Here is a 57,671-nt window from a genome sequence, read left to right as displayed (position 1 = left end):
GATCGCAGCAATGAGTAGTCGAGCCATACACCCAGGATAGTCCACCAACCTGAGCGCTGACTCAGGTGACCGGTGACGAAATCCTCAAGTGGACAGACTAAAATAGGTGCAATGCGCAACTTCTGGATCTACACACTGGCTCGGCTCGGCATCATCGTCGCGGTCGGACTGATTCTGCAGCCGTTCCTCGGGTTCACTCTGGTCATGGCCGTGGTGGCGATTCTCGTCGGTGCGCTCTTAAGCTACCTGTTCCTCGGCAATCTGAGGGCCAAGGTCGCGGACGACATCGAGGGCCGGGTGGCCAAGCGCCAGAAGACCCCGAAGCGCAAGGGCATGGACGAATCGGTCGAGGACCAGATCGTCGACGACCAGGAGAGCTGACCTCCTGGGCGCTACAGTGCCAGCCCGAGTCCCATCAGGGCGGCGAAGCAGAGGCCGGTCAGCCCTGTCGATTTGATCGGCGGGATGAGGCCGGGCCCCGTCGTTCCGCGCAGCACCGTCTTCAGCGGGTTGAGCGCGAGCACGAGAGCAAGAATGGCCAAAGCGACGGCCGGGTGACCATCGAGGATCGCGAGCGCCAGCAGAGCGAACGGCGCGAGCACCATGGTTGCGTACGCAATGCGTGCTCGATGATCGCCGAGGCGGACGGCCACCGTGATCTTTCCCGCGTCGACATCTGTCGGGATGTCCCGGAGATTGTTGACCATGAGCACCGCCGAGGCGAGTGATCCGATGGCCACGGCACCGGCCCAGCCGCTGAGAGTGAGGGTGCCGACCTGCATCCACATGGTTCCCAAAGTGGCGATGAGGCCGAAGAAGATGAAGACGAACACCTCTCCGAGGCCCATATATCCGTACGGCTTCTTACCTCCGGTGTAGAACCATGCTGCGGCCACAGCTGCGGCTCCGACGACGAGGAACCACCAGGCTTGGGAGATGAGGACGAGGATGACCCCGACGACGGCGGCGATGCCGAAGAAGAGGAACGCCGCACGCTTGACGGTTGCCGGCTCGGCGAGGCCTGTGGCAGTCAGTCGTACTGGTCCGACCCGCTCATCGTCCGTGCCGCGGATGCCGTCAGAGTAGTCATTGGCGAAGTTCGAACCGATCTGCAGGCAGAGCGAGACGATGAGGGCGAGCAGAGCCCGACACAGGATCTGCGGCAGGGAGTGATGCTGTTCGGTGTTCGTGAAGTCGTCGATGATGAATGAGGTGAATCCGCCGACGGAGCCGATAGCGGCGCCGGTGCCGATGAGAACGGGAGCCACAGCCAGTGGCAGCGTTCGTAATCGGGCCCCGGAGATCCACTGCGCGGCATTTGCCATGGTGGTCGGATACCTTCCTCACGAAAATTGGAACCGTCTCATATTACCGATTGTTCACTTGATCGGGTATTCGTCTCACTCATGCTGGTCAGAGGTCAGGTCAGAGCCTTGTTCGGCCGATCACCCAGAGCCCGAACACCCAGAGCCCGATAGCTCAGCGGCCAGCCGTGCGGCGGCCCTGCGGTCGGGCTTCCCGATCGAACGATTCGGTATCTCGTCGACGACGAAGACGAGCTGCGGCAGGAGCTGACCGTGCATGCCGTGATCGAGTCCTGCCAGATAGCTCGCCAGTTCTCGCGGTTCGCTGCTCATCACACTAAGAGTCCCAGCTCCGAACGAACCGTCCTCAGCCGGCTGGGCCCCAAGACCTCCGCCTGCAAGACTTCCGCCCTCAAGACCTCCACCCTCAAGTCTGACGAGGGCGACGATCTTCTTCCCCCATTCGTCGTCGGGCAACCAGGTCACGAGCATCTCGGCGACCCCGTAGTGCTGCCACGTCGGCAGCAGCCCGGTCTCGAGGGCGTGGGGCGAGACATTGGTTCCCCCAGAGACGATGATGTCGTCGCTGCGCCCGAGCACTGTGAGCACACCATCGTCGAGGCGGCCCAGATCGCTCGTGTGCATGGTCCGCGAAACGTGCCCGTCTGAACCCATAGTGCGCTCGAGACCGGGATGGTCGACGGGGGAGATGTCGCCGTTTTCAGCGAACTCAACGTAGGCGTCGGCGACGACCGGTCCGCGCAGGTCGATCGTCGCCGAATCGGTGATCGTGATCTCAACTCCGTCGAACGGGACGCCATCGTAGACACAGCCGCCGGCGGTTTCGCTCATTCCATAGGTGCGCACGAGGTGCAGACCGTTGGCGGCAGCACGTTCGAGGAGGGACGGTGAGATCGCCGACCCGCCCAGCAGGATCGCGTCGAGCACGGCAGCGGCCTTGGTGGCGCTCTCATCGGCGAGGATGCGGTGCAGCTGCGTCGGCACGAGTGAACCGTACGTCGGGCGATCGCCCGCGCGTTCGAGGAGCTCGGCGACCTCCTCGGCGAAGGAATCGGCAGTGAACCTCGCCGAGGCGGTGCGCACGGGTGCGCGACCGGCGAGACGGGCGCGGAGTTCGACCTGGAACCCCGCGATGTGGTTGATCGGCAGGGTCAGGTGCCAGTCGCCGGGCCCGGATAGGAACTGTTCGGTCGCCCGCGCCGAGGTGGTCAGGGCCTCCGCGGACAGGGCGACGGCCTTGGCCTGCCCGGTCGAACCTGAGGTGAAGAGAATCAGGGCCGGGACGCGACCGTCACCTGCCCACCTGCTTGGGGAAACCTCGGCGATGGAGCCTTCGCGGGTCTGCGGCAGGACGAGGATCGACCGGCCGGACAGGGCACGATCGATCGCCGCGGGCAGATCTGCCGCGTGCACCTCACCCGCACCGGTCATCTCCGGGGCCCCGGCCAACTTGGCAGGCCTCAACTCGGCAGGCCTCAACTCAGCAGGTTTCAACTCAGTAGTACCAAGGGAACGGCGACCAGTCGGGGTCGCGCTTCTCGAGGAAGGAGTCGCGGCCTTCGACGGCTTCGTCGGTCATGTAGCCAAGGCGGGTGGCCTCACCGGCGAATACCTGCTGTCCCATCAGTCCGTCATCGAGAAGGTTGAAGGCGAACTTCAGCATCCGCTGTGCGTTGGGCGACTTGCCGAGGATCTCCCTCGCCATCGTCAGTGCTGCGGTTTCGAGCTGTTCGTGGTCGACGACCTCATTGACGGCGCCCATATCTGCCATGTCCTGGGCCGAGTAGGTGCGGCCGAGGAAGAAGATCTCGCGAGCCTTCTTCTGCCCGACCATCTTCGCGAGGTAGGCGGAACCATAGCCGGCATCATAGGAGCCTACGTCGGCATCTGTCTGCTTGAATTTGGCATGCTGGCGGGAGGCGATGGTCATGTCGCAGACGACGTGGAGGCTGTGCCCGCCGCCTGCCGCCCACCCGGGGACGACGGCGATGACGATCTTGGGCATGGTGCGGATGAGGCGCTGGACCTCGAGGATGTGGAGGCGGCCGGCGCGGGCGGGATCCACTGTCTCCTGGGTCTCGCCGGAGGCGTACTGATAGCCCGAACGGCCGCGGATGCGCTGGTCGCCGCCGGAGCAGAAGGCCCAGCCGCCGTCACGGGAGCTGGGACCGTTGCCGGTGAGCAGGACTGCACCCACGTCAGGGGTCTGCCGGGCGTGGTCGAGGGCGCGGTAGAGCTCGTCGACGGTGTGGGGGCGGAAGGCGTTGCGGATGTCTGGGCGGTCGAAGGCGATGCGCACGCAGCCGAGGTCTGTGCCGTCGGGGTTGACCGCGCGATGGTAGGTGATGTCGGTGAAGTCGAATCCGGAGACGTCGCGCCACTGAGAGGGGTCGAAGATTTCTGAAACGGTCATGGCTCCAAGCCTATCCCTTGCGGCGGCGCGGCCGGAGAGGACGGCGCGGCTGAAGAATGCGGCGCAGCTGAAGAGGGCGGCGCTAGGCTGGGCACATGGCCAACACTGAACTGAGCTTGGACGCGGAGAAGTCTGCGAACCCGGAGAACCCTTCGAGCGCCGAACTTCCCGAATCGATGATGGACCTGCTTCAGGAAGTCCACGTTCTTCGCCTGCCGATGGTCACACGGTTCCGCGGAATCACCGAGCGTGAGGTCCTCCTCTTCGAAGGCCCTAACGGGTGGGCTGAGTTCTCCCCGTTCACCGAGTACGGCACTGCCGAGTCGTCGCGCTGGCTGCGCGCCGCGCTCGAGTTCGCGGGGCATCTGCCCCCACACCCGGGCACGGCTGCTGTGCCGGGAGCGGAGGCTTCGGGCCACCTCGGCGAGAGCTTCGTCGCGATCAACGCGACCCTGCCGGCGTGTGCGACCTCCGAGGTCGAAGCAATCCTGTCCCGGTTCGGTCCCGTCGGCACGGTCAAGGCAAAGGTCGCCGAGCACGGCATCGACTCGCTGCCGGCTGACCTGGAACGGCTCCGCGAGTTTCGGCGACTGTTTCCGACAGCCACCCTTCGCCTCGATGCGAATGCCGGATACTCGGTGCCGGAGGCGCTGACCGCGTGTGCGGAGTTCGCGCACTTCGATCTCCAGTACTTCGAACAGCCTGTGGCCGCCGTTGAAGACATGGCTCGGCTGCGGCAGGCACTGTCCGAGCGCGGTCTGCCCGTGGTCCTCGCCGCCGACGAATCGATCCGGAAGGCCGATGATCCGCTGCGCGTGGCAGAGCTGGGAGCCGCCGAGGTGGTCATCGTCAAGGTTCAACCGCTGGGTGGGATCGCTGCCGCACGTTCGGTCATCGAGGCCTGCGGCCTGCCGGCCGTGGTGTCCTCGGCCCTGGAGTCATCCGTCGGTCTGGCCGCCGGTGCACACTTGGCGGCGTCGCTGCCGCGGACTGACCGGAGTCTCGAGATCCTCGGCGAGAATCCGGCCTGCGGTCTGGGGACGGCCCGGCTCTTTGGGGAGGATGTCGTGGCCGAGGAGAAGAGCCTGAGCCCGGTCGATGGGCGGATTCCGGTGACGCGAATCGTCCCGGACCCGAAGCGCCTCGAGGCGCTGGCGGTGGATCCGGGACGATTCGCGTGGTGGTCTGACCGGCTGCAGGCGTGTTGGACGCACCTGCGGCCTCAGGTCTGAAACTTGGGGCGAGGATCAGGTCTGAAACTTGAGGCGAGGATCAGCCGGCGTTCTTGACGGCCTCGACGAATGCCTCGGCGGTCTTGGGCACGACCTCTTTGTCGCTGGTGTCGGCGACGTTGGCAGCGGTGACGATGTTATTGCCGACTCGGCTTGTGACAGTGTCGGTGCTGAGGACTGTCTGACCTCCGGCATCGATCTTGGCGCTGATGCCCACGGTTTCATCGGCGCCGTCAACGGTGGCGTCGAAGGGCTTGTAGGACATCTTCATCTCGATGCCCTGTGACTTCACGGTCACATTGCTGCACTCTTCGGTGATCGTGCTCGAGTTCTTCAGCTGTTTGGTTGCGTCGGCCTCGTTAGCGAGGCTGATGAGAGCGACGGTGAGCGTCTTGTCGGAGGAGACACCGGTGGCGGTGGTGCCGTTGCTCGCCTGGCTTGCGTTGAGGGCGGACATCGACATGTCCTTGCACTTCGCGGGTTCGAATTCGGAACTTTCCAGGGCCTTGAGCGCTTCGCTGCCGGACGCCGCCGCGGTGTCGATGGTCTTGAATTTCTGGCCGTCGGCATCGGTGGATTCGATGATCTTCTTGACCTGATCCTTGTCGAGCTTCTTCGCCTGTGAGGTCTGTTCTGCGGCGGCCTGGGATGCCGAGTCATCGCCTCCCTCCTGGCTCTGATCAGATTTCGAGCCGGACCCCGAACAGGCGGACAGGCTCAGGGCGGCGATGAGAGCGATGGCTGGGAGTGCGCGTTTCATGGTTGACCTCTCGAAGTCAGCGTTCAAACAGACGGTGGTTCACATAGACGGTAGTTCACACAGGCGGTGATCAACACAGGCGGTGGTTCACGGTGAAGGCAGATCCTTCGCTGCAGGACTGGTGCGTTTTCGACTATAACCGTAGGCTTCCGGCGACTCGTTGAGGCTGTGTGCCGATTCCGCAACATCGTCGTCCTCGGCTGCGGCGATGACGACCGTGGTGATCTCCGCTTGTCCGTGGGTTGTGAAGTGCTGTGTGCGTTTGCCGGGAATGATCGGGTCGTGCATTGCGGCGGCGAGGCGGCCAGTGAATGTCAGTCGGCCCTTCTTATCCGCGCGCTGTGGGTACTCGTTGAGACCGGTTGGGCCGGTGACGGTGATGTCGTATTTCCGTCCTGGTTCGAACAGGCCAGGAGTGCGCACGCGGAAGCTGCCGGTGCCCGTCAGCGAGAAGCCGCTGGCACTGACTGCGTCGAACCGCACGATCTGGGCTCGGCGGCGTGAGATCTCCACGCGCCACCCGTGGATGTCGAAGAGCGCGTGACCTGTCAGGTACGAGAACTCGCCGCCGTCGGCGACCTGGCGACCGCCTCGGCGGGGGTGGTCTGGTCTTGCGCCTGGTCGTGCGCCTGGTCTTGCGGCCGGTCCTGTGCCCATGCCCGCGTCAAGGTCACGTGCACGTTCTGCTTCGCGATCACGTTCTGCTTCGCGAACCCGTGCAGCGCCGACTTCATTGGAGCTGCCGTAGTTCCTACGTCGTTCGAGCGTTTTCAGCCAGGCGCCGAGTTCGCGTTCCCAGCTGATCCAGTTGTGCAGGCCGCTGGTGCGGGGGAACCAGGAGTGGCGGATGCCGAGGCCATTCAGGCGGGCGGAGAAGCGCTCGCCCTGTTGGCTGACCATTGTCTCGAGCAGGTCGCGGTCCTTCGACTCCTCGAGGATGCCCGATCCGGCGCTGAACCACAGGTGCAGGTCGCGGAGGTTCTCGGCGAGTTCATAGGGGGAGTTCGCGATCCATTCGCTGCGGTCCGTGACGGGATCGCCGAACAGGGTCATCGACTTTGCGCCCTCGCGCATGGCGATGATGTCGAAGGCCGGCACCGCTGTCAGCGGATCGAGCGGGGAGGAGAATGCCGCCGCGCTGCTGTAGCGATCCGGGTGCCAAGCCGCGTACTTCATCGCTCCGTAGCCACCCATCGACAGGCCTGCGAGGAGCTGATTCTCCGGTGAGAAGTCGATGGAGAAGTTCTTGCGCAGGAACTCCGGGATCTCGACGGTGTGAAAGGTCGGCCAGTCGTGGACTCTGCTTCCCACGGCCACACGCGAATACGTTCCCGCACCGCCGTCTGGCATGACGATGAGGTAGGGGGAATTGAGTGTGAGTTCTTCGGCTGAGCCGAAGTCGGTCCATGACCGGAAGTCGTCACCGCCGCCGTGGTAGAGGTGAATGACGGGGCTGACCTCCTGCGGGATACCAGGCAGCAGCACGCGCACTCCGACGGTGCGGCCGAGCGCGGGGGAGTAGACGAAGAACTCGCGTAACCGGCCGGAGAGTTTGCGTTTGTCTCTGGTGTGCCACTTCCGGGCCTCCTTGCCACGCGGCTCTGGGCCGAGGAACGAACTGTTCTGGTCGAGGGCCGGGAAGCGGCCGCGGTAGGCGCGAGCAGCGGTCAGAGAACGGATGGCGCGCGCCCCAACTGAGAGAAGGATCGATCGGCGCATGGGTCAAGCGTAGGGAGCCAAGGTGAACCGGAGGTGGGTTAGTGGTTGAATATTGAGTGATGTTGAATTCGAGCGCAGTGGCGCAGCAGATTGCCTGTGGGTTGGTCTCGTCCGGAGTTACGGAAGTCGTTATCGCGCCCGGATCCCGGTCGGCGCCGTTGGTCTATGCGCTCGCCCCCCTCGCCGAGGCGGGGGTGATCCGTACGCATGTGCGCATCGATGAGCGTGATGCCGGGTTCCTTGCGTTGGGGTTGGCCAGGGGGCTGCAGGTGCGGGCTGCGTCGGGCTGGGCTGAGTCGGACTGTGCTGAGTCGGGCCGGGCTGCGTCGGACCGGGCTGCGTCGGACCGGGCTGGGTCGGACGGCGCAGGTGCGGTTGCGCTGGTGACGACGTCGGGGTCAGCCGTGGCGAACCTGCATCCGGCGGTGCTCGAGGCCTCTTATGGTCACCTTCCGCTCATCGCGATCACAGCTGACCGGCCCGCTCGTCTGCGGGGGACTGGCGCGAACCAGACGATCGACGATCAGTCCCACGTCCTCAGTGATGTGCGCGCTCGCTTCGATGTACCAGCCGGAAGTGCTGATGCGAACCACCTGATCGCCGAGGCGGTTGCTCGGTCCGTGGGACCTGCCGGTGGGATGATCGGTGCGGGGCCAGGTCCGGTCCAGTTCAATGTGCAGTTCGACGTGCCACTCGTGCCGAGCGTCGACGAGTTGTCGACCTGGAAAGCCGCGGCCGCAGACATCGCCGCGGCCAGCGCCGGCAATCGCGCTGACACGAGCGCCAATCCTGGCGCCGAACCGGGCACAGTCTCGAGCGGCAGAGAATTGAGCCGTCCTGGCATGAGCGGGGTCCCGATCCGGATCACCTCGGCTACGGTGGTCGTCGCTGGTGACGCGGGGGGACGATCGGCTGATTCGCTGCGGGCGCTGGCTGAGGAACACTCGCTGCCCGTCCTGTCTGAGCCCTCGAGCCCCCTGACTCTGAGCGGCCGCGATCTGACGACATTCGTGCCGGCCCACGCGCGGGTACTCGCCGAGCGTGCAGATCTGCGGTCGGCAATTCGCACAGTCCTCGTCCACGGCAAGCCGACCCTGACTCGTCCCGTCGCGGCCCTTCTCGCTGACAAGAACGTCCTCGTCCAACGACTCCCGGACGATGTCGACGCGGCGGACCTCGCAGTCAGCGTCGACGCTGATCGCAACTCTGCTGAGCAGACGGCATGGTGTGAGGAATGGACTGCCGCGGGCCGCGAGATAGTCGCCGTGGGCCGCCTGACCCGTGGCTCGGCCGATTGCGGCACCGAGTCGGTCGCGCGCTCGATCACGATGCACTTGGCCGATTCTCCGATCAACTTGTTCGCTGCCAGCTCCAACACGATTCGCTACCTCAGTGAAGCCACCGATGTCCACGCCTACATCCACGCCTCCCGCGGGCTTGCCGGCATCGATGGCTTGGTCTCCACCGCGACAGGGCTGTCTCTTGCCCTTGATGAGCAAGTCGTGTTGGTCATCGGCGATGTTGCCATGCTCCATGATGCTGGTGGCCTGCTCACTCCGAGCGCCGAGGACGAAGGCGATGTCGTCATCGTCGTCCTCAACGATGACGGCGGGGCGATCTTCTCCGGTCTTGAGCACTCGCTGGATCATCTTGCCGGGTATCTCGAGCGGTATTTCACCGTTCCGCATGGTCGAAATTTCGGCGGACTCGCTGCGGCTTACGGCTGGGAGTATGCGCGTGTGGAAACGTTGGAGGGTTTCCTCGAGGAATTCGAGAAGTCAGCTGTCGGCTCTGGTGACTCGGACTGTTCTGATGATTCTGCGGCGAAGCAGCACGCTCGTCGGATCATCGAGGTTGATCTGACTTAGCCGTCAACGTCCGTTCTCGGTTTCGTCGCGGCAGCCCACGGCGTTGTGGCGGCGTGTGAATCGTTACTCGTTACTCGTTACTCGCAACTCGTTACTCTTTGAGTGAGGTACGAAGTATGAGGTCCGGAGAGATCCGAGATCCCCCGGCCGCTCATCCGGTGTCTCGATGGATCAGCTCGTCGAAGAGAGACTCCACGAGACTCAGCTTCGGGAAATCGATGACTTCGCTGTCACGTAGTTCTGCGGGTTGCTCAGCCTGACTGGCTGCCGGTGGTTCGCTGTTTTGACGGTCATCGTCATTGCTGTCCGCAGCCGAACCGTCCATAAGCGAACCGTCCGCAAGCGAGCTGTCGGTAACTGGAATGCTGTCGTCCGGTGAAGACTTGGGCGATGCACCTGCAACAGACGATGTCGATGTCGATGTCGATGTCGATGTCGGTGACGTTGTCGGTGTCGATGTTGATGACGGTGACGATGTCGATGTCGATGTCGATGTCGGTGACGTTGTCGGTGTCGAAGACGTTGATGTCCCGGCACAAGACTCGGCTGACGAAGCAGGTGCTGAGTTGGTTCGCGAATCAGACGAGGATGCACCACCGAACTTCGTGACGAACGGAGGAGTAGGCGACTCACAGTGTTCACCGGTGGGAGTGACAACCGTGAGATCCTCGGGAGTGGCCTCGTGCTTCCACCCGGCGTGCTCCTTGGCATAATTGCACGCCGCACACAGACCGGACGCATTCGACCACTCGGTCTCGCCTCCGCCGGCCACCGGAGTCACATGGTCAGCATGCTTGATCGGGGCATCACACCACGGCGTCCGGCACACATCGTCGCGGAAGACCACCATTCTGCGCAGCAGCCCGCCGAAGGTTCGCCTCCGCGAATCCATTCCCACCAGCTGCCCCGTCGTCGCCGAGGTGAACATGCGACGGATGAACATCTTCGCGCCACTCGCCGCCAGGAAATTCCGTGCCGTCTTCGCCGGCAGCGGTCCGTAACCCGGCAGCCAGGCCGGGACTCGACCGTCGGAGAAGAGGCTCTCGGCCTCCAACACGAGGTGAACCTCGGTGGGCACAGCTGTCGCCTCGTTCTGACCAGTGAGTCGTTCTACGAACGTGTCGCACACCATCTGGTCGCGCGTTCGGCCGAATGCCTGGTGCTCACTCTTGAGCCGCTTCGCCTCGTCCTGCAGGCTCTCATAGGCCGCGATGGCCTGCACCAGCGGCAGAACGGCAGCGACTCGTCCCATGCCATTGTCGAGGATGCTCAGAGTCACATGACGGTCCTCGGCCGCAGCCTCGGCTTTCTCATCGGCCGTCTCAGAGGAGACCTCGGCCGCGAGCGCGCGAGCCTCGCCGCGCAGTCGTCTGTTCCCCGCCGCGGGAACCCGATCCTTGAGCTCCTCATCGACAGCGCGTCGCTCATCAGAGCTGAGTCCTGCTGTCTCATCGGCGACGATGCGCGCCTTGGATTCGGAGATCGATCCGGCGGCCAATGATTCGAACGTGTGCGGCAGATCGTTGACGATGGCGCGTGAGGTGGAGAGGAACCTCCGCCCGGTCGCAGGGGAGACTCGTTTGGCCAGAGCGAGCTCATTGCCCGCGTGGACTCCTTGCTGCCGCTTGGGAACCTTGTTCGCTGCATCTTCGCGCACGCGTTGCGTATGGAATGCGACAGCCTCACGGGCCTGCGCCGCTGCAACCACAGAGGCGAGCTCTTCGAGCGCACTGATACGCCCCTGAGCTTCGAACGCGTCATCGGCGGGTTCGAGTGCGCGCAGGGTCTCACCCCACCGACCGATGTCGGTGATGATGCCCGGGCCCTCAGCCCAGTGTCCCCAATCTCGGAACTCCGAGTCCGGGTCGCCCGTCCGTTGCGCGTCCATGTGAAAACTCTAGACCGAGGTACTGACACGAGATCTGACGAGGCAGCTGACCTGGAGTGACACCGGGAACCGCACGTGACACCCAGGACCGCCCGTGACACCCAGGACCGCACGTGACGGCACAGGACCGCACGTGACGGCCCACGACCGCCGTGGAAACCTAACTCAGGCCCAGTGCCCTGCGCATCGGAGCGAATTTCGCCTCGGTCTCGGCCACCTCGGCGACGGGATCCGAATCGGGCATGATGCCCGCGCCCGCGAACAGACGGATGCGGTTGCGCTCCTCGAGCTGACCGCAGCGCAGCGCGATCCCGAACTGACCGTTGCCGCGATCGTCCATCCACCCCACCGGACCCGAATACCGTCCGCGATCCAGAGGTTCGAGCTCGTCGACGTGCGCCACCGCGCTGGCCTGCGGGAACCCGCCGACAGCCGCTGTCGGATGCACGGCCGCGGCCACGTCGAGCGCGTTGAGATCGGAGTCTTCGGGCAGGTGCGCCGAGGCATCCGAAGCCGAGTGGATGACATTGGCCAACGGCAGCAGGTGCGGGCGCTCGTCGACGGACACATCATCGGCGACCGACCCGAGGCTGCGCTGCAGGGACGCGATCGCGAACGCATGCTCGGTGCTGTCCTTGTGAGCGCTCAGAAGCTTTCTCGCCGCAGGCATCTCCGCCGTCGGATCCTTCTCCACCCCATACGTGCCCGCGAGCACGCGAGAGGTCACGCGTCCATCGTCGACCCCGATGAGCAGCTCGGGCGTCGACCCGATGAGACCGGCCACGTCGAAAGTCCAGCAGCTGGGATAGCTGCGGTTGAGTGCGCCCAGCACCGACCGGACGTCGATGTCATCGTCGGTGGTCACAAGCTCGTCGCGGGCCAGAACGACCTTCCGCAGAGTGGGATCGTCATCGAACGCGTCGACCTCCCCGGAGTTGCCCACCGGGGTGAGCATGCCCGAGACCTTCGCGACAAGATCCGCCCAGGTGCGGCTGTCGAGGTCGCCGTCGGACGCTCTCGCCGAGGTGACCCGCCGCAGCGGTTCCGCGTGCAGGATGGGTGGGACCGGGGTCGCACCCTCCGTCACGATCGACGTCATCCACACGCGACCGCCTCGGCGACCGAGGACGAATTCCGGCACGTGGATGAGTGAGTCGACCGCGGATTCCCCGGAGTAGGCGACCGTGGCGAAGCACATGAGTCCCGAGCCGAGCAGGTCGACCTCGTCCTCGATCGTCGCGGCGGCCGTAATTGCCTTCCAGGCGTCGGAGAGCTCGGCGAACCGTTCGCGGCCGCGAGCGCGGATGCGCAGGGTGCGGCCGAAGCCGATGAGGCCGGACGTGTCCCTGACCCAGCAGGAGAACGCCGAGGTGGGGAGCAGTTCCAGCGTCTTCTCCACGGTCGTGGGCAGGCCGGATTCGAACGGGAATCCGGGGCCCGGTTCGACGTCGTCGACGAAGCGCGAGCGCACGTGCAGGCGCGGGGGAGCGGCGGTGATATCGGCGGTGCTGAAGGTCGTAGTCATGGCTCTCTCACTCTAGTCGAGAAAGTCGGAGTCACAGCGTGGACTGTGGCCAGTTCCACACCTCGAACGCGTACGAAACGCGACCGCGGATTCGCACCGGGGGATGAGGTGTTGAGAGAATAAGGCCATGAACCGTGCTCAGCTGGACAAGCAGCCCGATGACGTCGCCTCGATGTTCGACGATGTCGCCTCCCGCTATGACCTCACCAACGATGTCCTCACCTTCGGCCTCGCCCGGACCTGGCGCCGAACTGTCGCCCATTCCGTGGCTGCAGGGCCCGGCGAGCGCGTCCTCGACCTCGCGGCCGGCACGGGCACGTCGTCGATGGCCTTCACGCACCATGGCGCCGAGGTGGTCGCCGGGGACATCTCGCAGGGCATGCTCTCCGAGGGGCGTCGTCGCCACCCGAGCATCGACTTCATCTACGCGGACGCGATGGATCTGCCATTCTCCGACGCCAGCTTCGACGTCGTGACGATCTCCTTCGGCATCCGCAACGTCAACGACGTCGACACCGCGTTGGCGGAGATGTTGCGCGTGCTCAAGCCCGGGGGCCGACTCATCATCTGCGAGTTCTCGACTCCGACCTTCGACCCGTTCAGCCTTGTCTACAAGGAATACCTGATGCGAGCCCTGCCCGCTGTGGCGCGAGCAGTGTCATCGAATCCCGAGGCCTACGTCTACCTCGCCGAGTCCATTCGGGTCTGGCCGAATCAGACCGACTTCTCCCACCAGATCCTCGACGCCGGATTCGACCAGGTGAAGTACCGCAACCTGACCGGCGGAATCGTCGCCGTCCACCACGCCCTCAAGCCGGGCGCTGACTGCTGACCGTGAACGAATTCGAAGCCGAAGTCGTCGTCGTCGGGGCAGGGCCCGCGGGATCGGCCATCGGCAGCTACCTGGCTCAAGCCGGCCACGAGGTCATCATCCTCGAGAAGTCCGGGTTTCCGCGTGACAAGATCTGCGGCGATGCGCTGACCCCGCGCGCGGTCAAAGAGGTCGGCTACCTCGGCATGGAGACCCCCGAATCCGAGGGCTGGCACCGCAATCGGGGCCTGCGCCTGATCGGCGGCGGGCATCGCCTCGAGATCGATTGGCCGGACATCGACGGCACCCCGAACTTTGGTCTGACCCGTCCGCGCATGGGCATGGACGAGGCCTTCGCCCGTCACGCCCAGCGCACCGGCGCCAGGCTGTTCGAGCAGGTCAAGGCCATGTCCCCGGACATCGGTGACGACGGTTGGATCCAGGGCGTGCACGCGTCCGGTACCGACCACCGCGGACGCCGGGTCGGCCCCGACGCACACTTCAGCGCCCCGATCGTCATCGCTGCCGACGGCGTCTCCTCCCGCTTGGCCGTGGCCATGGGGCTGGAGAAGCGCGACGACCGGCCCATGGGCGTGGCCGCTCGTGCCTACCATTCCTCGCCGAGGCATGCCGACGACTACATCGAGAGCTGGGTTGAGATGCGCTCGACCAACGCCCACGGTGAGTCCGAGGTCCTGCCCGGATACGGCTGGCTGTTCCCGATGGGTGACGGCACGATCAACATCGGCGCGGGCCTCCTCGACTCCTCACCGCAGTTCGGCACCGTCGACCTGCGCGCGATGATGGGGCAGTGGATCGCAGACATGGGCCACGAATGGGGCATTGACGAGTCGACGTCGCTCGGGCCGATCAAATCCGCTGCGCTGCCGATGGCCTTCAACCGCACCCCGCACTTCCACAAGGGTCTTCTCCTCGTCGGTGACTCCGGCGGAATGGTCAACCCGTTCAACGGCGAAGGCATCGACTACGCCCTGGAGTCCGCCCGTCTGGCCGCCGAGGTGATCTCGACCTATTCGCGTTACCCGAAGCACGTGATGCGGAGCCGTCTGACCGAATACCCGGCCCTCGTGGGCGATTCCCTGGGCGGCTATTTCACGTTGGGCCGCGTTTTTTCCGCCATTATCGGCCACCCCGCGCTTATGCACTTCGGAATCAAGTACGGTATGGGTGTTGATGTTGTGATGGAGTTCGTCGTGAAATTGTTGGCGAACCTCTACCGCGACCCCAAGGTCTCCGAGGCTGATCTCATCGACCGGGTGATTTCGGCTCTGACCAGAATCGTCCCGGCCACGAGCAATGCCTGAGCACACCAGTGATCCAGCGACTATGACGAATGACGAGGACATGAGCCACCTAGCCTCTCCGGCGACTTTCATCGGTGCCGATGCCCAGCTCGCGACGGATATCTCCACTCAGCTGGAAGCTGTCGAGCGCCGGCTCTACGAAGTGACCGAGCAGACCCGCAAGCTGCCTGACACTGCGTCCAAACATCTGCTGGCAGCCGGCGGCAAACGTGCCCGTCCCAATCTGCTGCTGCTCACCGCCCGCCTCGGCGACGCCCATTGCGAGGCGATCATCGACGCGGCCGTGGCCGTCGAGCTCATCCACCTGGCTTCGCTCTACCACGACGACGTCATGGACGACGCTCCTGTGCGCCGAGGTGCTCCGGCCGCACACGAGGTGTGGGGCAATTCCGTGGCGATCCTCACCGGCGATCTGCTGTTCTCGAAGGCATCGGGAGTCACCGCGAAGCTCGGTCCAGATGCCGTCAGAGTCCAGGCGGATACCTTCGAACGCCTCGTTCTCGGACAGCTCAACGAATTTGCGGGCGCTCCTGAAGGAGCCGACCCGATCGAACACTACATCCAGGTACTGGCGGACAAGACCGGATCGCTCATCGCCACCTCGGCGCAGTTCGGGGTCATGTTCTCCGGTGCGGATCAGGCCCTGGCCGAGCCCGTGCGGCTCTTCGGCGAACGTGTCGGCATTGCCTTCCAGCTGGCCGACGACATCATCGACCTCACGACAACCTCGGCGATGTCGGGCAAGACCCCGGGCACGGATCTGCGCGAACGCGTCCCGACCCTGCCGGTGCTCTACGTGCGCGCCGCTGCGGCTGAGGGTGACGAATCCGCCGCCGAGGTGGTGCGCCTCCTCGACGCCGATCTGACCTCCGACGCCGCCCTCGAAGCTGCACGGGCGGCTCTGGCCGCCCACCCGGTGACGATCCGCGCCCGCGACGAGGCGAGCCGGTGGGCCGAGGCTGCGAAGGCCGCCCTGGACCCTGTCCCTGAGGGACTGGTCAAGGAGTCGCTGTTCGCGTTCGCTGATTCGGTGGTCTCGCGCACCGCGTGATCGAGTGACAAGCGCGTGATCGAGACGCACCGCGTGATCGAGACGCGCGCGTGATCGCGGTCGTCACGGCTAGTGTCAGTGCAGACAGAGCAGAATGAGGTGGGATCCGTGTCCAGCGAAGCGGCGCCAGGTGTTGTGCAGACTCACACTCGCAGACGGCTGACCACTGTCGACTGGGTCGGACTCGGCGTTCTCGTCGTCTTCCTCGTCGTCGGCCTCAGCTGGTCGAAGTGGATGCCCTACTGGGACAAGGCCTGGACGCTGAGCCAGACGTCGATCTGGGACGGCAGTCCGCTGTTCGCGGCCGCGGGGGAGACCGTCTCCCTGGCAGGAGCCTGGAACTTCACACTCGTCTACTTCACAGCCGTGTGGAAAGCTCTGCTGGTGGCACTGCTGGTCGCCGCCGCCATCGACGCATTGGTGCCACGCGATTGGCTGCTGCGCGTGATGAACCGCCGGACCCACACCAGCCAGTCACTCGTCGGCGCGGCTCTGTCTCTGCCGTCCATGATGTGCACGTGCTGTGCGGCTCCCGTGGCGGCCGGACTGCGCAGCTCGGGTGTCAGACGCAGTGCGGCCCTGGCCTACTGGGTCGGCAACCCGCTGCTCAATCCTGCAGTCGTCATCTTCCTCGTCCTCGTCCTGCCGTGGCAGTATGCACTCACACGAGTGGTGATCGGGATCCTCATCGCCGTCGGTGCGAGCGCCCTCATCGGGCGGTGGGTCACAGGCCGCACCGAGGCGGTCCCGAACGACACACCTGAGACGCCGAGGCTGTCGTCCCTTCCCGTCCGCTACGCGCGGTCGCTCTCTCGCTTCACGCTCATCCTCGTACCCGAACATCTCATCCTCGTCTTCCTCATCGGGCTCATCAGTCCGTGGCTGACAGGGGTCTATGGGATCGAAGCGCAGCTTGGAGCCGCCGCAGTCCTCGTCGCCGCGGTTGTGGGGACTCTGCTGGTGATCCCCACCGGGGGAGAGATCCCCATCATCGTCGCGTTGTCGGCTGTCGGAGTGGGCGCTGGCGTCACCGGAGCTCTGCTGATTGCGCTTCCCGCGCTGAGCATCCCGTCGATGGTCATGGTCGGCAAGTCGCTCGGATGGCGCACGACTACGGCGATGGGAGTCGCTGTCGCCGTCGGCGGTGTGGTCGCTGGAGTGGTGCTTGCAGTCCTGAGCTGAGGAAAAATCGGCGACATTTCAGCCCAAGCCTGGCCGTCTCCAGCTCTGCCGGATCATGTCGATGCTCAGCAGGACGACGGCGATCCAGATGATGAAGAAGCCGATCCACCTCGGCGTCGACATCATCTCACCGAGGATGAACACGCCGGTGATGAACTGCATTGTCGGTGTGATGTACTGCAACATCCCGACCCACGACAGCGGAATCCTCCTCGCCGCAGCGCTGAAGAGGATAAGCGGGATCGCCGTGGCCGGGCCCGTGATGAGGATGATGACGACGTGGCCGGCTCCGAATCCCGTGAACGTCGACAGGCCCTGTGCACCGAGGACGATGAGGAAGATCAGGCTGGGCACGGACAGCACGGCACTCTCGATCGTCATGCCCTCAAGGGCTCCGACACGGTTGCCGACCTTGTTCTTCACGAGTCCGTAGAGGCCGAACGAGATGGCGACGGTGAAGGAGAGATAGGGCATCCGCCCGAGGCCGATTCCGACGATGACGACGGCGACGAGGCCGAATCCCACAGCAGTCCACTGCAGCGGACGCAGCTTCTCACCGAGGAAGATCACACCCAAGCCGATCGAGATGAGCGGATTGAGATAGTAGCCAAGAGACACCTCGACGAGCCGTCCCGTCTCGACTCCGTAGATGAACGTCGTCCAGTTGATCGCGATGAGCACCGAGGCGAGGGCGAGCATCCAGAAGGTCCGCCCCGACCGCACGACAGCCCAAGTGCGCTTGAAACCGCCGGTGAATGTCAACAGGATCGCGCAGAACAGCAGCGACCAGACGACTCGATGCGAGACGAGCTCGAGAGCACCCGTCGGCGCCGCCGCGGCGAAGAGCAGCGGAATGAGCCCCCACAGCAGGTAGGCGGACACTCCGTTGATCAGGCCGGAACGGCGGAAGGCGTTCTCATCGGGGGCTGAATCTGCGATCACACACAGAGTCTAGTGAGCGCCACATCCTGTCCGATCACCGGCCGGAGGGGACTCAGCCCAGGCGCGGTCGTTTCTGGCTCTGGCGGACCATGTCCGTGCACAGCAGGATGACGGCGATCCAGATGATGAGGAACCCGACCCACCTGGTCGTCGACATCGTTTCGCCGAAGAGCGCGACCCCGAGGATGAACTGCATCGTGGGCGCAATGTACTGCAGCATCCCCACCCAGGACAGGGGGATTCGCCTGGCGGCAGCACCGAAGAGGATGAGCGGGATCGCAGTCAGCGGTCCTGTCGCCAGGAGGAGTATGACGTGCCACGGCCCGAAGCCGATGAAGGTGGCGCTTCCCTGAGAGGTGAGATAGGCGAGGAAGGCGATGCTGGGAATGGTGAGCACGGCGGTCTCGACAGTCATTCCCTCGAGTGCTCCGACCTTGCCGCCGACTTTGTTCTTCACCAGCCCGTAGAGGCCGAATGAGAGTGCCACAGTGAACGCCAAGTACGGAAAACGGCCGATCCCGATGCCGACGACGATGACGGCCACCGTTCCGAAGCCAACCGCTGCCCACTGCAGCGGGCGCAGCTTCTCCTTGAGGAGGATGACACCGAGTCCGATCGAGATGAGCGGGTTGAGGTAGTAGCCGAGGGAGATCTCGACGAGGCGGCCGGTTTCGATGCCGTAGACGTAGGTCGTCCAGTTCACAGCGATGAGCACCGATGCCAGAGCCAGCAGCCAGAAGGTCTTTCCCGAGCGCATCACCAGCCAGGTGCGGGCAAAGCCCTTGGCGAAGTAGAGGAGGATGGCGCAGAAGATCAGCGACCAGATGATCCGGTGGGCGACGATTTCGAACGCACCGGTCGGAGCCGCAGCGGCGAAGAGGAGGGGGATGAGACCCCAGATGATGTAAGCGGTGGTCCCATATCCCAGTCCGACGCGGCGGAGGGCGGATTCATCAGGTGCAGAGGCGTTCACGTGATGAGTCTAGGTAACACACAGGTTGCTGGCGATTCCAGCTGATGTCTGAGATGAAGCCGACAGTCGGGGTGCGAGTTTGGTCACGTGTTTGTTAGGAGGACCTATGTTGCCGATACAATTGTCAGTGACTGACTAGAGAGGTGTGAGAATGACGCGTCCCTTCCGTGTGGCTATTGTGGGTGCCGGTCCTGCCGGGATCTACGCTGCCGACTTGCTGACCAAGGCTGAGCGTGATTTCGAGGTCAGCATCGACCTCTTTGAGCGGCTGCCGACCCCGTTCGGTCTTGTCCGCTACGGCGTGGCCCCGGACCACCCGCGCATCAAGGGCATCATCAATGCTCTCATCAAGGTCCTCGACCGTGGTGATATCCGCTTGTTCTCGAATGTCGAATACGGCGTCGACATCAAGCTCGAAGAGCTGACCGATCGCTATGATGCGGTGATCTTCTCGACTGGATGCTTTGTTGATGCTTCGCTGAATCTGCCCGGTGTTGATCTGCCTGGTTCGTATGGTGCTGCTGATTTCGTCAACTGGTATGACTCGCATCCGGATGTGGCGCAGACTTGGCCTTTGGATGCTGAGAAGGTTGCCGTCATCGGCAATGGCAATGTTGCCCTCGATGTTGCCCGGGTGTTGGCGAAGCAGGCCGATGACATGCATACGACCGAGATCCCGGACCATGTGTACGAAGGTTTGAAGTCGTCGAAGGTCACCGACGTTCATGTGTTCGGACGCCGTGGTCCTGCGCAGGCGAAGTTCACGCCTTTGGAGCTGCGGGAGCTGGGTCATGTCAAGGATGTCGATGTCATCGTCTATCCCGAGGACTTCGAGTTCGATGAGGGGTCGCTGGCTGCGATTGAGTCGAGCAATCAGACCAAGCAGGTTGCGAAGACGCTTACGGACTTCACGATGCGTGAACCGGTGGGGGCCAAGCGGCGTCTGCATCTGCACTTCCTCCACGCACCGGTGGCCATCCTCGGCGAGGATAAGGTGACGGGGATGCGCACGGAACGGATGGAGCTCGACGGCACCGGCGGTGTCAAAGGCACCGGAACATTCGTCGACTGGGAACTCGACGCTGTCTACCGGGCCGTCGGCTATGCGGGTACTGCGCTCCCGCAGCTGCCGTTCGACGATGCCAAGGGCGTCATTCCGAACCATGAAGGTCGCGTCGTCGACGCTGTGGACCAGAAGGCCGCCGCTGACGCGGCCGTTGTTCAGGGCGTGTACGCGACTGGGTGGATCAAGCGTGGGCCGGTCGGACTCATCGGTCACACGAAGGGTGATGCGCTCGAGACGATCGGGCACATCCTCGATGACCGCGCCGCCGGTGTGCTCACCGATCCCGTGTACCCGGATGACGCAGCGATCGTCGAACTGCTTGAATCCAAAGGCGTCGACTTCGTGGATTGGGAAGGCTACCACCGTGTGGAGTCGGCCGAGAAGGCATTGGGAGAGGCGGAGGGCCGTGAGCGGGTGAAGCTCGCGACGCGTGAGCACATGCTCGCCGAAGCTCGCAGCCACCTGCAGGCCGAAACAGCAGGCCAGCCCGCTTCCGGGCACTGACATCGTCACAGCACGCCCCGTCCGCCTCTGCTTCCTCCCCGTGCCGGGGCAAGGGAAGAGGCGGACGGGGCGTTTTGCGCTTCTTCGGCCAGGCGGCGAGGACGTAGGCTCAGATCTGAAACGTGAGGACCTGACACGTGATCGCATGTGAGCAAAGGAGACCCGAGTGAACGCGGACTCAGCACTGCGCCGATATGTCCAAGAGGCCTACGAGACGAGGTCTGCGACGTGGGAGGCCACGGCGACTCGGATCAAGCGCTGGCTGACCCAGCAGCAGAAGGGTCTGCTCAAGGACAAGGACATCTCCCGCCTCGACGTCGACGGGCACCGGATCAAGGATTCGGCCAGGACTCTGAAGAAGCTGTCCGAGAAGATCGCCGAAGATCCCGACATCACGATCACCTCGGCGGCTGATGTCGAGAATCACATCCGCGACATCGTCGGAGTCAAGGTCCTGTGCAAATCCCCGCGCGACCAGAAGATGATGTTCGACTCGCTGCGCGATCCCGGGCAGCTCGGCTCATTCGTGCTCGTCGACCAGAAGAACTACGTCGATCCGCCCAAGCCCAGCGGGTACCGAGCCTGCCATGTCACCTTGGAGATCCCCTGCGATCCCGAGCCTCCGGTCTTCGCTGAGATCCAAGTCAAGACTCGGCTTCAGGACGCCTGGGGCGAACTGACCCATGAGGACATGTATAAGCCCGGCGCCGCTATGAAGCCCAGTGAGCTGCACGGAGAGTTCGCCCGCGCCATGGCGAACATGCTCGCCACAGTCGACGATATGGCCGACACTCTGGCCGTCGAACTCTCCGCGCTGACGAACCCCGAACCCGACACCGGGCTGCCCACAGCGACCGAGGACATCATCGACGTCAAGGTCCGAGCCACGGGCCCGAAGTACGCTCTCGCCGTCGACAGCGACGGCAGGCAGGGGCTCATCCCGGCCTTCGCCGTGCGCGAGCTCAGCGGCTCGAAGGGGACCATTAAGGTCAACGACTTCGTCAGCGTCGACGACCGACTCCGCGTCAGCGTCGAAGAGGATTCGAAGGGCATCTACTACATTCCGGTCGAACTGCCGTGACGAACGGCCGGGCTCAGACCGGTACAGAGGTGGTCGCGAACGCCGAGTCCCGATCCAGCACCGCATTGCGCGCTGCGACGAGGTTGCCCAGCGCGTCTTTCACCTCGGCGTAGCCGCGGGTCTTGAGACCGCAGTCCGGGTTGATCCACAACCGCTCGGCCGGCACGTTCGCCAGAGCCGCCTCGATGAGCTCGGTGAGCTCGGCGACCGAGGGCACCCGCGGCGAGTGGATGTCGTAGATTCCCGGACCGATGTCACCGGCGAAGTCGACATCGCTGATATCGGCGAGGACCTCCATGCGGGATCGGGCGGCCTCGATGCTCGTGACATCCGCATCGAGAGCGTTGATGGCCTCGATGATCTGACCGAACTCCGAATAGCACAGATGCGTGTGGATCTGCGTGCCGTCGGCGACTGCGGCATTGACCAGACGAAACGATCGCACCGACCACGTCAGGTAGTCTGCTCGGTTCGCCTCCCGCAGCGGCAGCAGCTCGCGCAGCGCTGGCTCATCGACCTGGATGATGTCGATGCCCGCGGCCTCGAGATCGGAGACCTCATCGGCCAGGGCCAACGCGATCTGATCGGCCGATTCCGCCAGAGGCACATCGTCACGGACGAAGGACCACGCGAGGATCGTCACCGGTCCTGTGAGCATGCCCTTGACGGGGCGCTTCGTCAGAGTCTGCGTGTGCCTCGACCACTCGACCGTGATCGCCTCGGGGCGCGAAACGTCGCCGAAGAGGATCGGCGGACGGGTGCAGCGCGAACCGTAGGACTGGACCCATCCGCTGTCCGTGGTGGCGAACCCGTCGAGGTTCTCCGCGAAGTACTGGACCATGTCGTTGCGCTCGGGCTCACCATGGACGATGACGTCGAGCCCCAGGTCTTCCTGCAGTTCGACCACACGTGCGATCTCGGCCTTCATCGCCGCATCATAGGCAGCGTCGTCGATACGACCGGCACGGTGATCGGCACGAGCGCGACGGACCTCGGTCGTCTGCGGGAACGAACCGATCGTCGTCGTGGGCAGCTCGGGAATGTCGAGACCAGACTGAGCCGCACGGCGTGCCTCGACAGAGGTGCGGTAGCCATCGTGACCGGAGGCGGCAGCAGTCCGAGCGGCCACCTCGGCGCTGTGAACGCGGGTCGACTGCGCACGCGTGCGCTTGGCCCGATCCGCCCGGGCGAATGCCTCTGGGCGGGCCTCCGGACCCGCTGTCAGGGCTGTGGCCAGGGCTTCGACCTCGGTGACCTTCTCCTCGGCGAAGGACAGCCACGAGGCGACGTCGACGGGCAGCGCGGTCTCGGCCGCCACGGTGTGGGGCACGTGGAGCAGAGACGTCGACGTGGAGACGCTCAGGGCAGCGGTGGTCCTAGCTGAAGACGAGGCGCTGAATTGCCCGAGCACCTCGAGGCTCGTGCGCAGATCATCGGCCCAGATGTTGCGGCCGTCGATGACACCGGCGACGAGGTGGACCGACGTCGGCACCTCGGTGGCAACCCGTGCCACGTAGTTCGGATCGATCGTGCGGGTGGCTGCGGAGACATCGACGCTGAGGGCATCGATGCCCGAGTGCGCGAGCGCCGGCAGCCCCGCTTTCAGTGTCCCGTACGGGGCTGTGACCAGGATCTTCGGATGAGTGCTCGCCCGGGTCAGGGTGGCGTAGGCATGGGCGGCCGCCGCGGCGAGCTGGTCATCGGTGTACTCGTCGAAGTCCGCCACGAGTGCAGGCTCGTCGAGCTGGACCCAGTCGACCCCGGCAGCGGCCAGGACGCTGATGACGTCGAGGTAGACGGTGGTCAGCTCGTCGAGACGCTCGAGCGGCGAGGTGGTTGTGCCCGGTGCGGTCTTGGCCAGGGTCAGCAGGGTGACGGGGCCGACGAGGACCGGGCGGATCGTGTGCCCGGCGGCGCGGGCCTCGGAGACGAGGGAGAGCAGATGCTGCGGGTGGGCCTTGAACGTCGTGGAGTCCTCGAGCTCGGGCACCAGGTAGTGGTAGTTCGTGTCGAACCACTTGGTCATCTCCAGCGGTGAGCGATCTGATGTGCCGCGGGCCAGAGCGAAGTATTCGTCCAGGTCGAAATCCGTGCCGGTCGTCTCTGAGGGGATGAGGCCGACGCTCAGGGCAGTGTCGAGGACGTGGTCGTAGTGGCTGTAGGAGGCCGGGATCGCATAGTCCTCGGTCAGACCCAGCTCCCGCAGCCGGTGGTAGGCGCTCAGGCGCAGAGTGTGGACGGACTGGGAGAACTCGTCGGCGTCGATGCGCCCTGCCCAGTAGCTTTCGAGGGCCTTCTTCTGCTCGCGCTTGGGCCCGATCCGGGGGTAGCCGGTGATCGTGGCAGCGGGGAACGGGGTGGTCGTGCGTGTCATTTCTGAGATTCCTTCTGTGGTGTCGGTGCTGAATCTGACGATGGCGGCCATCGCCGAGGCGGTGCGGGCGGTAGGTGCTGATGCGACGGTTTGTGTGGTGGCCGTTGGAACGAGGTGAGGCTGACTCCCGCAGAGTAGAGCGCGGTCAGGAGGCCCTCGGTCGTGCTGAGGTCGTTGAACGTGTAGAAGTGGAGTCCGTCGGCGCCTTGGTCGAGGATCGCGGCAGTGTGCTCGGCGGTGATCTCGAGACCGATGCGCCGTGCGGCGGCTGCGTCGCCGGCGTGATCGAATCGGGCGAGGAGACGGTCGGGGATTGGCAGACCGGAGAGTCTGCTCATCGTGTGCAGACGCTTGACATCGGTGATCGGCAGAATGCCGGGAATGATCGGAATCGTGATCCCGGCGTGCTCGGCCCGGCGGCGCAGCCGAGCGTAGGCGCTGGGGTCGAAGAAGAGCTGGGTGATCGCGAAGTCCGCGCCGTTGCGCTGCTTGGCGGCGAGCACGTCAAGATCCTCTTCAGGACCCGACGATTCCGGATGGCCTGACGGGTAGGCGGCGACACCGATGCTCAGGCGTCCCGCGGCCAAGCAGGCGAGGTTGTCGGACTCGATGCGGCGCAGGAGGCTCACGAGCGCATCGGCGTGGGGCAGATGCCCGGGTGGGACGGTCGAGGATCCGGCGGGGAAGTCTCCGCGGAGTGCGAGGAATCCGCGCACGCCGGCGGCCATGAGATGGTCGATCCAGTCCAGGAGCTCCGCCTCGGTGCCGGCCGTGCAGGCCAAATGGGCAAGAGGTCTGAGGGACGTGTGTGCAGAGATGTGCGCAATGAAATCGGCGGTGCCCTGGAGCCAGTTGCTGCGCGCGGACGAGGTCACAGCCAGATAGTCGGGAGCCAGGGAGTCGAGGAACCGCAGAAGCTCGGGCACCCGCTCTGCCTGGGCGTTCGAACGTGGGGGAATGACTTCGAACGACAGGGCGCGGCGCAGGCGTTGGCGGGCCGGGTGCTGAGGGTGGACTTCGGCGGCGGCAAGAGTCGTTGACATGCCGTCATCCTGGCAGGACTCAACTCGGGCATGCGGCGGCGCTGACGAGGGACGCCATGCGTTGTCACGAAGTGGTCAACCAGCGTCCGAAGGCGTCAACCAGCGTCCGAAGTGGTCAGATGGGGACTTGTTGCGTCATATGGGGGAGCGGGTGCAGGAGGGGAGTGCTGTGTCGTGGATGCGACTCAGCGGTAGTTGACGAACTGGAGGTCGACTTCGAGGTCCTTGCCCTTGAGCAGCGCGATGATCTCCTGCAGGTCGTCGCGCTTCTTCGAGCTCACGCGCAGCTCCTCGCCCTGGATCTGAGCCTTGACACCCTTGGGACCTTCCTCGCGGATGATCTTCGAGATCTTCTTCGCGTTGTCCTTGTCGATGCCCTCCTTGATCGTGGCATCGATGCGATACTCCTTGCCCGAGGGGTAGGGATCGCCGTCTTCGAGGGACTTCAGCGAGATACCGCGCTTGACCAGCTTCGACTGGAAGACGTCGAGGATCGCCTTGACGCGGTCCTCGCTGTTCGCCTTCATCTGCACAGCCTCGCCGCTCCAGGCGATCGAGGCATCGGTGCCGCGGAAGTCATAGCGGGAGTTGACCTCCTTGGCCGCCTGGTTGAGGGCGTTGTCGGCTTCCTGCCGGTCGACCTTGCTGACGACATCGAATGAGGATTCGCTGGCCATGGATGCTCCTTTGTGGTGAGGGGCTGCAGCGGCGAAAGCACGCAGCCGCGGATGCGAGTGTCTCTGTTGCCCGAGTCTAGTCGAGACCTCAGATTGTGACCTGCGTCAATCGAGTTGGCAATCCGGTCTGCGGGCTTGTATTCTTTTCGAGTGCTCATCGAGCGCCAACTGCGGCAGATTGCCCGAGCGGCCAAAGGGAGCTGACTGTAAATCAGCCGGCATTGCCTTCGAAGGTTCGAATCCTTCATCTGCCACGCAGAAGTGAGAAGCCCCGTGATCTTCGGATCACGGGGCTTCTTCGCGTTCACCGGTCCACTTCCATTGCGCACGGCCCGTCGCCTCTCTACCGTTGAGGCAAGGGGAGGAACTCTGCAATGCATGACGAGCTCTGCGATGAATGAGGACGAGGCACCTCGGCGCCTGAATTCGCTTGAGGACCGGAACGCAATCGTCGAATCGGCACTCGAAGCTGCGATCAGACGCGGCGACTTCGATGATCTGCCGGGCCTCGGCAGACCGCTGACCGGCCTGCACAACTCCGACGATCCGGACTGGTGGGTCAAGCAGAAGATGGAGCAGGAGGAGATCAGCGGCGTCGCCCCGGCGGCCTTCCAGCTGCGCAAGGAGAACGCCGTTCTCGACGACACACTCGACGCATTCATCTCCGAAAGCGACGCGCGTGACTACCTCGCCGGCTTCAACGAACGCGTCCGAGCCGCCATCATGGACATCCGCACCGGTCCGCCCATCTTCACTCCGCCCCGCGACGTTGAGAAGGAGATCGCAGCCTGGCGCGAACGCCGAGCGGCCCAGAGATCCGCGGCAACGACGAACCCGCCCCCAGCCCCGACGGAAGGTCAGGGCGAGGAGCGGGTCGATGGACCGCCTCGGCGCTGGTGGCAGAAGCGCTGGTGGCAGGGGACGCGAGGCTAGACGGCTGGTGCCACTTCTGCGACGTCGTGCGCACTGACAGCACTGCGCAGGCGTTCGATGGCCAGGTGCGCCAGCAGCGCGGCCTGATCGCCGAGGACCGAGTCGTCGAAGACGACGAACGGGGAGTGGTTGTCTCCCTGTCGTTCTTCGGGCACATCGGTGCGTTTGGCGCCGAGCATCATGTAGGTGCCCGGCACCTCCTGCAGGACGAACGAGAAATCCTCGCTGGGCATGATCGGCTGAGCTGATACCTCGACCCGATCGGGGCCGAGGAGCCCACGGACCTCGTCGAGGGTCCACGCGGTCTCGGCCTCGTCGTTGATGGTCACAGGGTACTGGACTGCGAAGTCCACCTCGGCGGTGCAGCCGTGCGCCTCCGCGATGCCGCGGGCCAGCTGCTTCGACTGGGTTCGGACGATGTCGAGCGACTCCTGGGACAGGGTGCGCACGGTGGCCCCCAGACTCGCCGAGGCGGGGATGACGTTGACGGCCTCACCGGCCTTCAGCTGCGTCACGGACAAGGCGATCGGATCGAAGGCGTTGATGCGCCGGCTGACCATGTTCTGCAGTGCGGTGACGAGTTCGGCGAGGGCCGGGACGGGATCGACCGCTGACTGCGGTTGGGAACCGTGGCCGCCACGACCGTGGATCGTGATGTGGAGGACGTTCGACCCTGCCTGCAGAGTGCCAGGCTTCGTTGAGACGACGCCCCTCGCTCCCATGTGGACGTGGGCGCCGAACGCGGCGATCGCACGGCTTCCTGCCGCGTCGAGCACGCCTTCGGCGATCATCACCGAGGCACCGTTCCATCCCTCTTCGCCGGGCTGGAACATGAGCACGACATCTCCGGCCAGATCCCCGCGATGGGCGTGCAGCAGCCGTGCCGCGCCGACGAGTCCTGCCGTGTGCAGGTCGTGGCCGCAGGCGTGCATGGCGCCGTTGACGGACTTGAACGGCTCGTCTGTCAGTTCATCGACGGGCAGAGCATCCATGTCTCCGCGCAGGATCACCGACGGCGCATTCGCCGGCTTGTCCGGGTGGGTGCCGCGCAGCACCGCCACCACCGAGGTGGTCCCGACGCCCGTACTCACCTCCAGGTCGAGTCCCTCAAGGGCGTCGAGGACTCGGGCCTGGGTGCGGGGGAGGTCGAGACCCACCTCGGGGTCGGCATGCAGGCTCCGACGCAGAGTCTGCAATTCGGGCAGCAGTGCGGCCGCCTCGGTGAGGAGGGCGCTCAAAGCAGGCTGACCAGGACGCTGGCGATGACCACGGAACCGGCGGACACCGAGGTGAATCCGCCCACGAGCATCGGTGGCAGCATGACGTTGAGGAGGGCTTCCTTCTCATCGTCGTCGCGGGCGATCGAGCGGGCGACCTCGTTGGTCAGCAGGAAGTCGGCGGGGAAGCCGTACATGGCCGTCAGCGCAACGGACATTCCCAGCGGGCCCTTCCACTTGAGCAGCTTCGTGGCGATGTAACCGCCGCCGATGATGCCGAGTCCGCCGACGATGAGGATCGTGACGGTGGGCAGGAATGCGTTGATGACGTCCTGGACCGATGCGGACACGAGCGGGGCCATGACGATGGCAATCACGCCGGCCATTGCGATGCCGAAGGAGTTCGAACGCTCCATCGCCTTATCCGGTGAGACGCCGATGGCAGTGGCGACGATGCCGAGGATGAGGGCGACGATCGACGAGGGGATGTGGGTCGGGATCGCGATGAGGGTGGCGAGCGAGCCGCCGACGAGGATGAGGAAGAGCATGAACAGCTGGTTCTCGACGAGGAAGTGAGGCAGGGTCACGAGCTTCTTCTTCGTGGCTGCTTCGGCTTCGTCTTCCTGGTGGGCTGCAGCGAGCTGGTGGAGCTCTCCGCTGTCACGCAGCTTCGTGGCGTAGCGACGGAGCAGGAAGTTCGTCAACGGCATCGACGGCAGGGACTGCAGCATGAGCACGAGGGCAGGGAGAACGATGATCGAGGAAGCGGCTCCGTGCGCCGTCAGACCCTCGGTGGTCAGGCCGGTGGCGACGATGCCGCCGGCCAACGGGCCGGACCCGGCGACGAATGTCGCGAAGCCGAAGAGCGGCGCGACGACCACGAAGATGAGCAGAACGGCGGCGATCATGCCGGAGACGGCGATGATGACCGAACGCCACTGCTTGAGCATCACGCGCAGCGGGATGAGCGTACCCATGTGGAATAGCAGGGGAGCGACGAGGATCGTGTAAACCTGCACGAGCATCGAATCGTCGACCACGGAATCGGGGACGATGCCGATCTTCGCGAAGATGAAGATGCCCAGCATCGCCACCAGAAGGCTGGGGACACGGGCCTTGGACCAGATCGAGACCAATTCGCCGAGGGCGATGAAGGCGAGGACGATCGCGGCAGCAAATATTGCTTCCATAGCGAACCTTTCAACGGGGTTGTTTCGTGGTGGTAAGTCTGGTTTTCAAGGCTTCCTACATGAAGGTATGAAGTAACTCACAAGAGAGTAGGCTATTGCCTTTTGCCAGTCAGTGGCCATGTGCTTCTCAGCATTCAAGATAATGAAAAGTGTTCACGGCAAGGCGTCCTGGGGGCATACAGCTGTCCGGGGCGAAGGTCATGGCCGATCGTTGAGCCGGGGGATTGAGGCCAGATGAGCCGGGGGATTGAGGGCAGGGCAGTGCCAGGGCATAGTCTGGGCCTATGAGTTTTCTGCAGTTCCTGCACGAACGGGGCATCACTGAGCGGCCGGGATCCGCGGAGCGTCCGCTGGTCATCGCCCATCGCGGCTATTCCGGGGTCGCTCCCGAGAACAGTCTGGCTGCGGTCGACGCCGCCCGGGCCCTCGATGTGGACTTCATCGAGGTCGACGCGTCGACGAGTGCCGATGGCGTTCCCGTCATCCTTCATGATCCGGATCTCGACAGGACGACGAACAGGAAGGGCCCCGTGGTCAATCTGACTGCGGAAGAGCTCTCGTTCGTCGATGCGGGCTCCTGGATGGGCCCCGGATTCACCGGGGTGCGGATTCCGACGTTGACCGCAGTGATGCGCGATATCCAGCACCGAGGCGGTGAGCTGCTGCTCGAGCTCAAGGGGGAGTGGTCCTCCGGCGCGGTGGCCCGGATCTCCGAACTCGTCGTCGAGACCGGCACTGCCGACCGGATGGTCGTCCAGTCCTTCAACACCGAGACTCTGGCAACCTGCCGAGACATGCTGCCGATGGTCTCTCGCTTCCTGCTGCGTATGGTTCCGCGTCCCGAGGATATCGAGGTCGCGCGAGAGCTGGGTGCGGTCGCGATCAATCCTTCGTACAAGGGCTTTTCGATGCGCAAATCTGTCGTGGCTGAGATCCGCGACAATGACCTCGGCGTCTTCGTCTGGACGGCCGACGACATGAATGAATGGCGTGAGCTCCTCGACGCGGAGGTCGACGGGATCATCACCAATCAGCCAGGCAGGCTGCAGGGCTTCCTGGCCGGTCGCTTCGACCCGGTGAAGTGAACACCTGCGATGTGTGAGTGACGTCACCGGATGCCGATTTGCCCTTGCCGCGCCAGTCCGTGTAAATTCTTACCTGTTGCCCCGATAGCTCAGTCGGTAGAGCATCTCCATGGTAAGGAGAAGGTCAAGGGTTCGATTCCCTTTCGGGGCTCTCGTGCCGCTTAGATGCGGCGCTGGGGCGGGGTAGCTCAGCTGGTTAGAGCGCACGACTCATAATCGTGAGGTCGGGGGATCGAGTCCCCCTCCCGCTACAGATCAGATCCCCCACCAGACCGCACGGTCTTGGTGGGGGATTTTTTAATGGGGATTTTTTAATCCCCAGATCTAGCCGGATGCATCCAACCGGGTGGATGCAGCCTGGTGGATCCAGCCTGGTGGGCTCAATCCATTCGATGCTCAAGCACCGATCAGCGATCAGTGATCACCGATCAGTCCTTGAAATCGAAGTCCTTCTTGTCGATGCCCGGGAACTTGAGCTTGTATTTGATCATCTTGTCCTTGTGGTCGACGATCTTCACCGTCCCGAAATAGGTCTTCTCATTGTCGGGAGCCTTCTTGTCCTCGACCGTGACATCGCACGTTTCGAATCCGTACCACTCCGTGAGGTCCATGTCGCTGGCGCACTTGGCCTTCTTGACCTTCATGTCGAGCTTGTTCTCGAAGAGGTCGACGAGGTCGGCCTCGATCGACCTGGCCGGCACCGTGCCGTTGCCCTTCTTGTCGACCTTCATCGAATCGTCGCTGGCCCAGTTGGTCGTCGTCGCTGAGTCCGCGAAGGGATCTTCCGATTTGCTCTCGCTGGGTTCGGAATCGGCCGGCGTGCTCGAGTCGGGCGCCGGGGCGCTCGCAGACTCGCTCGTGGCGGATTTGCCCTGCATGCCGCCGCCGTCATCGGACTTCTGTGTCTGCGCAGCCTCGTCGTTCTTCTGCGGCTCGTCCTTGCCTCCGCTGCCGCAGCCGGTCAGCGCCAGCGCCAGGGCCAGGGCGATTCCGGCAGCGGCAGTGATCGTACGGGGCGAGAATGCGGCCTTGGGCATCGGTTTCATCGTCATACTCCTCAGAGAAGATCGGTGACGGCCTTTGGCGGCAATCACGGGCGTTGTTCGTTCACTGACGATTCTGCCATCACAACACCGACGGTGCAGTGCTCCGCTGTTCAGATTCGGAGACACATGTGTCGGTCCAGGCACATGACGCTGCGGAGCCATCGCTGACGGGGAGTCGACTACGATGACCGGATGATCCCCACGATGACATTGGCCGACGATCCCCGCAGACGCGTGGCTGAGAGCGAGGGGGTCGTACTCGAGTCGACTCCCGTTGCCTTCGCAGCCAGCGACTCCATGTTCCCGGCACCAAAGTCACCGGCATCAAAGTCACCGACACCAAAGTTACCGACACCATCGGGGGTGATCTGAATGCCTCTGCCGTCGGTGGGCCTCATCTCCCACGGAACCTCCTCGGCCGAAGGGCGTGCGGTCATCGAAGCGCTCGCCGCCGCGGTGGCCTCGGACCTGCAGGCCCGTGGGCTGGCCGGTGAAGTGATGCTCGGCCATGTGGATGTCCAGCACCCAGACGTCGCCGAGGTGCTTTCGACACTTCCGCACGATGGACCGGTCGTCCTCGTCCCCCTCCTGCTCTCTCCCGGCTATCACGTACACGTCGACCTCGCAGAGGCCATCCGCGAAGCCGGAGGCGCCGATGGATCTGACATCCGTCTGACGCCGACCCTGGGACCTGACCCGCGCCTGGCTCGGATCCTGGCCGAACGCCTTCCCGTCCTTGACGACAGCGATCATGTGGTGCTTGCGGCCGCAGGATCCAGTGACGATCGAGCGAATGAAGCATGCCTGGAGGTGGCCGAGTCGCTGGCTCAGGAACTCGGCCGGCCCGTCAGCGCAGGCTTCCATGCTGGTGGAGGACACCGCCTCGCCGACATCGTTGAGCAGGGGCGAGGGCATGGGGGGCGAGTGATCCTCTCCAACTATCTGCTGGCACCGGGATTCTTCCACGACCTGGCCGGGAAGATCATCGCGGATTCGCACGACATCCTCGCGCAGCCGCTGCTCCACAGCGGCGTGCGAACCCCGCCGCTGCTGGTCGACATCGTACGCGACCGAGTGATTTCAGCACTCTGACCGGTTCAGCACTCTGACCGGGTGTCGCTATCCTCGCCGGTGATCGTCATCGTCTGATCAATATCATCGTCTGATCTATGTCATCGCCCGTCATGAAACGACATGATTGGCCATCCTAATTTGTTGAGCAATCTGATGTTCTTGTAGCGTGGCACTCCAAAGGTTCACCACACCGTTTGGAGGCGACCATGTCCACAAATGTGGAAGAGATCAAGAAAGACCCCGGTGCTGGGGCCGCAAAGAGACCTCCTCGTTCGAAGAAGTCGAACGGACAGTGGAAAGTCGACGGTCAGGAACCGTTGAACAAAAACGAGATCGACAAGGCCGAAGACAACGGACTCAACGTCCGCACCCGGATCGAAGAGGTCTATTCGAAGGGCGGCTTCGGATCAATCGATCCCACCGATCTGCACGGGCGCTTCCGGTGGTGGGGCCTCTACACCCAGCGCAAACCCGGCATCGACGGAGGACGCACTGCCACCCTTGAGCCTCATGAACTCGAGGATGAGTACTTCATGCTTCGCGTGCGCATCGACGGCGGAAAGCTCACCACCGAGCAGCTGCGCACGATCGCGGATATCTCGAATGACTTCGGTCGGGGCAGCGCCGACCTCACCGACCGTCAGAATATTCAGCTCCACTGGATCGAGATCGAGAACGTCCCCGAGATTTGGCAGCGGCTTGAAGCCGTCGGTCTGCAGACGACCGAAGCCTGCGGAGACGTCCCCCGCGTCATCCTCGGCTCGCCTGTCGCCGGCATCGCCGCCGACGAGCTCATCGATCCGACCCCCGCCATCGAGGAGATCTCCCGCCGCTACATCGGCGACCCGAGCCTGTCGAACCTGCCGCGCAAGTACAAGACCGCGATCACCGGCCACCCCAGCCAGGATGTCGTCCACGAGATCAACGACTGCTCGTTCGTCGCCGTCGAGCACCCGGAGAAAGGCATCGGCTACGACCTCTGGGTCGGCGGTGCGCTCTCCACGGTCCCGCGCTTCGCCGAGAGGCTGGGCACCTGGGTCGCCCCCGACCAGGTCGTTGAGACCTGGCTGGGCGTGACCGAGATCTTCCGCGACTACGGCTACCGCCGCCTGCGCAACAAGGCGCGTATGAAGTTCCTCCTCGCTGACTGGGGACCGGAGAAGTTCCGCGACATCCTCGAGACCGAATACCTCGGTTACAAGCTCGCCGACGGTCCTGCCCCGGAGAAGCCCATGACTGCGGGCGACCACGTGGGCGTGCACAAGCAGGCCGACGGCAAGTACTACATCGGCGTCAGCCTCATCGCCGGTCGTGCATCGGGCACCCTGCTGGGTCAGATCGCCGACCTGGCGGAGAAGTTCGGCTCGACGCGTCTGCGCACGACCCCGCATCAGAAGATACTGTTCCTCGACATCGAAGAGTCGGACGTCGATGAGGTCGTCGCCGGCCTCGACGCTTTGGGCCTCTCGAGCCGCAAGGACCTCTTCCGCCGGTCGACGATGGCCTGCACGGGAATCGAGTTCTGCAAGCTCGCGATCGTCGAGACCAAGCAGACCGCCGCGGACGCCATGGCGACGCTCGAAGAACGCCTCGCGGGCATCGATCTGCCCCACCCGATCAGCCTGCACCTCAACGGCTGCCCGAACTCCTGCGCCCGGATCCAGACCGCGGACATCGGACTCAAGGGCCAGTTGGTGACAACCGACGACGGCGTGCAGACACCGGGATTCCAGGTCCACGTCGGCGGCGGACTGGCATCGAAGGACCGCGACGAAGCCGGCCTCGGCCGCACAGTCCGCGGACTCAAGGTCACCGTCGAAGGCTTGAGCGACTACGTCGAGAAATTCGTCCGTCGGTTCCTCGACGGACGCGGCGACACCGAGACGTTCTCCGAATGGGCACACCGCGTCGACGAGGAGGAGCTGGTATGAGCACGACGCAGCCACAGGACACGACCACCACGTCACGCAGCATCGACGAGCTGAAGTCCCTCGCCGAGGCGGGGGCCAGGGAGCTCTCGGGCGATCCCGACAACGGCGTGGCCGAAGCCAGCCCGGCCGACGTCATCCGCTGGGTCTCGCGCAACTTCGACACCTCCGCCTGCGCGGTGGCCTGCTCGATGGCCGATGCGGCCCTGCCGCATTATGTCGCCCAGTACCTGCCCGGCGTCGACGTGCTCTTCCTCGACACCGGCTACCACTTCGCGGAGACCTATTCGACCCGCGACGAGGTGGCCAGCAAGGTCGACGTCACCATCGTCGACGTCCTCCCGGAGCAGACCGTGGAGCAGCAGGACGCAGAATTCGGTGCCGAGCTCTTCAACCGCGATCCCGGCCTCTGCTGTGCCCGGCGCAAGGTGGCACCTCTGAAGAAGTCGTTGGCCGGTTACGAACTCTGGTTCACCGGAGTCCGTCGGGACGAAGCGCCGACCCGCGCGAATACACCGCTGGTGACCTTCGATGAGAAGAACGGGCTGGTCAAGGTCAACCCCTTGGCCGCCTGGTCCTTCGACGATCTTCTCGACTACGCCGGCGCTTTCGACGTGCCGGTCAATCCACTGCTGTCGCAGGGCTACCCATCCATCGGATGCCAGCCCTGCACCAACCCCGTGGCCGAAGGGGAGGACCCTCGTGCCGGCCGGTGGGCTGGAACCTCGAAAACAGAATGCGGGCTGCACGTATGAGCATCGATCACACACCCCTGTCCACCCAGGAACCACTATCCACCCTCGACGTTCTCGAGTCAGAGGCGATCCACATTATCCGCGAGGTTGCCGCCGAATTCGAGAAGCCCGTGCTGCTCTTCTCCGGCGGTAAGGACTCCGTCACGGTCCTTCACCTCGCAGCGAAGGCCTTCTGGCCCGCGAAGATCCCGTTCGGTCTTCTCCACGTCGACACCGGCCACAACTTCCCGGAGATCCTGAAGTTCCGCGATGAGACCGCCGCCCGCTACGGCATCGACCTGAGCGTGGCGAAGGTCCAGGACTACATCGACGACGGCCGCCTGCGCGAACGCGCCGACGGGACCCGCAACACCCTGCAGACTCAGCCGCTCATCGACGCGATCGCCGAGGGCGGGTACGACGCCGTGTTCGGCGGCGCCCGCCGCGACGAGGACAAGGCCCGCGCCAAGGAGCGCATCTTCTCCCTGCGCGACGAATTCGGCCAGTGGGATCCGAGCAACCAGCGCCCCGAACTGTGGAACCTCTACAACGGCCGCCACTTAAGCGGCGAACACGTGCGCGTGTTCCCGATCTCGAACTTCACCGAACTCGACGTGTGGAGCTACATCGCTCGGGAGAACATCGCCCTGCCCCACCTCTACTACGCCCACGAGCGCGAGGTCTTCCAGCGCGACGGCATGTGGTGGTCAACGGGTGAGTTCTCGGCCCCACGTCCCGATGAGTCCGTGATCCGCAAGTCGGTGCGCTACCGCACTGTCGGCGACATGAGCTGCACGGGCGCCGTGGAATCCGAGGCCGACGACATCTCCTCGGTCCTCGCCGAGGTGGCTGTGACCACTGTGACAGAACGCGGAGCAACCCGCGCCGACGACCGGATCTCGGCTGCGGCGATGGAAGACCGCAAGAAGGACGGATACTTCTGATGACCACGACTCCAGACACCACCGCCGCTACGCAGACGAAGACCCTGCTGCGCTTCGCCACGGCCGGCTCCGTCGATGACGGCAAATCGACGCTCGTGGGCCGCCTGCTCCACGATGCGAAGGCGATCCTCGCCGACCAGCTTGAGGCGGTGACACGCACCAGCCAAGAGCGTGGCTTCGTCGGCGGCGAATTCGACTTCGCCCTCCTCACCGACGGCCTCCGTGCCGAACGAGAGCAGGGCATCACGATCGACGTCGCCTACCGCTACTTCGCCACCGACAAACGATCGTTCATCCTCGCCGACTGCCCCGGACACGTCCAGTACACCCGCAACATGGTCACCGGTGCGACGACCGCCGATGCCGTCGTCGTCCTCATCGACGCGCGGACCGGTGCGACCGAGCAGACTCGCCGCCATCTCACTGTCGTCCATCGCCTGGGCATCCGTCACGTCATCGTCGCGATCAACAAGATCGACCTCCTCGACTACGACCAGGCGGAGTATGTGAAGGTGGAGTCCGAGATCGAAGCGCTGACTGCGGAGATCGGGCTCGACGCGGCCCACCTGATCCCGGTCTCGGCGCTGGCCGGTGACAACGTGGCCGAGGCTTCGGCGAACACACCCTGGTATGAGGGGCCTGCTCTGCTCGACCTGCTCGAGAACCTGCCCAGCAAGGAAGAGGACACGGCCGACCTCGATCCGTTCCGCCTCGACGTGCAATCCGTGCTGCGCCCGCAGGGCGGCTTGGCTCCGGGACTCGACCCCGATGAGTTCCGGGACTACCGGGCGGTGACCGGGCAGGTCACGTCAGGACGGATCCGCCTCGGCGATGAGGTCGACGTTCACCCGGCCGGCCTGCGGACCACGGTCGTCGGCATCGACACGGCCGATGGCCCGCTGGAGTCCGCGGGCGCACCGCTGTCCGTAGCGCTGCGGCTGGCCGACGACATCGACACCGCACGCGGCAGCGTCCTCGCCGCTGCCGGCACCCTGCCCGAACCTCGCAAGGCTCTGCGCGCCGAGGTCTTCCCCTTCACCTCTCAGGGACTGCGCTCCGGTGACCGGGTGCTCGTGAAGGCCGGGACCACGACGGTCAAGGGGATCGTGACGATCGAATCGAAGCACAACCTGCTGACCTCAGGATCCGAACCCGCCGAGGTGTTGGCCGGAAACGACATCGGCATCGCCGAGGTGAAGGTGGCCACCGCACTGCCGCTCGCGGATTTCCGCGAGCAGGGACGTGCGGGTGGGTTCCTCATCATTGATCCGCAGACCGGAGCCACCGTGGCCGCCGGAATCCACACTCCGGTGGACGGCCAGGCAGAGGACAGCCAGGCAGAGGGCGGCCGGTCATGAGTCTCTTCACACCTCAGGAACCGGGCAGCGTGCTGCTCGTCGGTGCCGGACCCGGGGACCTGGGCCTGCTGACCGTCAAGGGTCTGCGCGCATTGGAGACGGCCGACGTCATCGTCGCAGACCGCCTCGGCGCGCGTTCGGTCATCGACCAACTGGAGACCGAACGCGGGGAGTCACTCGCAGCTGAGATCATCGATGTCGGCAAGACTCCCGGCCATCATCCGGTTCCGCAGCAGCGGATCAACGAGATCCTCGTCGAACAGGCTCGCGCAGGCCGGCGGGTGGTTCGACTCAAGGGTGGGGACCCGTTCGTCTTCGGCCGTGGCGGTGAAGAGGTCGCCCACTGCCATGAGGCCGGAGTCCACGTACAGGTCGTGCCCGGTGTCACGAGTGCGAACTCGGTTCCTGCCGTCGCCGGTATCCCACTGACCCACAGGGGACTGGCCACCGCCTACACGGTCATCACCGGCCACGATCAGCTGACCGAACTGGGTGGGGGACGTGACCACACGGTCGTCGTGCTCATGGGCATCGGGACGTTGGCGCATTCGGCGATGATCCTGGCTCGCGGGAGACGCGGGGGAGACTGCCCCGTTGCGATCATCGAGGACGGTTTCGGTGAGAACCAGCGGGTGACGATCGGGACGCTGAACACGATCGCTTCCCAGGCCGCCCGTCGAGCTGTGCGCTCGCCCGCCATCGTCGTTGCCGGCGATGTCGTGACATTGAGCCCCTACGCTGCCGGCGCATTCGCACAAGCAGAGGCCTCCGAGCCGGAACTGACGAGGAACCCATGACCTACATCATCGCCCAGCCCTGCGTCGATCTGAAGGACCGGGCCTGCATCGACGAATGCCCCGTCGACTGCATCTACGAGGGTGCGCGCTCCCTCTACATCCACCCCGACGAGTGTGTTGACTGCGGGGCCTGTGAACCCGTGTGCCCCGTCGAAGCGATCTTCTACGAGGACGACGTCCCCGATGAGTGGGAAGCCTACTACGCGGCGAACGTCGAATTCTTCGACACCATCGGCTCGCCAGGCGGAGCGGCGGCGCACGGCGTCGTCGACTCCGACCACCCGTTCATCGCGGCTCTGCCGCCCCAAGGAGAATCATGACGACCAACCCCTTCCGTGTGGCCATCGTGGGTGCCGGACCCGCAGGCATCTACGCTGCCGACCTGCTGACCAAGGCCGATCGTGACTTCGAGGTCAGCATCGACCTCTTCGACCGGCTGCCGACCCCGTTCGGCCTGGTCCGTTACGGCGTGGCTCCCGACCATCCACGTATCAAAGGCATCATCAATGCCCTCATCAAGGTCCTCGACCGTGGTGATATCCGGCTGTTCTCCAACGTCGAATACGGTGCCGACATCACTCTGGGTGAGCTGACCGACCGCTATGATGCGGTGATCTTCTCCACCGGCTGCTTCGTCGACGCCTCGCTCGATCTCCCGGGTGTGGATCTGCCCGGTTCCTATGGTGCCGCGGACTTCGTCAACTGGTACGACTCGCATCCCGACGTCGAGCAGACCTGGCCATTGGATGCGCAGCAGGTCGCCGTCATCGGCAATGGCAATGTCGCTCTCGACGTTGCCCGGGTGCTGGCGAAGCAGGCCGATGATATGCACACGACCGAGATCCCCGACCATGTCTACGAGGGGCTGAAAGGCTCACAGGTCACCGATGTTCATGTGTTCGGACGTCGCGGTCCGGCTCAGGCGAAGTTCACTCCCTTGGAGCTGCGCGAACTCGGGCATGTCAAGGACGTCGATGTCATCGTCTACCCCGAGGACTTCGAATTCGATGAAGGATCGCTGGCCGCGATCGAGTCGAGCAATCAGACCAAACAGGTCGCCAAGACACTCACGGACTTCACGATGCGGGAACCGGTCGGAGCCAAACGTCGTCTGCACCTGCACTTCCTCCACGCACCGGTGGCCATCCTCGGCGAGGATGCGGTGACCGGTCTGCGCACGGAGCGTCAGGAACTCGACGGCAGTGGGGGAGTCGCAGGCACGGGCACATTCGTCGACTGGGACGTCACCGCGATCTACCGGGCCGTCGGCTATGCGGGCACCGCACTTCCGCAGCTGCCCTTCGACGAGGTCAAACGTGTCATCCCGAACCATGAGGGTCGCGTGGTCGACGCCGATGATCAGGCCGCTGCCGCTGAGTCCGAGGTCATTCAGGGCGTCTACGCCACCGGCTGGATCAAGCGCGGGCCGGTGGGACTCATCGGTCACACGAAGGGCGATGCGCTCGAGACGATCGGGCACATCCTGAAGGACCGGGCTGCAGGCGTGCTCACCGAGCCGCTGTTTCCCGACGAGGACTCGATCGTCGAACTCCTCGAGTCCAAGGGCATCGACTACGTCGACTGGGAGGGCTACCACCGGCTGGAGGCCGCCGAGAAGGCATTAGGCGAGGCCGAAGGCCGTGAGCGTGTGAAACTCGCGACCCGTGAGGCCATGCTGGCCGAGGCCCGCGAGCACGCATTCAGCCCACGCTGAAAGGAAACATGTGGTGAGGATCTCCGGCGCTGAGGTCCATCCTCGCTGAGCGCCTGAGCCCGATGTGTGCGCGAAAGCGGGTCAGCATCGAAAAAGCAGGTCAGCAGGGGCGCCGGGCGGGTCAGGGAGGACTACTCTGTGGCTATGACCTCGCCCGGCGTTTCACTGCGCAAGAACCATCGCGGCACCTACCGTCCCGAAGGGCCGCACGGATTCCCTCTGCTCGTCTCTGCTCTCGGAATCGTGTTCGGCGACATCGGCACCAGCCCGCTCTATTCCTTCTCCGCGGTCCTCGCCGCGATCGGACACCCGTCCCGTCTGGTCATCTTCGGGACCACCTCGATGATCATCTGGTCGATCATCCTCATCGTCACCGTCCTGTACGTGGGCATTCTCCTGCGTCGCGACAATGACGGGGAGGGCGGTCTGCTCTCCCTCTATGCACTCTTCCTCCGCTCAGGCCCGAGCCGACGAGCTACGGCGATCGCGGCTCTCGTCGCCATCGTCGGTGCCGCCCTGTTCTTCGGAGACAGCATCATCACCCCGGCCATCTCCGTGCTCTCCGCCGTCGAAGGCCTGACTTCGATCTCTCCGGGACTGTCGGTCGTCATCGTGCCCGTCGCCGTCACCATCCTCGTCGTGCTCTTCCTCACGCAGCGATTCGGCACCGCCGTCATCGGGCGTTTCTTCGGCCCCGTCATGCTCCTCTGGTTCGCCATGATCGCCGTCCTCGGACTTGTTTCTGTCCTTGCTGATCCCAGCGTGCTCGTCGCCCTGTCTCCGCATTGGATCGTACTTCTCGTCGCCGCCCACCCGTGGACGGCCTTCGTCGCACTGACCGGAGTGGTGCTGGCGATCACCGGCGCCGAGGCGCTGTTCGCCGACATGGGTCATTTCGGTCGGCTGCCCATCTCCCGGGCCTGGTTCGCCATCGTTCTGCCATCCCTTGTCCTCAACTACCTGGGACAGGCCGGTCTGGTCCTGCGCACGCCCGGGAAAATCGGCCACCCGTTCTTCGGCCTCGTCCCCGGTTGGGCGATGATCCCCGCCGTGGTCTTGGCCACCTTGGCCACTGTCATCGCCTCCCAAGCTGTCATCGCCGCGGCGTTCTCCGCGGTCCAGCAGGCCGGTCGTCTGCAGCTGCTTCCGCCGTTCGCCGTTGTGCGAGTCTCCCAGCACTCGCCCGGTCAGATCTACGTGCCGCTTGTGAACCTCCTGCTCGCAATTGCCGTCATCGCCGTCACCATCGCCTTCGGCAGCTCGGTGTCTCTGGCCGCCGCCTACGGCATCGCGGTGACGGTCTCGATCATGGCGACGACCACCGTGCTCACGTTCTTCCTGCTCCACCAGCGCAGGCTGTTCTCACCCGCTGGCGTGTTCGCTCTGGTCGCATTGGCCGTCGTTGCCCTGTTCGTGATCTCCAACCTGACGAAGTTCGTCTCCGGCGGCTGGCTGCCGATCGCCATCGGTCTTGTCATCTCGATGATCATGTACTCCTGGCGCAGCGGGCAGCAGAGACTGCTCGAAGCACGCCGGGCCGACCACATCGACCTCGACGCCTTCGTCAGCAGCTTGGCCGGACCCGATGCGCCCACCCGGCTGCCCGGCACCGCAGTGTACCTGTGCCACTCGGTGAAGCTCGTTCCTGCGGCCATGCAGACCATGATCAGACATCAGTCGGTCCTCCACGAGAGGGTCCTCATCGTCAAGATCATGACCGGCCACAAACCGTTCTCCACCGAGGCGCGAGTGACGGAACTGGGATACGGAGTCTCGACGATCGAGCTCGAGGTCGGATTCAGCCTCCCGCCCAAGGTGCCCGCACTCCTCAACAGGGTCGCGCAGGCCCGGACGGATTTCAAGAAGCAGGTTGAGTCTGAGTCTGTGACGCAGGCTGGGACTGAGAAGCAGCCCCAGCCGACGGATGCGCAGAGCGTGGCCGATGCGGTGTATTTCGTCTCAGAGGTCGCGCCCTATCCTGGCGAGAACTCTCCGATGCACCGTTGGCAGCGCGTCATCTTCATCAACCTCATGAGGCTGCGCCCTGATCTGCTCAACCAGTACCACCTGCCGCGCGATCACAGTATCGTGCTCAACCGGGAAGTCCCGATCTGAGATGGAAGGACATCGTCCATGACCCAACACCACGCGCGCGTCGCCGTCATCGGCAGCGGAATCGCCGGAGCCTCCGTCGCCTTCGGCTTGGCCTCACGTGATGTCAGCGTCATGATCTTCGACGATGCCATGGCCGGCCAGGCCACCGCTGCGAGCGCGGGAATCATCGCCCCGTGGGTCTCAACGAGTGACGGTGACTACTACGAGACCTATGCGGCCGGCGGAAATTTCTACCCGCAGCTCCTTGAGCAGCTGCGTGACCTCGGGATTCCCGAGCTCGGCTATCGGCAGTCCGGTGCGCTGGTAGTCAACCGAGACCCGGACACCCTCGCCGAGGCGGCTGGGCGCATCCGTGAACGCGTCTCAGCCGCAGGGCCAGTCGCAGGCGAGGTCCACGACCTCGACTCGGCGAACCTGGCCGAGATCTTCCCACCGATCGCTCCGGACATGACGGGACTCTTCATCACCGGCGGCGGTCGCGTCGACGGACGCACTCTGCGTGACGCCATCCTCACCGGAGCCAGAGCCCACGGTGCTCGGTTCGTCGCCGACGCGGCACGAACCATCACAGCTGGGTCCGGCACCAACGGCACTGGTCCATGGTCGGTGGGGACCACCTCGGCGATGGAGGACTTCGATGCCGTCGTCGTTGCGGGTGGGGCCCGCAGTCAGGAGATCCTGGACCGGCTCGGGCACACGGTTTCGATCACACCGCAGCGAGGCCAGCTGATCCATCTGAGCCTGCGCGGAGTCAACACCTCGCCGTGGCCGACCGTCCATCCGCTCGACCATCACTACATCACGCCGTTCGACGGCGGACGGGTCGTCATCGGCGCCACGCGTGAGGACGGTGTCGGCTTCGACGTCCGCACCACGGCAGCCGGGCAGAAGCAGGTCCTCGACGATGCCCTGAGGATCGCTCCAGGACTCGCCGAGGCGACGATCTTCGAGACCCGAGTCGGCGTCAGGCCGATGTCGACCCGTGCCGGGGGACTCCCGTATGCGGGGGCCGTGCCCGGGACGACCGGTCTGTGGCTCGCCTCGGGATTCGGTGCGGGCGGGCTGACGATGGGCCCGCTCATCGGCGATGGGCTGGCCAGGGCGATCCTCGGCCAGCCAGCACCGGAGATCGCACACCTGGGCCTGTGACCGACCCGCATGAGCTTTCAGCTGGTTCTGGGTATCAGTCCCGGCTCACCGTGAGGTGACGTCGCTATTCGACACCAGGGATATTGACGGCGCTGGCCAGGGCGTCGAAGGCGCGGATCGTCGGGAACAGCTTGCTCGCGTCCTGTGGCAGGCCCCAGCTGGAGAGTTTGACGCCCACGAAATTGGCGCCCGGGTTGATGTAGATCATCTGTCCGTGGATGCCGAGGGCGAGGAACGCATGCGAATCCGGGAAGGGGAACCAGAACTGGTTGCGGTACATTCCGCCGGGCATCCGATTGTCGTCGGGGCCGTCGGCGAAGGCCTGCCGAGTGTCGACGTCGCCGGTGAGCGTATCTCCGATCCAGGAGGTCGGTGCCACCTGCTCTCCCGTCAGGGAGACTCCGCGGTTCGAGTGGAGGTAGCCGAAGCGGGCCAAATCGCGCAGGGTGGTGTTGATCCCACCGTCGAACATGCCCACACCGTACTGATCGGTGGCGATGAGCGCATCGCGTTCGGCCCCGATGCGCGACCACAGTACGCGTGACATGAGGGTCTGCATGCTCTCGCCGGCGATCTTCTCGCACACCCAGCCGAGCACATCGGTCTCGCACGAGCGGTATTGGTAGACGCCGCCGTGCTCGGACTTTGCCTCGAGCGTGGTCAGGAACTCGTACATACCGGTGGCCTGGCCTGCGGGCTTCGACTCAGACCAGCCGATGGCCTCCTCGATCTGCCGGACCTCGGATGTGGGATCGAGGTAGTTCTCGGAGAACCTGATCCCCGAGCGCATGTCGAGGATGTGGCGCACCGTGGCTCCGGCATAACCCGAGGATGCGAGTTCGGGAACGTAGTCGGTGATCAGTCGGTTGGGGTCGAGATCCCCAGCACCGGCGAGCACACCGGCCACCGTTCCGACCAGAGATTTGCTCACCGACATCAGCAGATGCTCGGTCTCCGGCGCCATTCCGTTGAAGTACTCTTCGGTCAGCACCTTCCCGTTGTGCAGAACCATCCAGGCATCGGTGCTGCTGGCTTCGATGACGCTGCGCACACTGCGAGCCTCGGAGAATTCCGTCTTCGGGATCTCGACTTCGCCGAGGTCCTGCAGGGCGAGTGGCAGTTCCGCCACGGGCCCGGCCCCGCGTGAGATCGGCGTCGTGGGCAGAACCTGATCGACGTGCTGGAACGACCAGCGGACATTGCCGGGATCCTGCCAATTGTCCTTGTCAACGGTCTCCGTGACCGGGTCGACGGGCATGGCCTGGTTCGGCGACGTCTCAGTCACTCTCCACCTCGTGATCTCTCATAGTCTCTGTTGTGCAGCGAGTCTCTAGCTCTGCAGCAAGTCTCTGTTGTGCAGCGTTGGTCTCGTGGGACCGCGTGCGGTCCGTGACGAGATTACCATCGCGATTTCTCAGTCGCCTTTGGCTCCGGGACCGCCCAACGCGGGGGAGGGGTCCTCGGCCGCGACTGGGACGCCGGCGTACATTGCGCGGATCGAATCGATGAAGTGCTTGGCCCTGATGCTCAGGGCGCTGGCGCCTCCGGACTTCGTCTGCAGCGGGTTCTTGGTCACGAGAACGCCAAGGTCGGCGCCCTTCCACCGATATTCGCCGGCGCCGTAGATGCGCAAGAAGAACACTTCGCTGCCGTTCTGCAGCGGGTGCCAGTCGAGGGCAGCGCGCTTGTAGGTCAGCGTTCCGTACTGATCGAGGTAGTACTGACCCGTCAGCGGCGAGTGGGTGATGTATTCGGTGATGTCAGCGGTCTCCTTGATGACCATCTGGCTCCACTCGTCCGCACCCGAGAGTTCCTCCCACCGCTCGTTGATCTCATCGACGTCGAGATCGAATTCGACGTCGAGGTACTCGAGCAGATGGAACAGGAACAGCGGCACGTCCGCATAGGCGCCGGCTGTGACATTCGTGATCGCCGAGGCGCCGGAGATCCGCGGATTGAGTTCGCCGAGCCAGACATCATCGGTGTCGAGATCGACGAGCACATCGACCTCGAAGAAGCCGCGGTAGCCTCGCTTGCGCAGGCCCTCACCCATTCGACGCACCAGTTCCCTGGCCCGGGTGCGCTGATCGGCCGTGAGCACATCCGGGGTCATCTCATTGCCGCACCAGCCGCCCTTGTACGGGGTGAGTTCGGCGAAGCCTGCCAGCTCGGTGAGGAACGGGCCGACGACGACACCGCTGCTGGTGATGACCGCCTCCACGGCCACAGGCGTGTTGTTGATGCGTTTCATGATCTTCAGCTGTTCGCCGATGATGTCGTGCTTGTGGGTGTTCCAGTCGGCTTCTGCGGCGATGAAGAACGTCGTCTTGCCCGAATCACCGTAGGGGGTCTGAACGACGAGGTCCGTTCCCAGGCCCTCCTTCTCCGCCTCCTTCATCAGCTGCGTGAACGTGTCAGCGGTCGTGAGCACATTGGGCACGGAGAACGCGCCGGCCTCATTGCCGAGCTTCGTCGTCTCGATCTTCGAGTCGAGCTGGTTGCGCAGCGTGGCCGAGGGCAGGATGAGGTCGTAGCCGAGTTCGCGGCAGATTCGTTCAGTCTCCTCGTCGAAGAAGACCATGGCGACCTTGGGGCGTTCGCCGTGGGGGACGTTGCGCGTCATGTGTGCGCGCACCTCGGCGTTGAGCAGCAGCCAGTTGTTGATCGCCTCGCCGCTCTCGAACTCGACGAACGGCTTGTAGCGCGGGGAGAAGACGCGTGGGTGTGCGCCGTCCCAACCGTCGTAGTACGTGATGTAGGAGAAGTTGCGCACCCACCGGTCGAGACCGAGCAGGTTGAACGGTGTTGCCCCGATGAAGTAGATGGGAGTGATGTTCGTGCGGAAGAAGTGCCGCACCTCGGAGACGTTGCGCAGCGGACGACGGATCTGGACCCGTTCTGCCTCCACCCCGGCATAGGCGGCATCGGTGCCGACATGGACATCGGTCTCGGCCGGATCGATCGCTGCGGCGGGATCTGCTGCCGGTGCCACCTGTGCCACCTGTGCCACCTGTGCGCTGCCGGCGACCGGCGCTGTCGCATCGGCAATGGGCGCCGAGGGTGCTGCGGCTTCGGCAGAGCGCGCGGGGCGACCGGCGTGGGGGACCGCGACTGCATCTTTGACCACGCGCTTTCCGGAACCGGCAGGTTTCGCTGTGGTTTTGTCCGACGGATCGTTCGTCATCGCACTACTCCTTGTGAAGACATCTTGCGTCTCAACTTCTCTGTGGACCGCATTCACATCAGCTGTTCTCCATCGCCGACCCGGGTGAGGTCGACACGTCGAACAGCACATGTGATGTGGACAACTTATACCAGTTTTAGGGACTGAGGACGATGGTGCACCAATTGGGTGAACCGGAGGCGAATTTTCGGTCACTCTCCCATGGCTCTCAATTCCCCTCGCAACGGGGCGGGCCGCTAGGCTGGGGTCACGAAGTTGTGCGACCACTATGACGTCTGTGCGAAAGAGAGCGACTATGCCGGTCAATTCCGAGAAGCAGGGGGCCAGCTACTCCCTGCCCCGCCCCTATGAGGTGTCCCGGGAGGCGATTGCGGAATTCGCGCTCGCCACCGGCGCGAAGTCCGACTATCACTTCGACACCGAGGCGGCCACTGCGCTCGGGTACAAAGACGTCGTCGCGCCAACGACATTCCCCGTGATCATCGCGCAGAAGTCCGAGGCAGCCTACATCTCCGATCCCGAATCCGGCATCGACTTCTCGAAGGTCGTCCACGGCTCGGAGCAGTTCACCATCACCCGCCCCATCGTTGCAGGTGACAGCCTCGACGCCACGACTCATGTCGACGGTGTGCGGGCCGCAGGCAACAACGCCATGATCACCACCCGGACGGAGATCACCGACCCCGCGGAGCAGCCCGTCGTCACGGTGACCTCCACCATCGTCGTGAGAGGAGACGGAGAATGAGCCTGACCGACTTCTCCCAGCTCAACATCGGAGACACCGTCGTCGAGACCGAGATCGAGCTCTCGCGGGCTTCGCTCGTCGACTACGCGGGCGCCTCAGGCGACCACAACCCGATCCACTGGTCCGAACGATTCGCCACCGAGGTGGGCCTCGACGGAGTCATTGCCCACGGCATGCTCTCGATGGCCGTGGTCGTCGCTCCCATCGTCGAATGGCTCGGCGACCCGGGTGCCATCGTCGACTACCGCACCCGGTTCTCCGCGCCCGTGCTCGTCCCCGATGCTGAGTCCGGCACCCCGGCGACACCCACCGCCGTGCTTTCGCTGACCGCCACGATCGGCGCCATCGATGGAGCCGTGGGCACCGCCCGCATCGACGTCACGGTCAAGTCCGGCGAGAAGGATGTGCTCAGCCGCACCCAGATCCGAGTCACCCGGTGAACCTGGCGGACTTCACGACGTTCCGCCTCGGCGGTCCGGCGCAAGATCTCACGGTCGCGAAGAGCCGGGACGAACTCCTTGCATTCTGCCGTGAGCACCCGCTGGGTCTGTCCACACGAGACGAACCCGACGTCCTCTTCATCGGCGGCGGATCGAATCTGCTCGTCGCGGACGCCGGATTCGACGGGCACGTGTGCGTGGTCGCAACGACGGGCACGACCCTGACCGAGCTCTCGGACACAGAAACCCGAGTCACCGCCGAGGCGGGGGAGAACTGGGACGAATTCGTCGCCCAGACGCTCGAAAAGGGCCTGTCGGGCCTCGAGGCGCTCTCCGGCATCCCCGGTTCCGTGGGCGCGACGCCGATCCAGAACGTGGGCGCCTACGGCACCGAAGTGGGCGAACTCATCACCTCGGTCGAGGTCTTCGACCGGATCGCAGGCCAGGTCCGTGAACTCAGCGCGGTCGAACTCGAATTCGGCTACCGCACCTCGGCGCTCAAACGGGCGCAGCAGAGGTCGGGCACGGCGCAGTTCCTCGTGCTGTCGGTGACCTTCGAACTCCAGCGAAGTCGGGCCTCCCTGCCCGTGCGCTACGCTCAGCTTGCCTCGGCCTTGGACGTGGAGATCGGGGACACCGTGTCGGCTGACCTGGTCCGTTCGACCGTCATCGATCTGCGCGCCTCGAAGGGCATGGTTCTCGATTCGAACGACCACGACTCGTGGTCGGCGGGATCGTTCTTCACCAACCCCATCGTCGACAGCCCGGAGGAACTGCCCGCCGAGGCTCCCCGCTACCCGGTCACGGACCCCCTCAGCGGGGCCACGATCGCGGGACTGACGAAGACCTCAGCCGCCTGGCTGATCGAACATGCGGGATTCACCAAGGGCTTCCACATCGGTGAGGGACGCGCGAGCCTGTCGACCAAGCACACCCTGGCCCTGACCAACCGCGGACAGGCCGCAACGGACGATGTGCTCGAGCTCGCTCGTGCCGTCGTCGCCGGAGTCGAAGAGAAGTTCGGCATCGTCCTCGAGCCCGAACCGACGTTCATCGCCTGCTCGCTCTGATCCGCAGTGATCTGTATGACCGGGTGATGCCTCTGAGCTGAGGAGTTCCCTAGAATGGGGCCGTGTCGCCCCGTCGAAGAACCTCAGCTCTGCTCGTCCTCCTGGCCGTCGTTGCGGTCGTGTCTCTGCCGTGGGCGATCTTCTCCGCACGAGCCGACCTCAGCTTCGGGCCCCACGAGGCGCAATACAGCGTGACAGCCGATTCTCGTCTGACGATCGACTTCGGGCCGCTGGGGACGCTGCTGGTCCCGGCTGCCGACTACCTGCCGCTGGGACTGGGTCTGCGCGTCGACATCGGTCAGATCCCGGTCTCCGGCGTCGCCGAGGATGAGACCCGGACCGATGCTTCAAACGCTCGGGATCACGGCAACGAGACCGGCAGCCGAGCTGGTGCCGACGGCGGGTCTGCGGGCGTCGGCGGGGGAGCCGTCGACGCGCTCGGCGGAGACATCGCCTCATACGCTTCGCTCTTCTCCGCCCCGCAGGCGCAGGTCGATGAGATCGTCGACGGGCTCAGCAGGGAGATCCTCACCCGGTGGACCCTGGCCGTCGCCGTCATCAGCGGCGTGATCGTGGCCGCCGCCTTCGTCCTCGGCCCCATCCGGTTGGCCGGGATCCGAGGCGCCTTCGCCGGCAAAGAGCTGATCGGAATCGGCCTCATCGCAATCCTCGTCCTCGCCAGCGTCGGCACCGCCGTCCTCAACCGTCCGAAGCCACTGACGCCGGATCCGGCCTTCGACGGGACCGCACTGGCCGGTTCGCAGGTCACGGGGCGCCTCGGTGGGGTCATCGACACCGCGTTCACCGCGGTCAAGGACTTCTCCGACGACAACGATGCCTTCTACGACGACGTGCTTGCGAATCTGCGGACTCAGTGGACTACGCGTCCGCTGACGGGCAATTGGTCGTCAGCGCACGGCATGGTGCCCCCGGCTGGAAGCAGCACCGGAGACGGTCAGCCTCTGAGAGCCGACGTCTCAACGTTCGTGTTCGGCTCGGACATCCACTGCAACATCGGGATGGCACGCGTCGTCGGGGCCGTAGCCGGGATGAGCGGTGCCGACGCCTACATCGACGGGGGAGACGTGACCATGACCGGCACCTCGGCGGAGAACTACTGCCTCGACGTCCTCTCCGACGAGCTGCCCAAGGACATGCCGCGGATGATCGTCAAGGGAAACCATGACTCGACCGAGACCACGAACCATGCGAGAGGGCAGGGCTGGAAAGTCCTCGAGGACTCGACGGCTGAGATGGCTGGGGTGACGTTCTTCGGGGGACCGGACCCGCGACGCACGGTGTTCGGTTCAGGCCCCCAGCTCGAGACGGATCTCACAGCCGACCAATATGCGAAGAAGCTGAGCACCGAGGCCTGTGAGACCGACTTCGACATCATGCTCATCCATGACCCCAGGATCGGTGCGCCCGCACTGCGATCCGGATGCGCCACCTACGCCCTGAGCGGACATTGGCACCGAAGGGTCGGGCCTGAGGTCTTGGGCAGCGGGGTTCGATATGTGAGTTCGACGACCGGCGGAGCCCTCGCGAATGCGCTCACACCGGGGCCGTTGAAGATGGACGCCGAGCTGACCATCATGCGGGTCGACAATCGCACGAAGAAGCCCATCGACGTTCAGATCGTCAAGGTCAGCCCGAACAAAAAGGTGACGATCGAGCCGTGGTTCGCCTTCCCAGCACCGGTTCCGCTTGTCGCGGCGCCACCGGAATCGACGCCGACTGACGGCAACGACTGAACGGCGGCCCGAGCGTGCTCGAACCACAGGTGGGACCCGCCCGACCAGCCGTGAAGCCGTGAGGGAAACAGCTCTCCGACCTGCTTTGACCCTCGGTTCGACTAATTGCGGGCAGAGACGGTATGCTCGTTTCTCGTGGTTCAACACGACCCGGACAATGCGAATCGGGAGTGTCGAATCGAAGGGGTGTGGCGCAATTGGTAGCGCAACGGTCTCCAAAACCGTAGGTTGCAGGTTCGAGTCCTGTCACCCCTGCGCAGTTGATATCTGCTGAAGTCATTTCGGCGATGCGCCGTCCTCGACTGGCTTGAACAATTGTGAAGTCCCAATGGAACCGACCGAGTGAGGATGTGTGAGCGACACGCCGGCAAAAAAGACTGGAGACGCGCCCAAGGGTGCGACCAGTCGTAAGCAGCTCGGGTTCTTCGGCCGAATCATGCAGTTCTTCCGCGAAGTCGTTGCTGAGCTGAAGAAGGTCGTCACCCCGACGCGCAAGCAGTTGGTCAACTACACCATGGTTGTGCTGGGATTCATCCTCTTCATGATGCTTCTGGTGACGGTCCTCGACCTCGTGTTCGGCAAGCTCGTCGGGTTCGTCTTCGGCGGAGCGCCGCTGTGGCCGTTGTGGTGACTCGGCCCCAAGCCTGATCTCCTGATCACTTGGATATCAAACACGTTGCAGACCCTTCACTCCCATATGGGAATCACTACACGCGAAGCGAGGAATTGATCGGTGTCGGATACCAGTTCACCTGAGCAGGAAACCCCTGAGACACAGAGCGCCACTCCAGAGGAGTCGAGCGCTGCACCAGTGGTGCCCGAAGCGGAGACTGAAACCTCCGAGGTGAGCACCGAGGCTGCCGGCAGCGAGGATGTCGTCGACGCTGACACCAGCGCCGAGGCAGCCCCCGAAGCCGAAGCGGACGCCGCTGAAGCTGACTCGGCTGACGAAGCCGATTCGGCTGAGAGCACCGACTCGGCTGACGAAGAATCGTCCGATGAGGACTCGGCTGACGAGGCCGAAGCCGCCGACGCAGTCGACCCGGCCGAGGAATTCAAAGCCGAACTGCGCATGCAGGAGGGTGACTGGTACGTCATCCACTCATACGCAGGCTACGAGAACCGCGTCAAGCAGAACCTCGAGAACCGTGCGATCAGCCTCAACCTCGAAGAGTTCATCTTCGAGTCGCAGGTGCCGATGGAAGACGTCGTCGAGATCAAGAACGGCCAGCGCAAGCAGGTTCGTCGTGTGCGCATCCCGGGCTACGTGCTCGTGCGCATGGAACTGACCGACGAGTCCTGGGGCGCGGTGCGCCACACTCCAGGCGTGACGGGCTTCGTGGGCAACGCCTACGATCCGACGCCGCTGTCCATCGACGAGGTCTTCACGATGCTCGCCCCGATCTTCGAAGAGCGCCAGGCCGAGGCCGCTGCCGCCGAAGGCATCCAGGCCGAGCAGGCTGCGAAGTCCGCCCCGATTACCGAGGTGGAATACGAAGTCGGCGAGTCCGTGCTCGTCAAGGAAGGCTCCTTCGAGGGCCACCCCGCAACCATCCAGGAGATCCGTCCGGAATCGCAGAAGCTCACCGTGCTGCTGTCGATCTTCGAACGCGATGTCCCCGTCGAGCTCTCCTTCGACCAGGTGTCGAAGCTCTGAGAACACTCGCGTGATGCGAAAGGGCTCGGCGACTGCCGGGCCCTTTCGACATTCATTCCTGGGCGCACTCTCGTCCAGGTGATCCGCCTCACCGGCATTTGCTCCCGGGTCCGCCCGCATGGAATACTGGTGTGGTTTGATCGCGGCTCTTATCGGAGGCCGCCATCGAACGATGTGCCGTATTCGTCTGGCGCATCGAAACTTCAAGATTAAGGACCGAATATGCCTCCCAAGAAAAAGGTAGCCGGCCTCGTCAAGCTCCAGATTTCGGCAGGTGCCGCCAACCCGGCGCCTCCGATCGGTCCGGCGCTTGCCCAGCACGGCGTCAACATCATGGAATTCTGCAAGGCCTACAACGCCGCCACAGAATCCCAGCGCGGAAACATCGTTCCCGTCGAGATCACTGTGTACGAAGACCGTTCGTTCACCTTCGTCCTCAAGACCCCGCCGGCCGCAGAACTCATCAAGAAGGCTGCAGGCGTGAAGTCGGGTTCGGCAACTCCGCACACCGTCAAGGTTGCTCACCTGAGCGCGGATCAGGTTCGCGAAATCGCGACCACCAAGATGCCTGACCTCAACGCCACCAACCTGGAAATGGCCGACCGCATCGTCGCCGGCACCGCCCGCTCCATGGGCATCACCACCGACGTCGAGGTCTGAGACCAGACAATCAACTGTGGCAGGGCTTACGCGGCCCAGACCACGACTGCAAGGAGAAAAGCAGATGGCAAAGCGTTCAAAGGCCTATGAGGCCGCGGCAGAGAAGATTGCTGCCGATGTGAAGTACGAACCGGCCCAGGCAATCGCCCTGGCCAAAGAGACCACAGTGGCGAAGTACGACGCCACCGTCGAGGTCGCTCTCCGCCTGGGTGTCGACCCACGCAAGGCGGACCAGATGGTGCGCGGCACCGTCAACCTTCCGCATGGTACCGGTAAGACCGCTCGGGTCCTGGTGTTCGCTGCCGGCGACCGTGCAGAAGCTGCCCGTGAAGCAGGTGCTGACTTCGTCGGCTCCGATGACCTGCTGGAGAAGGTGGCCAATGGCTTCACCGACTTCGACTCCGCCGTCGCGACCCCTGACATGATGGGCAAGGTCGGTCGTCTGGGTAAGGTGCTGGGTCCCCGCGGCCTGATGCCGAACCCGAAGACCGGCACCGTCACCATGGACGTCGCCAAGGCTGTCACCGACATCAAGGGCGGCAAGATCGAGTTCCGCGTCGACAAGCACTCGAACCTGCACTTCATCATCGGAAAGGTCTCCTTCTCCGAGGAAGCGCTGCAGGAGAACTTCGACGCTGCGATCGAAGAGGTCCTCCGTCTTAAGCCGAGCTCGTCGAAGGGCCGCTACATCTCGAAGGCAACCGTCACCACCTCGAACGGTCCTGCCGTTCCGATCGACGGTTCGAGCATGCGCGTCTGATCCTTGAATGAGGATCTGATCCTCTTCGAGCATTGAGCTGCTATGGGCGGGAAGTGAGCACATCACTTCCCGCCCATTTCTGCATTCACCGATGATGCCCGGGTGGGAACCGCGAAAGATGACGGTGCGTGCCGGACGGAGCCCTTCGTGTTTCCTGTCAAGAGTGTTCACATCCTCCCGGCATCATGAGCCGCGGTCTTGCCGGAAGGGGCCATCGCCGATAGATTGTGACCACTGACGACAACTCCCTGAGACGAACCGCCGATGGAGGTGGACTGCGCGCCCATGAATTCGACGCCGCTGCTTCGTGATGACTATCAGGCCATTGTGCGTCAGGCCCACGACAATCTGGCAGCCCTGACATCGGCACCGACTCCCGCTCTCGGGGTCCGCACAAACGTCATCGAGTCCTGGAACCGGTCTCTCGACCGATTGCGTGATCCTGCTGGTGTGCGCATCCAGGTTGCCTATGAAGCGGACCAGCTCGCCGAGGTGAGGCGCCGTCATCCGTTCCACTCGATCATGGGCCTGCTGCGTTCCCATCTCATCGAACCGGCCAAGGAGGCCGGACTGCTCGTCGCGCTCGGTGATGAGCAGGGCCGGCTCCTGTGGGTCGAGGGGGAGCGTGCCGTCCGCAGCCGAGCTGAGACCATGGGCTTCCTGCCCGGAACGGATTGGTCCGAAGACGTGATGGGCACGTCGGCCCCTGGACTTGCGCTCCGGACCGGCAGTGCCGTGCAGATCAGTCAGGCCGAGCATTTTTCTGCCGATGTCCATTCGTGGAGCTGCAGTGCGGTACCCGTGACACATCCTCTAACCGGAAAGGTGCTGGGCATCATCGATGTCACCGGCGGGGATGATGCGGTGTCCTCGATCGTTCTGCCGCTGCTGAACTCGACAGCGCAGGCAGCCGGTGCGGGACTCTCCAAGCTCTATATGCCGGATTCTGCGGGGATGACTTCTGCCGCAGGGCGCACAGACACCTATCTCAGCGTCACTGGGCCGACACCCGAACTCACCGCTCCGGACGGCAAGCGTCTCGCGCTGTCGAAACGGCACGCGGAGATCCTGCTGCTGCTCCATCGGAATCCGAGTGGCATCACCGGTTCGGGCCTCGTCGATCAGCTCTGGCCGCTCGGCGGCAGCGAAGTTACGGTCCGGGCTGAGATCACACGGCTGCGCAGAACGATCGAGCACCTCGGCGACATCCACATCGATGCCCGCCCCTACCGGTTGCAAGGACATTTCGGCAGTGATGTCGAACGGGTGCATCAGGCACTGGGACGAGGTGACGTTGAGACTGCCCTCGGCCTCTATCGCGGTAGGGTGCTCGCGGATACGGACGCCCCCGGGGTCCGTGAAGTCAGCTCGGAGCTCGAAGCACTCATGCGCGAGTCTCTGCTGCAGAACGGGACCTGGCAGCAGCTGTGGCGCTATGCGGCTCTGCCCGATAGTCGCGATGACGTCGAGGTGCTCATGGCGGTGCTGCGTCTGGCCCCACCCGAGGCGCCCGAACGCAATGCTGCCGTGGTTCGCCTCGAAGCCCTCGGCCGCTGACCGGAGTCGACCTCGGTCCTTGTCCGGCAGCCGCAGCCCCGGCAGATGTGATGCAACCCACATGCAACGTTGGCCTCTGTAGCGTGTGAACCAGTCGGAGAATCCATCCGGTGAAAGCATGCGCATCAAAGGAGTTGCAATGACTGTTTACGCTCAGCCAGGTCAAGACGGATCACTGGTGACCTTCAAGTCTCGCTACGAGAACTTCATCGGCGGCCAGTGGGTTGCGCCCAAGGGCGGCAACTATTTCGAGAATCCCTCACCGATCACCGGAAAGACCTTCTGCGAGGTTCCGGCAAGCACCGCAGACGATATCGAGGTCGCCCTCGACGCAGCCCATGCGGCGGCGCCCGCATGGGGCAAGACCTCGGTCACGGAACGATCGAACATCCTCCTCAAAATCGCCGACCGCATCGAAGAGAACCTTGAGATGATCGCGGTCGCCGAAACCTGGGACAACGGCAAAGCCGTCCGCGAAACCCTCAACGCCGACATTCCCCTTGCCATTGATCACTTCCGTTACTTCGCAGGAGCGATCAGAGCGCAGGAAGGCGGGCTGTCCCAGATCGATGACGACACGGTGGCCTACCACTTCCATGAGCCCCTCGGCGTCGTCGGACAGATCATCCCGTGGAACTTCCCCATTCTCATGGGCGTCTGGAAGATCGCCCCAGCGCTGGCAGCAGGCAATGCGATCGTGCTCAAACCCGCCGAGCAGACTCCGGCCTCGATCCTCGTCCTCGCGGAACTCATCTCCGACCTGCTGCCCGACGGTGTGCTCAACATCGTCAACGGCTTCGGCCTCGAAGCAGGCAAGCCGTTGGCCTCGAACAAGCGCATCCGCAAGATCGCATTCACCGGTGAGACGACGACCGGTCGACTCATCATGCAGTACGCGTCGCAGAACATCATCCCGGTGACACTCGAACTCGGCGGTAAGTCGCCGAACATCTTCTTCGACGACGTCAACGCGAAAGACGACGCGTACTGGGATAAGGCCCAGGAGGGCTTCACGATGTTCGCGCTCAACCAGGGTGAGGTCTGCACCTGTCCCTCGCGTGCACTCGTCCAGGAGTCGATCGCCGATCCGTTCCTCGAGGCCGTCGTGGCCAGGACGAAGAAGATCGTGCAGGGCAATCCGCTCGACACCGACACGATGATGGGTGCCCAGGCCTCGAACGACCAGTTCGAGAAGATCATGTCATACCTCGACATCGGCAGGCAGGAGGGCGCCGAGGTGCTCACCGGCGGAGCCAAAGCCGAACTCGAAGGTGACCTCGCCGGCGGCTACTACGTGCAGCCGACGATCTTCAAGGGCAACAACAAGATGCGGATCTTCCAGGAGGAGATCTTCGGACCCGTCGTCTCCGTCGCCACCTTCAGCGATTACGACGATGCGATCACCACGGCCAACGACACTCTCTACGGGCTCGGTGCCGGTGTCTGGTCACGCAACGGCAACACCGCCTACCGCGCAGGTCGCGACATCCAGGCGGGCCGCGTGTGGGTCAACAACTACCACGCCTATCCGGCACACGCCGCCTTCGGCGGTTACAAGGCCTCGGGCATCGGGCGTGAGAACCACCTGATGATGCTCGATCACTACCAGCAGACCAAGAACCTGCTGGTCAGCTACTCGGAGAACAAGCAAGGGTTCTTCTGAGTCGACTCGGTCGCAGAAGCCCGACACCGATACAGCAGCACGTGAAACGCAATTCGCCATCATCACAAAGGAGTCAATGATGTCAGCAATGAAAGCAGCAGTGGTCGAGGAATTCGGCAAGGACCTCGTCGTCGGAGACAACGACATTCCCGAGCCAGGTCCAGGGCAGGCGCTGGTCAAACTCGTCGCCTCAGGCGTGTGCCACACCGACCTGCACGCAGCCCACGGAGACTGGCCGGTCAAGCCCAAGGTTCCGCTCATTCCCGGACACGAGGGTGTGGGGACCGTGGAGAAGCTCGGGCCGGGAAACACCGACTTCGAGATCGGCCAGCTGGTCGGAAACGCCTGGCTGTGGAGCGCGTGTGGAGTCTGCGAGCACTGCCGTCAGGGCTGGGAGACGCTGTGTGAAGAGCAGGTCAACGGCGGCTACGGAGTCGACGGTTCGTTCGGCGAGTACATGCTCATCGATACGAAATTCGCCGCTACCATCCCAGAGGGGTCCGATCCCTATGAGATCGCTCCGGTGCTGTGTGCCGGAGTCACGGTCTACAAAGGCCTCAAGCGCACCGAGGTGAAGCCCGGTCAATGGGTCGTCATCTCCGGCATCGGCGGACTCGGGCACATCGCCGTGCAGTATGCAGTGGCGATGGGAATGCGCGTGATCGCCGTCGACGTTGCCGACGACAAGCTCGCTCTGGCGAAGAAGCACGGTGCCGAGATCACCGTCAATGCGTTCGCAGAGGATCCGTCTGAGATCATTCAGAAGAAGGTCGGCGGCTCGCACGGCGTGCTCGTGACTGCTGTGCACCCGAAGGCCTTCGGCCAGGCGATCTCGATGACCCGCCGAGGCGGCACCATCGTCTTCAACGGCTTGCCCCCGGGCGATTTTCCGGCTCCGATCTTCGACATCGTCCTCAAAGGACTGACGATCCGCGGATCGATCGTCGGCACCCGCCAGGATCTGGTCGAGGCGCTCGAGTTCTATGCGGCAGGTAAGATCCACCCGACGTTCAGCAAGCGCCCGCTCGAGGACATCAACGCGATCTTCGACGAGATGGAGCATGCGAAGATCGACGGTCGTGTAGTCATCGAATACTGATCTTCTCGACGATCCAGCAACCCGAAGGGCGCTGAGCAA

Annotated in this window: 51 protein-coding genes and 4 tRNA genes (1 of these 55 running past the window's edge); 36 read left to right on the top strand and 19 right to left on the bottom strand. The window is 64.2% G+C overall.

Annotated features, from left to right (window positions below):
* Positions 1-27: the 5' end (the start) of a PLD nuclease N-terminal domain-containing protein gene (locus MPN20_RS01180; protein ID WP_242778400.1), read on the bottom strand. It extends 450 nt beyond the left edge of the window; 27 of the gene's 477 nt are visible here — the first part of the coding sequence; its start codon is at positions 25-27; the stop codon falls past the left edge of the window.
* Positions 28-111: 84 nt separating this feature from the next.
* On the opposite strand from MPN20_RS01180, the gene MPN20_RS01175 reads away from it, so the two are divergent.
* On the top strand, positions 112-381 hold the full coding sequence (locus tag MPN20_RS01175; protein ID WP_242778397.1) for a DUF4229 domain-containing protein: 270 nt from the start codon (positions 112-114) through the stop codon (positions 379-381).
* Positions 382-392: 11 nt separating this feature from the next.
* Here MPN20_RS01175 and MPN20_RS01170 read toward each other — a convergent pair whose 3' ends face one another.
* The 3 genes from MPN20_RS01170 to MPN20_RS01160 all read right to left on the bottom strand — a co-directional run bounded on the left by MPN20_RS01170 (position 393) and on the right by MPN20_RS01160 (position 3,738).
* Positions 393-1,325: a 1,4-dihydroxy-2-naphthoate polyprenyltransferase gene (locus tag MPN20_RS01170; protein WP_242778394.1), complete on the bottom strand. Its 933-nt coding sequence runs from the start codon at positions 1,323-1,325 to the stop codon at positions 393-395.
* A 120-nt stretch (positions 1,326-1,445) separates the two neighbouring features.
* A complete protein-coding gene (locus MPN20_RS01165) occupies positions 1,446-2,789 on the bottom strand; it encodes an AMP-binding protein (RefSeq protein ID WP_242778391.1) in 1,344 nt (447 codons plus the stop codon).
* A 31-nt stretch (positions 2,790-2,820) separates the two neighbouring features.
* Positions 2,821-3,738, bottom strand: a complete 918-nt coding sequence (locus tag MPN20_RS01160; RefSeq protein ID WP_242778388.1) for a 1,4-dihydroxy-2-naphthoyl-CoA synthase — start codon at positions 3,736-3,738, stop codon at positions 2,821-2,823.
* A 95-nt stretch (positions 3,739-3,833) separates the two neighbouring features.
* Here MPN20_RS01160 and MPN20_RS01155 point away from each other — a divergent pair, with 95 nt between their 5' ends.
* The gene (locus tag MPN20_RS01155; RefSeq protein ID WP_242778385.1) at positions 3,834-4,970 is read left to right on the top strand and encodes an o-succinylbenzoate synthase; all 1,137 of its coding nucleotides are present in this window, start codon (positions 3,834-3,836) and stop codon (positions 4,968-4,970) included.
* A 40-nt stretch (positions 4,971-5,010) separates the two neighbouring features.
* On the opposite strand, the gene MPN20_RS01150 is transcribed toward MPN20_RS01155, so the two are convergent.
* Together MPN20_RS01150 and MPN20_RS01145 are read right to left on the bottom strand one after the other, a co-directional pair.
* Positions 5,011-5,730 (bottom strand): hypothetical protein, encoded by a 720-nt coding sequence (locus MPN20_RS01150; RefSeq protein ID WP_242778382.1) that lies wholly within the window; start codon positions 5,728-5,730, stop codon positions 5,011-5,013.
* Between the two features lie 87 nt (positions 5,731-5,817).
* On the bottom strand, positions 5,818-7,449 hold the full coding sequence (locus MPN20_RS01145; protein WP_242778380.1) for an alpha/beta hydrolase family protein: 1,632 nt from the start codon (positions 7,447-7,449) through the stop codon (positions 5,818-5,820).
* Between the two features lie 59 nt (positions 7,450-7,508).
* Between MPN20_RS01145 and MPN20_RS01140 the strand changes: the two genes are divergently transcribed.
* The gene (locus MPN20_RS01140) at positions 7,509-9,317 is read left to right on the top strand and encodes a thiamine pyrophosphate-binding protein (RefSeq protein ID WP_242778377.1); all 1,809 of its coding nucleotides are present in this window, start codon (positions 7,509-7,511) and stop codon (positions 9,315-9,317) included.
* Positions 9,318-9,468: 151 nt separating this feature from the next.
* On the opposite strand, the gene MPN20_RS01135 is transcribed toward MPN20_RS01140, so the two are convergent.
* On the bottom strand, positions 9,469-11,205 hold the full coding sequence (locus MPN20_RS01135; RefSeq protein WP_242778374.1) for a DUF222 domain-containing protein: 1,737 nt from the start codon (positions 11,203-11,205) through the stop codon (positions 9,469-9,471).
* A gap of 160 nt (positions 11,206-11,365) precedes the next feature.
* Positions 11,366-12,730, bottom strand: a complete 1,365-nt coding sequence (locus MPN20_RS01130; RefSeq protein ID WP_242778371.1) for an isochorismate synthase — start codon at positions 12,728-12,730, stop codon at positions 11,366-11,368.
* Between the two features lie 127 nt (positions 12,731-12,857).
* Between MPN20_RS01130 and MPN20_RS01125 the strand changes: the two genes are divergently transcribed.
* The 4 genes from MPN20_RS01125 to MPN20_RS01110 all read left to right on the top strand — a co-directional run bounded on the left by MPN20_RS01125 (position 12,858) and on the right by MPN20_RS01110 (position 17,099).
* Positions 12,858-13,562 carry a demethylmenaquinone methyltransferase gene (locus MPN20_RS01125; RefSeq protein WP_242778368.1) on the top strand — a complete coding sequence of 235 codons (705 nt, stop codon included), beginning with the start codon at positions 12,858-12,860 and terminating at the stop codon, positions 13,560-13,562.
* Positions 13,563-13,564: 2 nt separating this feature from the next.
* Positions 13,565-14,866 carry a geranylgeranyl reductase family protein gene (locus tag MPN20_RS01120; protein WP_242778366.1) on the top strand — a complete coding sequence of 434 codons (1,302 nt, stop codon included), beginning with the start codon at positions 13,565-13,567 and terminating at the stop codon, positions 14,864-14,866.
* 40 nt (positions 14,867-14,906) lie between these two features.
* Positions 14,907-15,917, top strand: a complete 1,011-nt coding sequence (locus MPN20_RS01115) for a polyprenyl synthetase family protein (protein WP_242778363.1) — start codon at positions 14,907-14,909, stop codon at positions 15,915-15,917.
* 108 nt (positions 15,918-16,025) lie between these two features.
* Entirely contained in the window at positions 16,026-17,099 is a 1,074-nt protein-coding gene (locus MPN20_RS01110) for a permease (protein ID WP_242778360.1), read from the top strand.
* Between the two features lie 18 nt (positions 17,100-17,117).
* Here the strand turns inward: MPN20_RS01110 and rarD (MPN20_RS01105) are convergent, their stop codons facing one another.
* On the bottom strand, positions 17,118-18,041 hold the full coding sequence (rarD, locus tag MPN20_RS01105) for an EamA family transporter RarD (protein WP_242778357.1): 924 nt from the start codon (positions 18,039-18,041) through the stop codon (positions 17,118-17,120).
* 52 nt (positions 18,042-18,093) lie between these two features.
* Positions 18,094-19,014 carry an EamA family transporter RarD gene (rarD, locus tag MPN20_RS01100; protein WP_242778354.1) on the bottom strand — a complete coding sequence of 307 codons (921 nt, stop codon included), beginning with the start codon at positions 19,012-19,014 and terminating at the stop codon, positions 18,094-18,096.
* Positions 19,015-19,165: 151 nt separating this feature from the next.
* Between rarD (MPN20_RS01100) and MPN20_RS01095 the strand changes: the two genes are divergently transcribed.
* Together MPN20_RS01095 and MPN20_RS01090 are read left to right on the top strand one after the other, a co-directional pair.
* Positions 19,166-20,584 (top strand): FAD-dependent oxidoreductase, encoded by a 1,419-nt coding sequence (locus MPN20_RS01095; protein WP_242778351.1) that lies wholly within the window; start codon positions 19,166-19,168, stop codon positions 20,582-20,584.
* A gap of 166 nt (positions 20,585-20,750) precedes the next feature.
* Positions 20,751-21,665, top strand: a complete 915-nt coding sequence (locus MPN20_RS01090) for a RelA/SpoT domain-containing protein (RefSeq protein ID WP_242778348.1) — start codon at positions 20,751-20,753, stop codon at positions 21,663-21,665.
* Between the two features lie 13 nt (positions 21,666-21,678).
* Here MPN20_RS01090 and metE read toward each other — a convergent pair whose 3' ends face one another.
* The 3 genes from metE to MPN20_RS01075 form a co-directional block, all read right to left on the bottom strand.
* The gene (metE, locus tag MPN20_RS01085) at positions 21,679-24,039 is read right to left on the bottom strand and encodes a 5-methyltetrahydropteroyltriglutamate--homocysteine S-methyltransferase (protein ID WP_242778345.1); all 2,361 of its coding nucleotides are present in this window, start codon (positions 24,037-24,039) and stop codon (positions 21,679-21,681) included.
* Entirely contained in the window at positions 24,036-25,082 is a 1,047-nt protein-coding gene (locus MPN20_RS01080) for a methylenetetrahydrofolate reductase (RefSeq protein WP_242778342.1), read from the bottom strand. Before MPN20_RS01080 ends, metE begins: the two co-directional genes overlap by 4 nt.
* A gap of 185 nt (positions 25,083-25,267) precedes the next feature.
* Complete coding sequence (locus MPN20_RS01075) at positions 25,268-25,759, bottom strand: YajQ family cyclic di-GMP-binding protein (protein WP_242778339.1); 492 nt, start codon at positions 25,757-25,759, stop codon at positions 25,268-25,270.
* Positions 25,760-25,931: 172 nt separating this feature from the next.
* On the opposite strand from MPN20_RS01075, the gene MPN20_RS01070 reads away from it, so the two are divergent.
* Together MPN20_RS01070 and MPN20_RS01065 are read left to right on the top strand one after the other, a co-directional pair.
* A tRNA-Tyr gene (locus tag MPN20_RS01070) sits at positions 25,932-26,013 on the top strand.
* A gap of 124 nt (positions 26,014-26,137) precedes the next feature.
* A complete protein-coding gene (locus tag MPN20_RS01065; RefSeq protein WP_242778336.1) occupies positions 26,138-26,692 on the top strand; it encodes a DUF1992 domain-containing protein in 555 nt (184 codons plus the stop codon).
* Here MPN20_RS01065 and MPN20_RS01060 read toward each other — a convergent pair.
* Together MPN20_RS01060 and MPN20_RS01055 are read right to left on the bottom strand one after the other, a co-directional pair.
* Complete coding sequence (locus MPN20_RS01060; protein ID WP_242778333.1) at positions 26,689-27,930, bottom strand: M20 family metallopeptidase; 1,242 nt, start codon at positions 27,928-27,930, stop codon at positions 26,689-26,691. The genes MPN20_RS01065 and MPN20_RS01060 overlap by 4 nt on opposite strands.
* Positions 27,927-29,099 (bottom strand): hypothetical protein, encoded by a 1,173-nt coding sequence (locus MPN20_RS01055; RefSeq protein ID WP_242778330.1) that lies wholly within the window; start codon positions 29,097-29,099, stop codon positions 27,927-27,929. Before MPN20_RS01055 ends, MPN20_RS01060 begins: the two co-directional genes overlap by 4 nt.
* A gap of 284 nt (positions 29,100-29,383) precedes the next feature.
* On the opposite strand from MPN20_RS01055, the gene MPN20_RS01050 reads away from it, so the two are divergent.
* From MPN20_RS01050 to MPN20_RS01040, 3 genes are all read left to right on the top strand, one after another.
* A complete protein-coding gene (locus tag MPN20_RS01050; protein ID WP_242778327.1) occupies positions 29,384-30,184 on the top strand; it encodes a glycerophosphodiester phosphodiesterase family protein in 801 nt (266 codons plus the stop codon).
* 78 nt (positions 30,185-30,262) lie between these two features.
* Positions 30,263-30,335 (top strand) — tRNA-Thr (locus tag MPN20_RS01045).
* A 26-nt stretch (positions 30,336-30,361) separates the two neighbouring features.
* Positions 30,362-30,435, top strand: a tRNA-Met gene (locus tag MPN20_RS01040).
* Between the two features lie 177 nt (positions 30,436-30,612).
* Here MPN20_RS01040 and MPN20_RS01035 read toward each other — a convergent pair.
* Both MPN20_RS01035 and MPN20_RS01030 read right to left on the bottom strand, forming a co-directional pair.
* Positions 30,613-31,230, bottom strand: coding sequence for a hypothetical protein (locus MPN20_RS01035; RefSeq protein ID WP_242778324.1), 618 nt, complete (start codon positions 31,228-31,230; stop codon positions 30,613-30,615).
* A gap of 179 nt (positions 31,231-31,409) precedes the next feature.
* A complete protein-coding gene (locus MPN20_RS01030; RefSeq protein ID WP_242778321.1) occupies positions 31,410-31,628 on the bottom strand; it encodes a hypothetical protein in 219 nt (72 codons plus the stop codon).
* Here MPN20_RS01030 and MPN20_RS01025 point away from each other — a divergent pair.
* The 10 genes from MPN20_RS01025 (at position 31,603) to MPN20_RS00980 (ending at position 43,043) form a co-directional block, all read left to right on the top strand.
* A complete protein-coding gene (locus tag MPN20_RS01025; RefSeq protein WP_242778318.1) occupies positions 31,603-32,322 on the top strand; it encodes a CbiX/SirB N-terminal domain-containing protein in 720 nt (239 codons plus the stop codon). The genes MPN20_RS01030 and MPN20_RS01025 overlap by 26 nt on opposite strands.
* A gap of 188 nt (positions 32,323-32,510) precedes the next feature.
* The gene (locus MPN20_RS01020) at positions 32,511-34,235 is read left to right on the top strand and encodes a nitrite/sulfite reductase (RefSeq protein WP_242778315.1); all 1,725 of its coding nucleotides are present in this window, start codon (positions 32,511-32,513) and stop codon (positions 34,233-34,235) included.
* On the top strand, positions 34,232-34,987 hold the full coding sequence (locus MPN20_RS01015) for a phosphoadenylyl-sulfate reductase (protein WP_242778312.1): 756 nt from the start codon (positions 34,232-34,234) through the stop codon (positions 34,985-34,987). Before MPN20_RS01020 ends, MPN20_RS01015 begins: the two co-directional genes overlap by 4 nt.
* Positions 34,984-35,910, top strand: a complete 927-nt coding sequence (gene cysD / locus MPN20_RS01010; RefSeq protein WP_242778309.1) for a sulfate adenylyltransferase subunit CysD — start codon at positions 34,984-34,986, stop codon at positions 35,908-35,910. The genes MPN20_RS01015 and cysD overlap by 4 nt, the downstream gene beginning before the upstream one ends.
* Positions 35,910-37,268, top strand: a complete 1,359-nt coding sequence (locus MPN20_RS01005) for a GTP-binding protein (RefSeq protein WP_242778306.1) — start codon at positions 35,910-35,912, stop codon at positions 37,266-37,268. The genes cysD and MPN20_RS01005 overlap by 1 nt, the downstream gene beginning before the upstream one ends.
* Positions 37,265-38,065 carry a uroporphyrinogen-III C-methyltransferase gene (cobA, locus tag MPN20_RS01000; protein WP_242778304.1) on the top strand — a complete coding sequence of 267 codons (801 nt, stop codon included), beginning with the start codon at positions 37,265-37,267 and terminating at the stop codon, positions 38,063-38,065. The genes MPN20_RS01005 and cobA overlap by 4 nt, the downstream gene beginning before the upstream one ends.
* Positions 38,062-38,385 carry a ferredoxin gene (gene fdxA / locus MPN20_RS00995; RefSeq protein ID WP_242778303.1) on the top strand — a complete coding sequence of 108 codons (324 nt, stop codon included), beginning with the start codon at positions 38,062-38,064 and terminating at the stop codon, positions 38,383-38,385. The genes cobA and fdxA overlap by 4 nt, the downstream gene beginning before the upstream one ends.
* The gene (locus MPN20_RS00990; RefSeq protein WP_242778300.1) at positions 38,382-39,779 is read left to right on the top strand and encodes an FAD-dependent oxidoreductase; all 1,398 of its coding nucleotides are present in this window, start codon (positions 38,382-38,384) and stop codon (positions 39,777-39,779) included. The genes fdxA and MPN20_RS00990 overlap by 4 nt, the downstream gene beginning before the upstream one ends.
* 144 nt (positions 39,780-39,923) lie before the next feature.
* Positions 39,924-41,894, top strand: a complete 1,971-nt coding sequence (locus MPN20_RS00985) for a KUP/HAK/KT family potassium transporter (RefSeq protein ID WP_242778297.1) — start codon at positions 39,924-39,926, stop codon at positions 41,892-41,894.
* Between the two features lie 18 nt (positions 41,895-41,912).
* Complete coding sequence (locus MPN20_RS00980) at positions 41,913-43,043, top strand: FAD-dependent oxidoreductase (RefSeq protein ID WP_242778294.1); 1,131 nt, start codon at positions 41,913-41,915, stop codon at positions 43,041-43,043.
* Positions 43,044-43,107: 64 nt separating this feature from the next.
* Here the strand turns inward: MPN20_RS00980 and MPN20_RS00975 are convergent, their stop codons facing one another.
* A complete protein-coding gene (locus tag MPN20_RS00975) occupies positions 43,108-44,328 on the bottom strand; it encodes a serine hydrolase (RefSeq protein WP_242778291.1) in 1,221 nt (406 codons plus the stop codon).
* Between the two features lie 129 nt (positions 44,329-44,457).
* Entirely contained in the window at positions 44,458-46,227 is a 1,770-nt protein-coding gene (locus MPN20_RS00970; RefSeq protein ID WP_242778288.1) for a biotin carboxylase, read from the bottom strand.
* A gap of 295 nt (positions 46,228-46,522) precedes the next feature.
* Here MPN20_RS00970 and MPN20_RS00965 point away from each other — a divergent pair, with 295 nt between their 5' ends.
* The 12 genes from MPN20_RS00965 to adhP all read left to right on the top strand — a co-directional run bounded on the left by MPN20_RS00965 (position 46,523) and on the right by adhP (position 57,632).
* Positions 46,523-46,972 (top strand): MaoC family dehydratase N-terminal domain-containing protein, encoded by a 450-nt coding sequence (locus MPN20_RS00965; RefSeq protein WP_242778285.1) that lies wholly within the window; start codon positions 46,523-46,525, stop codon positions 46,970-46,972.
* On the top strand, positions 46,969-47,412 hold the full coding sequence (locus MPN20_RS00960; protein WP_242778283.1) for a MaoC/PaaZ C-terminal domain-containing protein: 444 nt from the start codon (positions 46,969-46,971) through the stop codon (positions 47,410-47,412). Before MPN20_RS00965 ends, MPN20_RS00960 begins: the two co-directional genes overlap by 4 nt.
* Positions 47,409-48,482 (top strand): UDP-N-acetylmuramate dehydrogenase, encoded by a 1,074-nt coding sequence (locus MPN20_RS00955; protein WP_242778280.1) that lies wholly within the window; start codon positions 47,409-47,411, stop codon positions 48,480-48,482. Before MPN20_RS00960 ends, MPN20_RS00955 begins: the two co-directional genes overlap by 4 nt.
* A 62-nt stretch (positions 48,483-48,544) precedes the next feature.
* Complete coding sequence (locus tag MPN20_RS00950; RefSeq protein WP_242778277.1) at positions 48,545-50,236, top strand: metallophosphoesterase; 1,692 nt, start codon at positions 48,545-48,547, stop codon at positions 50,234-50,236.
* A 182-nt stretch (positions 50,237-50,418) separates the two neighbouring features.
* Positions 50,419-50,491: transfer RNA gene (locus tag MPN20_RS00945), tRNA-Trp, on the top strand.
* 97 nt (positions 50,492-50,588) lie between these two features.
* A complete protein-coding gene (gene secE / locus MPN20_RS00940; protein ID WP_242778274.1) occupies positions 50,589-50,867 on the top strand; it encodes a preprotein translocase subunit SecE in 279 nt (92 codons plus the stop codon).
* Positions 50,868-50,969: 102 nt separating this feature from the next.
* On the top strand, positions 50,970-51,893 hold the full coding sequence (gene nusG / locus MPN20_RS00935; RefSeq protein ID WP_242778271.1) for a transcription termination/antitermination protein NusG: 924 nt from the start codon (positions 50,970-50,972) through the stop codon (positions 51,891-51,893).
* A 222-nt stretch (positions 51,894-52,115) separates the two neighbouring features.
* Positions 52,116-52,553 (top strand): 50S ribosomal protein L11, encoded by a 438-nt coding sequence (gene rplK, locus MPN20_RS00930; protein ID WP_242778268.1) that lies wholly within the window; start codon positions 52,116-52,118, stop codon positions 52,551-52,553.
* Between the two features lie 64 nt (positions 52,554-52,617).
* Positions 52,618-53,313: a 50S ribosomal protein L1 gene (rplA, locus tag MPN20_RS00925; protein ID WP_242778265.1), complete on the top strand. Its 696-nt coding sequence runs from the start codon at positions 52,618-52,620 to the stop codon at positions 53,311-53,313.
* Between the two features lie 285 nt (positions 53,314-53,598).
* Positions 53,599-54,870 carry a helix-turn-helix domain-containing protein gene (locus MPN20_RS00920; protein ID WP_242778262.1) on the top strand — a complete coding sequence of 424 codons (1,272 nt, stop codon included), beginning with the start codon at positions 53,599-53,601 and terminating at the stop codon, positions 54,868-54,870.
* A gap of 139 nt (positions 54,871-55,009) precedes the next feature.
* Positions 55,010-56,533: an aldehyde dehydrogenase family protein gene (locus tag MPN20_RS00915; protein WP_242778259.1), complete on the top strand. Its 1,524-nt coding sequence runs from the start codon at positions 55,010-55,012 to the stop codon at positions 56,531-56,533.
* A gap of 79 nt (positions 56,534-56,612) precedes the next feature.
* Positions 56,613-57,632 (top strand): alcohol dehydrogenase AdhP, encoded by a 1,020-nt coding sequence (adhP, locus tag MPN20_RS00910; protein ID WP_242778257.1) that lies wholly within the window; start codon positions 56,613-56,615, stop codon positions 57,630-57,632.
* The last annotated feature ends 39 nt before the right edge of the window (positions 57,633-57,671 follow it).

The organism is Brevibacterium sp. ZH18, from assembly GCF_022748595.1.
GTDB lineage: Bacteria > Actinomycetota > Actinomycetes > Actinomycetales > Brevibacteriaceae > Brevibacterium.
The sequence above is the reverse complement of the archived record's forward strand: the minus strand, read 5'-3'. Positions and strand labels throughout refer to the sequence as shown.

Coding starts and splice junctions, on each gene's coding strand:
- MPN20_RS01025 (WP_242778318.1), top strand. CDS start 31,603: ATGCCTCTGCCGTCGGTGGGCCTCATCTCCCACGGAACCTCCTCGGCC.
- MPN20_RS00920 (WP_242778262.1), top strand. CDS start 53,599: ATGAATTCGACGCCGCTGCTTCGTGATGACTATCAGGCCATTGTGCGT.
- MPN20_RS01170 (WP_242778394.1), bottom strand. CDS start 1,325: ATGGCAAATGCCGCGCAGTGGATCTCCGGGGCCCGATTACGAACGCTG.
- metE (WP_242778345.1), bottom strand. CDS start 24,039: ATGACACGCACGACCACCCCGTTCCCCGCTGCCACGATCACCGGCTAC.
- MPN20_RS00970 (WP_242778288.1), bottom strand. CDS start 46,227: ATGACGAACGATCCGTCGGACAAAACCACAGCGAAACCTGCCGGTTCC.
- MPN20_RS00960 (WP_242778283.1), top strand. CDS start 46,969: ATGAGCCTGACCGACTTCTCCCAGCTCAACATCGGAGACACCGTCGTC.
- MPN20_RS01050 (WP_242778327.1), top strand. CDS start 29,384: ATGAGTTTTCTGCAGTTCCTGCACGAACGGGGCATCACTGAGCGGCCG.
- MPN20_RS01065 (WP_242778336.1), top strand. CDS start 26,138: ATGACGAGCTCTGCGATGAATGAGGACGAGGCACCTCGGCGCCTGAAT.
- MPN20_RS01125 (WP_242778368.1), top strand. CDS start 12,858: ATGAACCGTGCTCAGCTGGACAAGCAGCCCGATGACGTCGCCTCGATG.
- MPN20_RS01005 (WP_242778306.1), top strand. CDS start 35,910: ATGACCACGACTCCAGACACCACCGCCGCTACGCAGACGAAGACCCTG.
- MPN20_RS01130 (WP_242778371.1), bottom strand. CDS start 12,730: ATGACTACGACCTTCAGCACCGCCGATATCACCGCCGCTCCCCCGCGC.
- MPN20_RS01145 (WP_242778380.1), bottom strand. CDS start 7,449: ATGCGCCGATCGATCCTTCTCTCAGTTGGGGCGCGCGCCATCCGTTCT.
- MPN20_RS01080 (WP_242778342.1), bottom strand. CDS start 25,082: ATGTCAACGACTCTTGCCGCCGCCGAAGTCCACCCTCAGCACCCGGCC.
- MPN20_RS01095 (WP_242778351.1), top strand. CDS start 19,166: ATGACGCGTCCCTTCCGTGTGGCTATTGTGGGTGCCGGTCCTGCCGGG.
- MPN20_RS01115 (WP_242778363.1), top strand. CDS start 14,907: ATGAGCCACCTAGCCTCTCCGGCGACTTTCATCGGTGCCGATGCCCAG.
- MPN20_RS01020 (WP_242778315.1), top strand. CDS start 32,511: ATGTCCACAAATGTGGAAGAGATCAAGAAAGACCCCGGTGCTGGGGCC.
- MPN20_RS00990 (WP_242778300.1), top strand. CDS start 38,382: ATGACGACCAACCCCTTCCGTGTGGCCATCGTGGGTGCCGGACCCGCA.
- MPN20_RS01155 (WP_242778385.1), top strand. CDS start 3,834: ATGGCCAACACTGAACTGAGCTTGGACGCGGAGAAGTCTGCGAACCCG.
- MPN20_RS01035 (WP_242778324.1), bottom strand. CDS start 31,230: ATGAAACCGATGCCCAAGGCCGCATTCTCGCCCCGTACGATCACTGCC.
- MPN20_RS01140 (WP_242778377.1), top strand. CDS start 7,509: ATGTTGAATTCGAGCGCAGTGGCGCAGCAGATTGCCTGTGGGTTGGTC.
- MPN20_RS01055 (WP_242778330.1), bottom strand. CDS start 29,099: ATGGAAGCAATATTTGCTGCCGCGATCGTCCTCGCCTTCATCGCCCTC.
- MPN20_RS01150 (WP_242778382.1), bottom strand. CDS start 5,730: ATGAAACGCGCACTCCCAGCCATCGCTCTCATCGCCGCCCTGAGCCTG.
- MPN20_RS00985 (WP_242778297.1), top strand. CDS start 39,924: ATGACCTCGCCCGGCGTTTCACTGCGCAAGAACCATCGCGGCACCTAC.
- rplA (WP_242778265.1), top strand. CDS start 52,618: ATGGCAAAGCGTTCAAAGGCCTATGAGGCCGCGGCAGAGAAGATTGCT.
- MPN20_RS01135 (WP_242778374.1), bottom strand. CDS start 11,205: ATGGACGCGCAACGGACGGGCGACCCGGACTCGGAGTTCCGAGATTGG.
- MPN20_RS01175 (WP_242778397.1), top strand. CDS start 112: ATGCGCAACTTCTGGATCTACACACTGGCTCGGCTCGGCATCATCGTC.
- MPN20_RS01160 (WP_242778388.1), bottom strand. CDS start 3,738: ATGACCGTTTCAGAAATCTTCGACCCCTCTCAGTGGCGCGACGTCTCC.
- MPN20_RS00915 (WP_242778259.1), top strand. CDS start 55,010: ATGACTGTTTACGCTCAGCCAGGTCAAGACGGATCACTGGTGACCTTC.
- MPN20_RS00980 (WP_242778294.1), top strand. CDS start 41,913: ATGACCCAACACCACGCGCGCGTCGCCGTCATCGGCAGCGGAATCGCC.
- cysD (WP_242778309.1), top strand. CDS start 34,984: ATGAGCATCGATCACACACCCCTGTCCACCCAGGAACCACTATCCACC.
- cobA (WP_242778304.1), top strand. CDS start 37,265: ATGAGTCTCTTCACACCTCAGGAACCGGGCAGCGTGCTGCTCGTCGGT.
- MPN20_RS01030 (WP_242778321.1), bottom strand. CDS start 31,628: ATGAGGCCCACCGACGGCAGAGGCATTCAGATCACCCCCGATGGTGTC.
- MPN20_RS00965 (WP_242778285.1), top strand. CDS start 46,523: ATGCCGGTCAATTCCGAGAAGCAGGGGGCCAGCTACTCCCTGCCCCGC.
- rplK (WP_242778268.1), top strand. CDS start 52,116: ATGCCTCCCAAGAAAAAGGTAGCCGGCCTCGTCAAGCTCCAGATTTCG.
- fdxA (WP_242778303.1), top strand. CDS start 38,062: ATGACCTACATCATCGCCCAGCCCTGCGTCGATCTGAAGGACCGGGCC.
- MPN20_RS01075 (WP_242778339.1), bottom strand. CDS start 25,759: ATGGCCAGCGAATCCTCATTCGATGTCGTCAGCAAGGTCGACCGGCAG.
- MPN20_RS01015 (WP_242778312.1), top strand. CDS start 34,232: ATGAGCACGACGCAGCCACAGGACACGACCACCACGTCACGCAGCATC.
- adhP (WP_242778257.1), top strand. CDS start 56,613: ATGTCAGCAATGAAAGCAGCAGTGGTCGAGGAATTCGGCAAGGACCTC.